Consider the following 56,488-nt stretch of genomic DNA (forward strand, 5'->3'; position numbering starts at 1 on the left):
GCCTTGAGCTCGGCGAAATCGACATCAAGCATCATGACAACGAACAGGAACAGAACCGCGACCGCGCCGACATAGACAATGATCAGCAGCATCGCGACGAATTCGGCGTTGAGCAGCACGAAAAGCCCCGCCGCGCTGAGGAAGGACAGGATCAACCACAGCACCGAATGCACGGGGTTGCGGCTGATCACAGTGAACAGCCCGCCAGCGATCACGCTGATCGCGAAGAGGTAAAATGCGAAAACGCTCATGCGTCACCTTCCTTGTCATCCAAAACACCCTGCGCGATTTCCATTGCGCGGGTCATGGCGGGGATGCCGGCGAAAACCGCCATCTGCCCGATCGTCTCTATCACTTGCTGCTTGTGGGCCCCTGCCTCTACCGCGTGGATCACGGCCTGACGCAGCGCCACGTCATTCTGGGCACCCTGCATGGTCAGCCCCGAAATCGTCAGCAACATCCGTGTTTTGGCATCCAACCCGTTGGGGTTCATCGTATTGCCAAAAAACGTTTCCATCATGTCTTTGGGCATCTTGCCCATCATCGCCTCGAACCCTTTGGGGGAAAACGCATCCATTGCAGGAAAGCCTTTGGCCATATCCTGCATCTGACGCATCATCTCTTCAAAAGGGTTCTGGCTGTCGGTCATCGGTACGGCGCGTCCAGTTCAAGGTTGCGCGCGATTTCAGCTTCCCAGCGTTCGCCGTTGTCCAGCAGCTTGGCCTTGTCATAGAACAGCTCTTCGCGGGTCTCGGTCGAGAATTCAAAATTCGGCCCCTCGACAATCGCGTCAACCGGGCAGGCTTCCTGACAGAAACCGCAGTAGATGCATTTGGTCATGTCGATGTCGTAGCGCGTGGTGCGGCGGCTGCCGTCATCGCGCGGTTCCGCGTCGATGGTGATCGCCTGCGCCGGGCACACCGCTTCGCACAGTTTGCACGCGATGCAACGCTCTTCCCCGTTGGGATAGCGGCGCAGGGCGTGTTCACCACGGAATCGAGGGCTCAGCGGGCCCTTTTCATGCGGGTAGTTGATCGTCGCCTTGGGCTTGAACATATACTTAATGCCCAGCTTCAAGCCTTGATAGAAATCCTGCAGCAGGAAGTATTTCGCGTGACGAGTATAGTCGGTGTTAGCCATATCAGCCCCCTACTGTCCAACGGGCATAGATACCCCAGAACCAATCGAATTTCGCGGCGAAGGATACGAAGACAACCCAGAACAGGCTGAATGGCAGGAACACTTTCCATCCCAGACGCATCAGCTGGTCATAGCGGTACCGCGGCGTGATCGCCTTGACCAACGAGAAGAAGAAGAACACCAGCCCCATTTTGGCGACCATCCAGAAGATGCCGTCCGGCAGGCCGGGGATCGGCGACAGCCAACCGCCAAAGAACATCAGCGAGATCAGCGCGCACATCAGCACCACGGCGACCAGTTCGCCGATCATGAACAGCAAGAAGGGCGTGGAGGAATATTCGACCTGATACCCGGCAACCAGTTCCGATTCCGCTTCGGGAAGGTCAAACGGCGGGCGGTTGGTTTCGGCCAGCGCAGAGATGAAGAACAGGATCAGCATCGGGAAGTGCGGTAGCCAATACCAGTTCAGCAGACCGTAGTCGCCGCTTTGCGACAGCACGATGTCCCCGAAGTTCAACGAGCCAGAGCTGATGACGACGCCGATGATGATCAGGCCGATCGACACTTCGTAAGAGATCATCTGCGCGGCAGAGCGCAGCGAGCCCAGAAACGGGTATTTGGAGTTTGACGCCCACCCGCCCATGATCACGCCATAGACTTCAAGCGACGAGATCGCGAAGACATAGAGGATCGCGACGTTGATGTTCGACAGAACCCAACCGTCGTTGAACGGGATCACCGCCCAGGCGACCAGCGCCATAACCAATGTGACCATCGGAGCCATGAAGAACACGGCGCGGTCCGCACCAGCGGGCACGACCACCTCTTTGACGATGTATTTCGCGAAATCCGCAAAGGATTGCAGCAGACCGTAGATGCCTACAACGTTCGGGCCGCGGCGCAGCTGTACCGACGCCCAGATTTTCCGGTCGGCGTACATCAGGAACGCAAGGGCAAGAAGCAGGGGAATCACAACAAGGAAAATCTGGCCAATAATCAGCAGGATCGTCCCCAGCGTGGTGTTGAAAAAGAAGTCAGCCATAGGTCCTCACACCGTCGGTATGCCTTTTTCCATGCAGTTCTGCACGGTCACTTCAGCATCTATTGTCTTCAAGCCCGCAGGCAGGCTCGGCGAGATGGTGTAAACAGCATCTGCGTGCCAGACACCACCCTCGATCTCAACATTTGTACGCACGTGGCGGGCAAAACCAAAGCCCCGGATCAAAGTATAGCGCGCCGCGGCACATTCCGCGTATTCCGCTACATTCTCGGATGACTGTGCTTTGGTCATCGCCACGTCGAACTGGACAAGGTCCCCGTCCAGCAGTTTGGTTTCAACACCGCGATACTCGGGAATGAAATCTTCGGCCATGGGCGCTTGCGTTTCGCAGGCACCCAGAACCAAAGGCAACATCATCCCCAAAATCCTCACTCCGCCGCCAGTGGTTTTTCGCGGCGGGCTTTGGCGTTGGCCGAAAGCTCTGCCATCAACTGGCTGGCGCGGGCGATGGGGTTGGACAGGTAGAAATCGGCAATCGCAAAGCGCAACGGGCTGCCGCCCAGATCGCCTGTGGCCACAGGCTGCCATGCGTTTTCAGCAACCTGATCGATATTCCCCAGATGCGGGACATCAGCGACCAGCGCCTTGCGCAATGCCGCAAGCGAATCGAACGGCAGCTTGGCATCCAGCTCGGCACTCAGCGCGCGTAGGATGGCCCAGTTTTCCTTGGCCTGACCGGGGGCAAAGCTGGCACGCGCGGCAAGCTGCGGACGGCCTTCGGTATTGACGAACAAACCGCCCTCTTCCGTATAGGCGGCACCGGGCAGGATGATATCGGCACGGTGCGCGCCGCGATCCCCGTGCGAGCCTTGATAGATCACGAAGGGGCCAGCAGGAATGTCGCCTTCATCGGCGCCAAGGTTATAGATCACATCGGCGGCCAGCACATCGTTGATGCCATTTTCGGCAACGGCACCGACGTCCATCGCACCCACACGGGATGCGGCAGTGTGCAAAACCATAAAGCCGGATTGCGTCGCCTCGGCCAGCGCCATGGCAGCGGCCAGAACCTCTGCCCCGTCTTCGCGCGCCAAGGCCCCCATGCCCACAACGATGACCGAGGATTTCTCGGCAATGTCGGCGTGGTCCTTTTTCAGCAGGTCATTCAGCAGCGACGGGCTGTCGCCCAGATGATCGTAATCGTAGGTCAGATCGACCGCTGGGCCCATCAGCGCCACATCCGCGCCGCGGGTCCATGCCTTGCGGATACGGGCGTTCAGCACCGGTGCTTCCACCGCGGGGTTCGCGCCGATCAGCATCACGGCTTGCGCGTGATCCAGATCTTCGACCGTGGCGGTCCCGACATAGCCCGACCGGTTGCCCGCAGGCAGCTTCGCGCCATCGGTCCGGCATTCGACAACGCCGCCCTGCCCCTCGATCAGTTGTTTCAACGCATATGTCGCCTCGACCGAGGCAAGGTCACCGATCAGACCGGCGACTTTCTTGCCCTTCATCGCAGCAGCGGCAGCGGCCAATGCTTCGGGCCAGTCAGCTTTGCGCAATTTTCCGTTTTCACGAATATAGGGCGTGTCCAGACGCTGGCGGCGCAGTCCGTCCCAGACGAAACGGGTTTTATCGGAAATCCATTCCTCGTTCACGCCATCATGGTTGCGCGGCAAGAAGCGCATGACTTCGCGGCCTTTGGTATCCACACGGATGTTCGACCCAAGCGCATCCATCACGTCGATCGATTCGGTCTTTGACAGTTCCCACGGCCGCGCGGTGAAAGCATAGGGTTTCGAGACCAGCGCCCCCACGGGGCACAAGTCGATGATGTTGCCCTGCAGGTTCGAATCGAGCGTCTGCCCCAGATAGGCTGTGATCTCGGCGTCTTCACCACGGCCAGTCTGGCCCATCTGGTGAATGCCCGCGACCTCGGTGGTGAAACGCACACAACGAGTGCAGGAAATGCAGCGCGTCATATGGGTTTCGACCAATGGACCCAGATCCAGATCTTCGGTCGCGCGCTTCGGCTCGCGGTAGCGGCTGAAGTCAACGCCGTAGGCCATCGCCTGATCCTGAAGGTCACATTCGCCGCCCTGATCGCAGATCGGGCAATCCAGCGGGTGGTTGATCAGCAGGAATTCCATGACGCCCTCGCGGGCCTTTTTAACCATGGGCGAATTGGTTTTGACGACAGGCGGCTGGCCCTCTGGGCCAGGACGCAAGTCGCGCACCTGCATGGCGCAGGACGCCGCAGGCTTGGGTGGGCCGCCCACGACCTCCACAAGACACATCCGGCAGTTACCGGCAATCGACAGACGTTCATGGTAACAGAAACGCGGAATTTCCACCCCTGCTTCCTCGCACGCCTGAATGAGCGTCATCGCCCCTTCGACTTCGACTTCCTTGCCGTCAATGATGATCTTGCGGGTATCGCTCATATGCTTATTTCGCTCTCAGTAACGAACCGATCCGGCTCGATTTTTGGATTTCTGCACGCCCTAACGCACAATAGCTTTGCGGGTCCGAAGTATCGACCCCCTTCGCCTTTAAATATGCGGCCCCACGGGCCTTCATGCGCGCCTTTTCAGCATCGCTTTTGCGGTAGGCGTCAATTTCGTCCGACGTATAGCCCAAAGATTTCGCCGTATTGTGCACATTGTTCAAATAGCTGAGTGCGCGGATCATACGGGCCGAGATATCGGGGCATTCTTTGCGAATCCGGTCGGCCAGTCCAAGATCAAGCAGCGCATCATCAACAGCCGGTACATCACGCAGCGGCGGCTTTGCGGCGACAGGGCTGGCCATCAGGGCCACGGTTGTTACGGCGATCAATACGTTACGCATCTTACTCTCCTCATGTAGCGGGGCGGACTGCCCCTTGCTACACATGGGAACTGACCCCGATGTTATTCAATAACATCTCCGGATCAGCCATTTGCCAGCGGTATGTCGCGCAAACGGTCAGGAAGGGCAAGCCCCCTGAAACGTCAAAGCGTCGTCCACAAGGCGCAAATTCTCGGGCGGGGTGTCCGGCCCCACGACCCATTTGATATCCGAACTGCCATAGTTGGTCACACAATAAACCGTCGCTTCATAGCGCGCCGCTTCGCGGGCACCGTTGATCGACTGTGACGCATTGCGCACCCGCAGGGTAAAGACATCGCGTTGCCCGTCGACTTTGCTCAGCTTGGTGCGGAAATATTTACCATCAAAGGCCAGACGGTCTTCGCGGGCGGTACAGCCGGCCAATACCGCGGCCGTTATACAAAATAGAACAATCTGCTTCATCTTCCCTCACTCTGCCGGTGTGGCCGGACCCGTCTTTTTGTGCAGCCCCCTGCCCGATCAACGGGTGAAAGCTATCGTTCTTCAGTCGTGCCTCAGAAGGCTGCGAAAATCGCCAGGACCGCCAAGGCCAGAATACAGACCAGCCCCAGCATAAAGAACAGCGACCGCATCGGCTGGTTGGTTGTCCCGATATGCACCACGGCCATCGCGACCCGCACCACCACGAACAGCGCCGCAAAGAGGTTCACCCAAAACACAGGCGCGCCAAGCAGCACCGCCGCGAGCGTCGATGCCAGAAACGGGCCCGACGCCTCTATCGCGTTCATGAACGCGCGTTCGCGGCGATAGACCACATCGTCGTAGTTCCGCTTGGGCTTGCCGCAATCGCAGCGCCCCTCTGGCGTGCGCCCCATGGTAGAGAGCGCGCCGAGGACACTGATCAGAATGGCCCAAAAAGCCAAAGCAGTCAGCGCGTGGCTATAGGCGGCAAAGCTTTCCATCAAAGCTTACTCCGCCGCGACGGCGCTGACGCGGCCGGTGCGTTTGTGCTTGATGCGATCCTCGATCTCGTCGCGGAAGTGACGGATCAGACCCTGAATGGGCCAAGCCGCTGCATCCCCAAGAGCGCAGATCGTGTGCCCTTCGACCTGCTTGGTCACGTCGAGCAGCATGTCGATTTCTTCGGGCTCCGCATCGCCGCGCACCAAACGGTCCATCACGCGCATCATCCAGCCCGTGCCTTCGCGGCATGGCGTACACTGACCACAGGATTCGTGCTTGTAGAACTTCGCCAGACGCCAGATCGCCTTGATCACATCAGTGGAGTTATCCATTACGATGACCGCAGCCGTCCCCAGGCCCGAGCGTTGTTCGCGCAAATAGTCGAAATCCATGATCGCGTCGCGCATCTGCGCACCGGGGATCATCGGCACAGACGACCCGCCGGGGATCACAGCCTTGAGGTTGTCCCAGCCGCCACGGATACCGCCGCAATGCTTTTCGATCAGCTCTTCAAAGGTGATGCTCATCGCTTCTTCGACGACACAAGGATTATTCACATGTCCCGAGATCGCAAACAGCTTGGTGCCCGCGTTGTTCGGACGGCCAAAGCTTGAAAACCATTCTGGACCGCGACGCAGGATTGTTGGAACCACCGCGATGGATTCCACGTTGTTCACCGTGGTCGGGCAACCATAAAGACCGGCCCCCGCAGGGAACGGCGGCTTCATCCGCGGCATGCCTTTCTTGCCCTCAAGGCTTTCCAGCAGCGCGGTTTCCTCGCCACAGATATAGGCACCTGCCCCGTGGTGCAGATAGATGTCGAAATCATAGCCGGATTTGCAGGCATTCTTGCCCACAAGCCCCGCGTCATAGGCCTCGTCGATCGCGGCTTGCAGCGCCTCGCGCTCGCGGATGTATTCGCCGCGAATGTAGATGTAGCAAGCGTTGGCGTTCATCGCGAAGCTTGCGATCAGGCAGCCCTCGATCAGCGTGTGCGGATCGTGGCGCATGATCTCGCGGTCCTTGCAGGTGCCGGGCTCGGATTCATCGGCGTTCACCACCAGATAGCTGGGGCGACCGTCGCTTTCCTTGGGCATGAAGGACCACTTGAGACCAGTAGGGAAGCCCGCACCGCCACGGCCCCGCAGCCCCGACGCTTTCATCTGGTCGATGATCCAGTCGCGCCCGTTCTTGAGGATGCCCGCCGTGCCATCCCAATGGCCACGCGCCTGCGCGCCTTTCAGCGTGCGGTCGTGCATACCGTAGATATTGGTAAAGATGCGGTCTTGATCCTGAAGCATGAAGCTAACCTTTATGTGTCACGGCTGGCCGCGCGGGCCCGCCTCATCTGATATATATTGACCATCGCCCAGATCAGGGCTGCCAGCGCGGCAAAATCGAACAGCAGCGCATAGCGTCCGGGCAAGCCGAACTGCGGCGCAAGCCATTGCGCCGCGATCCAAAGCAACATGGTGCCGGCAATGACAAGGCCGACCATCCGGCCCTTACGGGCCAGCGCGATTTCTTCCTTATCTGTCATCACACGGCATCCATGTCAGGCTCAGGTCTTTTTACTACGGGTGGAGAATTCGGTCTCTCCACCGGAGGCGAGGGTTTTGGCCTGCGCCATCCAGTCATCACGTTGAATACGGCCTTTGAACCGCACGCGGGCATCAACCCAAGCGATTTCAGCCGCGGTCCATTTGGCGATCTGATCAAAGTGATAGATCCCCAGCTCATTCAGCGTTTGTTCAAGTTTCGGCCCTACCCCACTGATAAGCTTGAGGTTATCGGCACCGCCAGTGCGCGGTTTGTCCAGCGTTTCGGGGCTGCTTTCGACCGTACCCGCCGGAATATCCGCGATTCCCGAACGGGTCGAGGTCGCCCCCTTGACGGTGGCCGGTGCCTGAGCTGTTTCAGCCGGCGTTGGTTCCGGGATAGAGGCGACAGGTTCCGCCGCCGCTTCTGTTGCTGGCGCAGGAGCCGGAGCCGCCTTGGCCTTTGCAGGCTCGGCTGCGGGGGCTTCGTATTTGTAGCTGCCCTTGCGCGCAGCGAGTTCCTCTTGGCCCTTCAGCTTGGCCGTGGGCTTGATCCCCGAGAAAGCGGCGGGTTCGTCTTTGGCCGCCGGCGAGGTGCCCGCTGTCGCCTCTGACGCGGCACCGCCGACATCGGCCTCGGCCTGACCGCCGGTCGTGTCTTCGGGGCGAGTCTCTACCGTTTCGGTGGCAGCGGGTTCCGCTTCCAGCGTCGGCTCAGGCTCTACCTCGGCGTCGCTGGTTGGTGCGGCGCTGGCCGCCTGGGTTGTGGCCGCCGTTGCAGGTGCCGCCGCCGCCGCAGGGGCGCTGGCCGTCTGCATAGGCTCATCCCGAAGCGACCCGCACATGAGTTTGGACAGGACCACAAAGGTCACAAGCCCCAGTATGATTCCAAGGAACAGGGAGGCGATAAAGCCCCAGCCGAAAACCAGCCAAAATAGCAACGCGAGGACAAGGCCGACCCCGGCCCCCCACCGCATGCAACCGCGTTTGCATTGCTCTTTTTGCGTCAAATCAGTCATGTCCGTCCCTTCGTTCGCCATTCAAGATGATCTATTATGTGTTATAGATACCATCTTTTGTGGCGCGCGACGAGAATTCTGTTTCTTCACCAGCAGCAAGTTTTTTCGCCTGCTCGACCCAGTTGTCGCGGGTCACGCGACCCTTGAAACCTTCGAGGTTCTGATCCACCCAGGATACCTCGTTCGGGCCCCAGTCAGCGATCTGGCTAAAGTGGTAAAAGCCCATCTTGTTAACCAGCGCTTCGAGCTTGGGACCGATGCCCTTGATCATCTTGAGGTCATCCGCCGCGCCGCCTTCGGGGGCATCCAGCGTCTTGGGCTTGGTGGCCGCAGCATCCGCATTGGCCTCTGCAGATTTCGCAACCGATGCTTTTTTGGTGCCCGCGGTCGAGGCTTTGGGCGCAGGGGCCGGATCGCCGGGTGCGACGCTGCCTGCTTCGGGTTTGCCCACAGCTTCGGTGCCGTCAGCCTCCCCCGGTGCTTCGGAGCGTTGATCCGAGGCATCGCCCACATCACGTGGTGCGTCTTCCTCTGCAGCGGTACGACCGCCTTGGGCACCGTCAGGGCCTTCGGGTGGCATATTGTCATCCCGCGCAACAGGCTGTTCCTTGTCAGAACCGGCGCTGTCTGCACCATCTTTACCCTGCCAGGGTGCTGTCAGCGGCACTTCGGTACCATCGATGCGCTTGAGCGTATCGCCGATGTCCACGGCCAGCTGCGCGCTCGCGTTATATTGTGTCTTGCCGCTGTCGTGATCGGTCAGGCTGGTCAGCCCGGACAGCGGTTCAGAGGCATAGCGCCCGTTCTGCGGGCCGGGTACAGGCACCTGCCCCGCCGCCATCTCGTCGATCATGGCCCGGAAGCCGTCGACGGTCAGATCTTCGTAATAGTCCTTGCCGATCTGCGCCATCGGCGCGTTCGAACAGGCGCCCAGACATTCGACTTCTTCCCACGAGAATTTGCCGTCTGCGCTGATCTGATGGGCCTTGGGCGCGATGCGCTCCTTGCAGACCTCGATCAGGTCTTCAGCACCGCAGATCATGCAGGATGTCGTGCCGCAAATCTGGAAATGCGCGACCTCGCCCACAGGCTGAAGCTGGAACATAAAGTAGAATGTCGCAACCTCGAGCCCGCGGATATAGGCCATGCCCAGCATTTCAGAGACATGTTCGATTGCAGGGCGGCTCAGCCAGCCTTCCTGTTCCTGCGCACGCCATAGCAAAGGGATGATCGCGCTGGCCTGACGGCCTTCGGGGTATTTCGTGATCTGCGCTTCGGCCCAGGCCTGGTTGGCAGGGGTGAAGGCAAAGCTTGTCGGTTGGTCAGGGTGCAAACGGCGCAGCATCAGATCAGGCTTTCGTTCTTGCGGAAACGGCAGGCGCCTCCGGCGGGAGTTTATTTGGCAAAATGAAGAGGACCCGGCTCAACGGTCGACCTCTCCGAAAACGATGTCCATGGTGCCGATGATCGCCGCGACATCCGCCAGCTGATGCCCCTTGGCGACATAGTCCATCGCTTGCAGGTGCAGGTAGCCGGGCGCGCGCAGTTTGGCACGGTAGGGTTTGTTCGATCCATCCGCCACAAGGTAGACGCCGAATTCGCCCTTTGGGGCCTCGACCGCGCAATAGACTTCGCCGGCGGGGACGTGGAACCCTTCGGTGTAGAGCTTGAAGTGGTGGATCAGGCTTTCCATGTCGGTTTTCATCGCGGTCCGGCTGGGGGGCGTGATCTTGCCCCGCGCCAATACATCGCCCTGCCCTTCGGGCGCGCGCAGCTTTTCGATGGCTTGCTGGATGATGTAGGTGGACTGGCGCATTTCTTCCATCCGGACGAGGTAGCGGTCATAGCAATCGCCGTTCACACCGGTCGGGATCTGGAAGTCGAATTCATCGTAGCATTCATAGGGCTGCGCACGGCGCAAATCCCATGCCAGGCCAGAGCCGCGGACCATCACGCCCGAGAAGCCCCAATCCTGGATGTCCTGTTCAGACACGATGCCGATGTCAGCGTTACGCTGTTTGAAGATCCGGTTTTCTGTCAGCAGCTGATCCACGTCGACCATGAAGCCCGACAGGAACTTGTGGGTCCATGCCTCGATATCATCAAGCAGCGCGGGCGGCAGATCCTGGTGGACCCCGCCGGGGCGGAAATAGGCCGCGTGCAGACGGGCACCGCAGGCGCGTTCGTAGAAGATCATCAGATCTTCGCGTTCTTCAAAGCCCCAGAGCGGCGGTGTCAGCGCACCCACGTCCATCGCCTGTGTGGTGACGTTCAGCAGGTGTGACAGGATGCGGCCAATTTCGGAATAGAGGACGCGGATCAGCGAGGCGCGACGGGGCACTTCGACACCGGTCAGCTTTTCGATGGCCAGACACCAGGCGTGTTCCTGGTTCATCGGGGCCACGTAATCCAGCCGGTCGAAATACGGCAGGTTCTGCAGGTAGGTGCGGCTTTCCATCAGCTTTTCGGTGCCACGGTGCAGCAGGCCGATATGCGGATCGCAGCGTTCGACAATCTCGCCGTCGAGTTCGAGAACCAGACGCAGAACCCCGTGCGCCGCAGGGTGTTGCGGGCCGAAGTTGATGTTGAAGTTGCGGATCTTCTGCTCGCCGGTCAGGGCGTCTTCGAAACCTTTGGTGCCGTCCATCATTTACGCTCCAGCTCAGTCAGTTTGACGCCCATCCACCACAAAAGGGCGACGGTGCCCAAAGGCACGATACAGGCAACAGACCAGTATTTATTGATCCCGAAAAACGGCAACAGCTTGACCATCGGGATGATTGTGAGGGCAGACAGTATGAACCACCACATGCCCCCCATTATTTTGCCTCCGGCTTTTCATCGCCCGGCAGAATATATTCGGCCCCTTCCCAAGGCGACATAAAGTCGAACTGGCGATATTCCTGAACGAGGCTCACGGGTTCATAGACCACGCGCTTTTCCGTCTCGTCATAGCGGACTTCGGTATAGCCGGTGGTTGGGAAATCCTTGCGCAGCGGGTAGCCGCGGAACCCGTAGTCGGTCAGCAGGCGACGCAGGTCGGGGTGGCCGGCAAAGATGATGCCGAACATGTCAAAGACCTCGCGTTCGAACCAGTTGGCCGACGGGTGGATATCGACGATCGAGGGGACCATATCCTCTTCGCGCGCGGCGACGCGCAAGCGGATGCGCTGGTTCTGGTACATCGACAGAAAATGATAGACGACATCAAAGCGTTTGGCGCGGCCCGGGTAATCCACCGCGGTGATATCCACCAGCGAGGAGAAACGGCAGGTCGCGTCGCTTTTGATAAATTCTACTAGACCGGGCAGATTGGCCTGGGTGACATCCATGTTCAGCTCGTCAAAGGCGATGTCCCAGCCGAGGATACAGTCGGGGCGTTTCGCTTCGATATACGCGCCAAGTTCGTTCAGTTGTTCTGACATATCAGCCCCTTAGCGAACAATTGTGCCGGTGCGGCGGATTTTGCGCTGCAACTGCATGATACCATAAAGCAACGCCTCTGCCGTGGGCGGGCAGCCGGGCACATAGACATCGACAGGCACGACACGGTCACAGCCGCGCACCACGGAATAGCTGTAGTGATAATAGCCGCCGCCATTGGCGCAAGACCCCATAGAGATCACATAGCGCGGTTCCGGCATCTGGTCATAGACCTTGCGCAGGGCCGGCGCCATCTTGTTGGTCAGCGTGCCCGCAACAATCATCAGGTCGGACTGACGCGGAGACGCGCGTGGCGCGGTGCCAAAACGTTCCAGATCGTAGCGCGGCATCGAGGTGTGCATCATCTCGACGGCGCAGCAGGCCAGACCAAAAGTCATCCAGTGCAGCGAGCCGGTACGGGCCCAGTTGATGATGTCTTCGGTCGAGGTCAGCAGGAAGCCCTTGTCCTGCAGTTCCTTGTTCAGGTTCTGGGTGGCCACATCGCGGTCCATCCCGGCCACATTGGCCCCGGCGGCTGCTACTGCCATTCCAGTGCTCCCTTTTTCCACTCATATGCAAAGCCGGCGGTCAGCACGGCAAGAAAGACCATCATCGACCAGAAACCGGCCATGCTCACGTCCTGAAAGGCCACGGCCCAGGGGAAGAGGAAAGCGATTTCGAGGTCAAAGATGATGAACAGGATCGACACGAGGTAGAACCGCACGTCAAATTTCATCCGGGCGTCGTCAAAGGCGTTGAACCCGCATTCATAGGCCGACACTTTTTCAGGGTCCGGGTTGCGCACGGCCAGCACGACGGCGGCCAGGATCAAAACAATGCCAAGGACAATCGCCACGGCAAGAAAAAGTAGGATCGGCAGGTATTCCCGCATCATGTCGTCCAAGGGGAAGCTCCTTTTGCGTATGCGACGCGCCACGCGCCCTGTCAGCCAAACGGCACTATTGGCTTTGGTCGGTTTACTCCGCTGTCCGGTCAGGGTCAACCGAGCCCGCCATATTTGCGTCATCCTGTCGTGGGGCGCGGCGCGCCCTGCCCGCGCCTGCGTGATTGGCGCTATTTTTCCAGCAGATCGCGGCTCTCGCGCCAGCTGTGCTGCGGCGCGAACCCCAGCAGGTCACGCGCCTTTTCGATGCTGTAGAATGTCTCGAACTGGTCCATATCGCGGGTCTGGCGCACGTCTTTATAGTAGCGATCAATCAAGTCAGACGTTTGTGCGGCGACAGAGGTGTCGGCGTTGGCCACATTGAACACCTCGTAGCCCAAGCCGTCCACATCAAGACAGCGCTGCACCATCTGCCCTAGATCGCGGGCATCGATATAGGCGAAGATATTGCGCCGACGTTGATCGGGGTCGTGAATGAAGCCGGGGAAAAGGCTGGCGTATTCATGCGGTTCGATCACGTTGTTGATTCTCAACCCGTAGATATCCGCCCCCGTGCGCGCCTGAAAGCTGCGCGCCGTCGCCTCGTTGCAGACCTTGGACATGGCATAGCTGTCTTCGGGCACGGTCGGGTGATCTTCATCGACGGGGATATAGTCGGGCTTGCGCTCCCCCTGGGCAAAGCAGACGCCATAGGTCGTCTCGGATGAGGCAAAGATGATCTTGGGCACCCCCGCCGTCACGGCAGCATCAATGACATGATAGTTGCCAAGCGTATTGACCCGAAACACCTCTGTATCCGACGTGATCAGGATGCGCGGCACGGCGGCGAAATGCACAACGGCGTCAAACCCCAGCACGCCGGTGCCCTCATCCAGTTCGCCCAGATTCATCAGACTATGCATCACATCATGCATCTGGCCCGCGTCGGTGATATCGGCAATGCGGTTGTCAACGCCGGGGTGATCCAGCGGCTGCTGGTCCACGTTCAACACCTGATGCCCCTGATCCATCAGATAGGGGATCACATGCCGCCCCGCCTTGCCGCTGCCGCCGGTGAATAGAATACGCATGGGGGCCCCTCTCGCCGTTGATGTCGTGGCAAAGCCTAGAGCCTTGCCGCCCCGCTTCAACCCGTAACCCAGGCCGCCTTGCGCTTGTCGAAGAAAGCACCGATTCCCTCGGCCGCCTCTTCGGTTTCCCAGCGGTCGGCCAATGCGGCGATGGTATGGTCCACGACCTGCGCGTCGATCCGCGGTCCCAGATCCCGCGCAAGCTGTTTCGCCGCAGCCACGGCCCCCGGCGCACAGGACAGATAGGGCACGACCTCGGCCTCGATCGCAGCGTCCAGCGCATCCGCCGACACCGCACGGGCCAGCAACCCCAGATCGACCGCCTCCGCCGCGTCAAACAGACGGGCCGACATGAACACCCGCCGCGCGCGCCCCTCGCCCATGCGGGCCAGCACATAGGGGCCGATGGTGGCCGGAATGATCCCCAGCCGCGTCTCGGTGAACCCCATCTTCAACGTATCAACCCCGATCGCCACGTCACAGACCGAGGCCATGCCGACACCGCCACCAAAGGCATTCCCCTGCACCCGACCGATCAAGGGCTTGGGCAGCGTGTTCAGCGCGCCCAACATCGTGGCCAGCTTGCCTGCCTCGGCCGAGCGTGTCGGCCCATCCATATCGCGCTGCGCCTGCATCCAGCCCAGATCACCGCCCGCGCAAAAGCTTTTGCCCGCTCCGGTCAGCACCACGACCCGCACAGCATCATCAGCGGCCAAGGCGGCGGCGGCCCCGGTCAGCTCCGCGATCATCTGCGCGGACATGGCGTTGTGCTTTTCCTCGCGCGCCAACGTCAAGGTCGCGACCCCGCGCGCGTCGGTCTCCAGCTTCAGTGTCTCGTACATCATCCTGCCCTCATCCGCCGCGCCATCTCGGCGGCTTCCTCGATCACCGCCTGATCCAACCCGGTGTCATAGCCAAGCGCCATCAGATGCGCGTTGACCTTTTCCGTAGCAACATTGCCCGCAGCCCCCGGCGCATAGGGGCACCCCCCCAAACCGCCGACGGCGGCATCGAACACCCGCACGCCCATGGACAGGGATGCATCGATATTGTCCATCGCCCGCCCGTTGGTGTCATGGTAATGCCCGGCCAAACGCCCCACAGGCACCACATCGCGCACCGCCAGCAACATGCGCGCAATCGTATCCGGCGTGCCCGCCCCGATGGTGTCACCAAGCGAGACCTCATAGCAGCCCATAGAGAAAAGACGATCCGCCACTTCCGCCACCTTGGATGGCGCGACCGCCCCGTCATAGGGGCATTCCACCACACATGAGACATAGCCCCGCACCGGCATATCCACATGGCGTGCCTGCTCTAAGATCGGCGCGAAACGCTCGAACGCCTCCTCGATGCTGGCGTTGATATTCTTCTGGCTGAACCCCTCGCTGGCCGAGGCGAACACCGCGATCTCTCCCGCTTTGGCCGCGACCGCATCCTCGTAGCCCCGCATATTCGGCGTCAACGCGGCATAACGCACCCCCTCGACCCGAGCAATCCCGCCCAGAACCTCACCCGATCCGGCCATCTGCGGCACCCATTTGGGGCTGACAAAACTCGCCACCTCGATCCGGGAAAACCCCGCACGGCTCAGCAGGTCGACCAGCGCGATCTTCTCCGACACCGGAATTTCGCGCGCCTCGTTTTGCAGCCCGTCCCGTGGACCGACCTCGAATATCTCGCAGACCCCTTTATCCATAACGCCCCCTCCCCTTCATTTTGCCAAATAAACTCACCTGCGTGACGGTAGCATCACTCGACCGGCCACGGGTCATAAAACGTCCGGTCAAACAACGGCACGTCTTTGGGCAGCGACAGCTGGAACGCCTCGCGGTCGGTGATGCGCGCATACCAGGCCGCCACATTAGGGTGATTGTCGAGCTTGGCGAAATGCTGCGCCATATAGACCGCCTGCCCCACGTTCACATCCGCCGCGGTGAAACCGCTCATCAACAGATAATCCTGTGACAGTATCCCGCCGCCCAAACGCGCCTCGATCGCGTCGTAACACTTTATCAAACGCGCGGCTTCCAGCTTCATCACGATGGGGCTGCGCATGGAATCATCGCGCAGCGCCACATGCTGCTGGGTCAGCGCGGCACAATGCTGCGATACCGTCTCAGCAAAATGGATCCACACCAACCACGCCATGCGATCCGGTGCCCCCGGCATCCGCCCCAAACGGTCGGGGCTGAACCGTTCGCAAAGATATTCCGCGATGGCACCCGTCTCGAACATGCGCTCCCCGTCGATCTCGAGCGAGGGCACACGCCCCGCCGGGGAAATCGCCAGATAGCCCGGATCACGCAAGGATTTATCGAAGGCGTGGATCGACACCTCGAAGGGCACCTCAAGCTCGTGCAGCAACCAAAGGGTGCGCATGGAACGGGTCTGTTCGACGTGGTGCAGGGTAATCATGGTGCGGTCTCCTATGCCTCGGGCTCTAGCCGCACCAGTGCTACACCCGCCTCGACCTGATCACCAGCCTGCGCCAGAACCTCGGCGACCACGCCATCGCGCGCGGCAAGCAGGCTGTGCTCCATCTTCATGGCTTCCAGCACCGCAAGGCGGTCGCCCTTGGTCACCGTCTGGCCGACCTTGGCATCCACGACACGCACCAATCCGGGCATCGGGGCCTCGATCAGGTTGCCGTCGCCGTGACCACCCGCGGCACGGGCCAGCGGGTCGATAACGTCAAACACCAGCCCATAACCGTCAAAGACCGTCACGCGCCCCTCGGCGACGGATACAGCCGCTGCCTGTTGCCCGCCCACGGACCAACGCCCGCCGATGCGCTGTGCCACGACCTCTGTCCCGTCCACGGTCCAGATCTGGTGATCCGCCGAGACGACCTGCACCTGCAGCAGATGATCCTCTCCGCCCCAGGTCAATCCGACCGCGCGGCGCAGCGGCTGCCACAGCGTAAATCCCGCGCCCGCGGCCGGATCCAGCAACGACAGTGCCGCCATCCCGGCAAGCGCCGCATGGCGCGGCTCCACCTCGGGCGCTTGGGTCAAAGCATCAATGTCACGGGCGATCAGCCCGGTATCCACATCCCCCGCCGCAAACCCTTCATGCGCCGCCAAAGCGCCCAGAAACGCAAGGTTTGTCACCGTCCCCGCCACCTCACAGCCGGTCAGCGCGGCGCGCAGGCGCGACAGGGCGATCTCGCGCGTGTCGCCATGCACGATCACCTTGGCGATCATCGGATCATAGAAAGGGCTGATCGTATCGCCGGCGCGCACCCCGCTATCGGCACGACAGGCGGGCGTGAACTGCAAATGCGTCAAGGTGCCCGTGGCGGGCAGGAAACCCTTGGGCACATCCTCCGCATAAAGCCGCGCCTCAAACGCATGTCCTTGGATCGACAATTCGTCCTGGCGCAGGGGCAGCCCCTCGCCTGCCGCCACACGCAGCTGCCAGGCCACCAGATCAACGCCGGTAATCGCCTCGGTCACGGGATGTTCCACCTGCAAACGGGTGTTCATCTCCATGAAAAAGAAGCCGTCCGTCTGCAACCCGCCAGAGCCGTCGACGATGAATTCAATCGTGCCCGCCCCGGCATAGCCAATCGCCTCGGCTGCTGTGACGGCCGCCTGCCCCATCGCTTCGCGCATTTCGGGCGTCATGCCGGGGGCCGGAGCCTCCTCGATCACCTTCTGGTGACGCCGCTGAAGCGAGCAATCGCGTTCAAACAGATGCACGGCCTTTTTGCCGTCGCCAAAGACCTGCACTTCGATATGGCGCGGTTTGGTGACGAATTTCTCGACCAGCACATCGGCGTTGCCAAAGGCTGTCTTGGCCTCTGAGCGCGCACTCTCCAGCGCGGCCTGAAAACCGTCCGCCGCCTCCACCAGCCGCATGCCCTTGCCGCCGCCGCCGGCGACGGCCTTGATCAACACCGGATAGCCGATCTTATCCGCCTCTGCCGCCAGCAGCGCGTCATTCTGATCGGCCCCGTGATACCCCGGCACAACCGGCACGCCCGCCTCGACCATCAAGGCCTTGGCGGCGTCTTTAAGCCCCATCGCGCGGATGGCCTTGGCCGACGGGCCGATAAAGACCAGCCCCGCCGCCTCTACCGCATCCACGAAATCGGGGTTCTCGGACAAAAAGCCATAGCCCGGATGGATCGCCTGCGCGCCCGTATCCAGTGCCGCCTGAATGATAACCTCGCCGCGCAGATAGCTATCGGCAGGGGCCGAGCCGCCGATATGCACCGCCGTATCCGCCATCGCCACATGTTTCGCCGCGCGGTCCGCGTCGGAATAGACCGCCACACAGCGCACCCCCATGGCCTGCGCTGTCTCCATCACGCGGCAAGCAATCTCGCCCCGGTTCGCAATCAGGATCGTATCAAACATCACGCAGTTCCCTCACATCCATCTTATCTTCATTTTGCCCCTTAAACTCCGGGGGTCCCGGGGGCTGGCCCCCGGCCTTATAAAAGTCTTGGGCTGGCCCCCGGCTTTATTAAAACCTTGGGCTGGCCCCCGGCCGCATAAAGACCCGCCGCAGCCTACATCCGGAACACACCAAACTTCGTATCCTCGATCGGTGCGTTCAAACTGGCGCGTAGCGACAGCGACAGCACCTCGCGGCTGTGGCGCGGGTCGATCACGCCGTCATCCCAAAGCCGTGCGGTCGCATAAAGCGGATGCGACTGTTCCTCGAACATATCAATCGTGGGCTGCTTGAACGCGGTCTCTTCTTCCTCGGTCCAGCTGTCGCCCGCGCGTTCAATGGCATCCCGTTTGACGGTCGCCAGAACGCCCGCCGCCTGTGCGCCGCCCATGACCGAAATGCGCGAGTTCGGCCATGTCCACATGAAGCGCGGGGAATAGGCGCGTCCCGCCATACCATAGTTACCAGCCCCGAACGACCCGCCCACCAGCATGGTGATCTTGGGCACATTGGTCGAGGCGACAGCCGTCACCATCTTGGCCCCGTGCCGCGCGATGCCTTCGTTCTCGTATTTGCGGCCGACCATGAAACCGGTGATGTTTTGCAAGAAGACCAGCGGGATCTTGCGCTGCGAACACAGCTCGACGAAATGCGCGCCTTTCTGGGCGGATTCCGAGAACAATACGCCGTTGTTGGCGATGATACCGACGGGGCAGCCTTTCACATGGGCGAAACCGCAGACCAGCGTCTCGCCAAAGCGCGCCTTGAATTCGTCGAAGCGGCTGCCATCGACCAGCCGCATGATGACTTCGCGGATGTCATAGGGCGTGCGCAGATCGGCGGGGACAACGCCCAGCATCTCGGCCGGATCATAGGCAGGGTCTTCGGCCGGTTGCCACTGCACATTCATCGGGACCGCGCGGTTCAATCCCGCCACGGCACGCCGGGCGAGCGCCAGCGCGTGGGCGTCATCCTCGGCCAGATAATCCGCCACACCTGACAGACGGGTATGCACATCGCCGCCGCCCAAATCCTCGGCGCTAACAACCTCGCCCGTGGCGGCCTTGACCAGCGGCGGACCAGCCAGAAAGATTGTGCCCTGCTCTTTCACGATGATCGACACATCCGACATCGCGGGCACATAGGCCCCGCCCGCGGTGCACGATCCCATGACCACCGCGATCTGGGGGATGCCCTTGCCGCTCATCCGCGCCTGATTATAGAAAATCCGGCCAAAGTGGTCACGGTCGGGAAAGACCTCGTCCTGATTGGGTAGGTTCGCGCCGCCGCTATCAACCAGATAGATGCAGGGCAGATGGTTTTCCTCGGCGATCTCTTGGGCGCGCAGGTGTTTCTTGACGCTCATCGGGAAATAGGTGCCGCCCTTCACCGTGGCGTCGTTGCACACGATCATGCAGTCGATGCCCTGCACCTTGCCGACCCCCGCGATCACGCCCGCCGCTGGGGCCGCCCCACCATAAAGCCCATGTGCCGCCAGCGCACCGACCTCAAGGAAGGGCGAACCGGGGTCGAGCAGATTGGCCACCCGTTCGCGGGGCAGCATCTTGCCGCGGCTCACGTGTCGGGCGCGAGATTTCTCGCCGCCGCCCAGTTCCGCCGCATCCGCCGCCTCGCGGATGGTTTGCAGGGCGGCCAGATGCGCGGCCTCGTTCGCCTTGAAGCTTTCGGACGAGGGCAAGGCTTGCGAAATCAGCTTCATGTCGGTCTCCTTGATCGGATGGAATTGGGGGACGTCACAGGGGGGTATTGCATCACGCAGCCCCTTCGGCAGCGGCGCGGGCTTTCAGCTCGCGGCGGATCACCTTGCCTGTGACGGTCATCGGCAAGGCATCCAGAAAGGCCACCTCGCGCGGGTAGGAATAGCTGGCAAGGCGGGTTTTCACCCAGTCTTGCAGGGTCTGTTCATCGACAGTCGCACCGGATTTGCGCACGATATAGGCTTTGACGATCTCTGTCCGCAGCGGGTCGGGCTTGCCCACCACACCGCAGGTTGCCACATCGGGATGGGTCAGCAGGCAATCCTCGATCTCTGCCGGACCGATGCGATAGCCGCTTGAGGTGATCACATCATCCTCGCGCCCGATAAAGCGCAGGTATTCACCGTCGAACACGCCGCGATCACCGGTCAGCATCCAGTCACCCCGGAATTTTTGTGCTGTCTCGTCGGGGCGCTGCCAGTAGCCCAGCATCATTGCGGCTGATCCCTTGCGGATGGCGACATCGCCTTCGCCTGCCGTCGGCGCACCGTCATCATCCAAAACTTCGACGTTATGGCCCGGCACAGGTTTACCGATGCAACCGGGGCGTGGTGGGAACTGGCTGCCCGCGCTGGTGGCGACCATATTACATTCGGTCTGCCCGTAAAATTCGTTGATACTCAGGCCAAAGGCTTGCTGCCCCCATGCCAGCATCTCGGCCCCCAAAGGCTCCCCCCCAGATGCGACAGAGCGTAGCCCCGCGATCGTGGCTCCCTCGGCCTTGAGCATCCGCAGCGCGGTCGGGGGGAAGAACACGTTGCGCACATCGCCCTCGCGGATGATGCGCGCACAGGCGTCGGACGAGAATTTCGCCAAGCGCGCCGCGACAACAGGCACGCCAAGCGCCAGCGCGGGCATTGCCACATCGAACAGCCCGCCGATCCACGCCCAATCCGCAGGCGTCCAGAGACAATCGCCGTCCTGCCCCAGCACATCATGGCTGAGCGAGACGCCGGGCAGATGGCCCGTCAGCACCCGATGGCCGTGCAGCGCACCCTTAGGCGACCCCGTCGTGCCCGAGGTATAGATCAGCACCGCCGGATCGTCAGGGCCGGTGTCGGCAAAGGCGACAGGATCGCCCGCCACGCCGACGCTATCTGCCATCAAGGGCGTCGCCAGCCCCCCCAGCAGATCGCGCCCTTCGGGATCGGTCAGCACCAGCGTCACGCCCGCATCACGCACCCGCGACGCGAGGGCATCATACTTGAAGAGTTTGAACAAAGGCACTGAAATCGCGCCGATTTTCCAGATCGCCAGATGGGCCGCAGCACACCACGGGCTTTGCCCCAGCAGCACGCCCACACGGTCGCCTGCCTGGACCCGCTGCGCCAAGGCGCGGGCGAGTCCGTCCACCATATCGGACAGGGTGCCAAAGCTGACATCGCGTCGCGCGTCACCTGTCAGATCAATGATCGCAAGCCGCGCGGGGTCATGGGACAGACATTGCGCCGCCATGTTCAGCCGCGCCGGAATCTCCCACGCGCCCGTTGCGTCCAGACCTGGCAGGACGTCAGCCATCAGCCTTCCCACACGTCCAGCGACAAAGCCTGACGCGCGGTCTGTTGCATCAGACAGTTAATCGCCGCAGGTCCGCGCCCCGTGCCCCCCTGCCAAAGCGAGGCTTCGTAGGTGCACGCCTTGTCGCGGAACACGATCCACGCCCGCTGCATCTCGCGCAGGGCATCCGCCACGCCGGGGCTTCCCTCGGGCCCCGGGATCGCATCGGCATCCATCCGTTTGGCCTGCACCATCACCGCGGCGTAATTATCGTTCAACCGCTGGTCCCAGAATTGCAGCTCACGGTCCAGACACCCGCCCATACCATAGGTGCTGCTCCCGCCCGGAGAATCCTCCATGCACTGGTTCGCAGAGACACCGACGCAGGCCATCTCGGCGGCAAAACCATCGGCGTCGGCGAGGCAAATCTCTGTGCCGCGATCGGTATATTGCAGATCCTGCGCGGCAAGCGGTGAGGCGCAGAGCATCAGGGCGATGCCGAGAGGTTTCACGCCATCGCTCCCATCATCTCGCGGCCCACCAGCATCCGGCGGATTTCAGAGGTGCCTGCCCCGATCTCCATCAGCTTGGCATCGCGGAAGATGCGGCCCACGGGGTTGTCCGACAGGTAGCCCGCCCCACCCATGGCCTGCACCGCCTGATGCGCCTGTTTCATCGCTTCTTCGCTGGCATAAAGACAGCAGGCGGCGGCATCCGCACGGGTGACATCACCGCGATCACAGGCCTTGGCGACCTCGTAGACATAGGCGCGGGCCGAATTCATCGCGGTGTACATATCCGCCATCTTGCCCTGCATCAGCTGGAAGTTCCCGATGGGCTGCCCGAATTGTTTACGCTCGACCATATAGGGCATGATCTCGTCCAGACAGGCGGCCATGATCCCCAGACCGATCCCCGCCAGCACCACGCGTTCGTAGTCCAGACCCGACATCAGCACCGCCACGCCGCGCCCCTCTTCCCCAAGAACGTTTTCAAACGGGACTTCGACATCGTCAAAGATCAGCTCTGCCGTGTTGGACCCGCGCATGCCAAGCTTGTCGAAATGCGGGCTGGTGGTGAAGCCTTTCATGGATTTCTCGATCAGGAAGGCGGTGATGCCCTTCGATCCGGCATCGGGGTCGGTCTTGGCATAGACCACCAGCGTGTCGGCGTCAGGGCCGTTGGTGATCCAGTATTTGTTGCCCGACAGGCGGTAGTGATCGTTGCGCTTTTCGGCGCGCAGTTTCATCGACACCACGTCGCTGCCCGCAGAGGGTTCGGACATCGCCAGCGCGCCCACATGTTGGCCCGAGCACAGGCCTGGCAGGAATTTCGCCTTCTGTTCGGGGCTGCCGTTGAGACGGATCTGATTGACGCAGAGGTTCGAATGCGCCCCGTAGGACAGCGAGACCGAGGCCGAAGCGCGCGCGATTTCTTCAACCGCGACGGTGTGTGCGACATAGCCCATGCCCGAGCCGCCGAATTCTTCCTCGACCGTCATGCCCAGCAGACCAAGGCTGCCCATCTCTTCCCAGAGCGCGGGCGGGAATTCGTTCTTGGTGTCGATCTCGGCGGCCATCGGTTTGACCCGTTCCTGCGCCCAACGGTGCACCATATCGCGCATCTCGTTCACGTCATCGCCCAGATCGAATTTCATGGTGGTGTTGAACATAGACCCCTCCCCCGAGTTTATTGAACAGTTGTTCATTACACTACACTTCTCGCGGATTCGGTCAAGCAAATGTCGCAGGCTGCGCGGAACTGCACCCGCGCCGCCGATGTTACCCCCGTGACACAGGATAGAAAGGACGCCCCGATATGAGCACGTCATTGAAGAAAGAATTCTGGGACCGCGTAGACGACACCCGCATCGGCATGCTGGCCACCGATACCGCCCGCGCCATCCCCATGAGCCACTATGCCGACCACGACGCCAACTGCCTTTGGTTCATCACCGCACGGGACACCGATCTGGCGAAATCCGCCCAGACCGGTGCTGCGGCAGAATATCTGGTGACCAGCAAGGACGAACACCTATACGCCCGGATCGACGGTACCGTTCAGGCTGTGACCGACCCTGCCAAACTGGACGAGCTGTGGAACGCCTTTGCCGCCGCCTGGTTCAAGGACGGACGCAAGGATGACGACGTGCAACTTGTGCGCATGGACCTCAAACAGGCGGAGGTCTGGCTGACCGGCGGCAGCCTGTCCTTCCTCTACGAAATCGCCAAAGCCAATGTGACCAAACAGGTTCCGGATGCGGGCGAACATGGGACCATTCGCTTCTGAACGGCGGACACGCCATCAATCGCAGCAAGGGCGGGCCGTTGTGCCTGCCCTTTTCGCGATGCCATGCTAGGGTGCTGCCGAACACCCGCGGGCTTTGCATCAGACCCGGCCCGATACAGCCATGAACGGATGAATTGATATGAAAATCTATGTGACCAGCATCTTCGTTGACGACCAAGACAAAGCCCAGAAGTTCTACTGCGACAAGCTGGGATTTGAGGTGAAGAACGATATCCCCCTCGGGACGCACCGCTGGCTCACTGTGATATCGCCCGAACAGCCCGACGGGACAGAGCTTTTGCTAGAGCCCAGCGATCACCGCGCCGTTGGCCCCTACAAACAGGCGCTGGTGGAAGACGGGATCGCAGCCCATTCCTTTCAGGTTGAGGATCTGGATGCCGAAGTCAAACGGCTGACCGACAGCGGTGTCGTCTTCACCCAAGACCCTATTGATGCCGGCCCCGTCCGCATGGCGGTGCTGGATGACACCTGCGGGAACCTCATCCAGTTGATCCAGATGGCGCCCCCCGGCGCGGCCTAGCCCTGCTGGAACACCGCCGAGACTTCCGCGCGAATGATCCGTGCGATCAGCGCGCAGTCGTCCAACGAGAATGTCAGCGGGACGCGCATGTCGATGATACTGGCGAGCACCGCATCGCTGGCGGGTAGCGCAGAGGGTTCGGCATAACGCCATGAATCGTAGCGGCTGGTAAAGCCCACAGGCTCCGCCCCGCCGAACCACTTCAGTTCCACCCCGCGGGCGGCGCAACGGGTCAGCACTGTTGTGATGGCCTCGGGGGCCCAGCCAGACAGCAAGAACTGGAACGACGATCCGACAAAACGTTCCACCGCGGGGCGATTGATGAGGGTCAGGCCGGGCGTGTCGCGCAAGCCGTCCTGAACCACGTGATACCGCGCATTCCACCCGTCGATCTGTGTCTCAAGCCGCTTGAGCTGCGGGCGCAGGATCGCCGCGCGCAGGTTATCCATCCGGCCAGAGATATTCGGTGTGTCGTATTTCACCGTCTCGAAGGCTTCGGGCGGCGGCCCCGCCAGATGCCGGTCGTAAAGCATATAGGACCCTGAGAGCATGATCGCCCGCGCCGCGAGTGCTGCATCGTCGGTGACCAGCAGCCCGCCCTCGCCCGCGTTGACGTGTTTGTAGGTCTGGCAGGAATAGCACCCCACCGCCCCATGCCGCCCCGAGGGCACGCCGTTCCAGCTTGCCCCCATGGTATGGGCGCAATCCTCTACCACGGTGACACCGGCGGCGTCACAAAGCGCCATCAACCGGTCCATATCGCAGATATGCCCGCGCATATGGCTTAGCAGTAGCACCCGCGCCTGATCCAGTTTGGCGGCCAGATCGTCCAGATCGATCACCAGCCCTTGGGTGACATCGACAAAGACCGGCGTGGCGCCGACCGCGGCAATCGCGCCGGGCACAGGGGCCAGCGTGAAAGCATTGGACAGCACCCGATCCCCCGGCTTGACGCCAACGGCCCGCAAGGCGGTGGCGATGGCATAGCCGCCCGAGGCCACAGCAAGGCAGTATTGCGCACCCACCATCGCGGCGAACTCCTGCTCGAGCAGCGCGGCCTCGGAGGTTTCGCCGGGCGCCGTGTTATAGCGGTGCAGCCGCCCGTGGCGCATCACGGCGACGGCGGCGTCGATGGCTTCCTCGGGGATTGGTTCTTGCTGGGTGAAGCTGCCGGCGAACACCTCTGCCGTGTCAGATACCATGTCAGACAGCACCGATCAGACGGGTGACGATGTCGGGCAGATCGTCATAGTGGTCCAGCAGGGCTTCGGGGCCAAGTGCCGCCATATCATCGCCCGAGGGACCGAAGGAGACCAACACGCAAGGCACCCCCGCCGCGCGCGCCGTCTCGCGGTCGGTATTGGTATCGCCCACAATCAAGCACAGCGCAGGGTCGCCCCCGGCACGCCGCGCCGTTTCGAACAGATGCTCCGGATCGGGTTTGCGGATCGCCAGCGTATCGGCCCCCACCATCGCGCCAAAGGCATCGCGCACGCCAAGCTTGGTCAGTAGCGTATGGGCCAGCCCCTCGGGTTTGTTGGTGCAGATCGCCACGCGGTAGCCCGCGGCTTTCAACGCCTCCACCGCCTCCATCGCGCCGGGGTAAAGCACGGTATGGGTATCGATCTCGCGGCCATAGGCTTCGAGCAGCATGGGATAGTAGCGGTCAATGGTCTCGGCGTCGTCGGCGCGCCCCAAACGTTCCATGCCCAACCGCAGCATCGCCCGGCCGCCTTTCAGCGCCGTGCCTGCATCGGTCTTGGCATCCAGCACATCGCCCTCGCCCATGTCGCGGAAACAGGCATTGGCCGCGGCGATCAGGTCTCCGCTCGTGTCCGCGAGCGTCCCGTCGAGGTCGAATACGACTGTTTTCATCGGCATTCCTTTGCTGAATGTGTTGCAGGCGGAAATCTTCTTTGATGACCCCTAGCCTTGCGCAAAATCGCCAACAAGGTAAAGAGAGCAGACATTAAATTGATTAAAGAGATTATACATGGAAGTTGCACTGATCCTTTTGGCCGCAGGCAAAGGTACCCGTATGCAATCGGATCTGCCCAAGGTTCTGCATGCGGTCGCCCACGCACCATTGTTAGAGCACGCCATGGCATCAGGTGCCGCACTGTCGCCTGCCCGCACGGTCGTTGTAGCAGGCCACGGGGCAGATCAGGTCCGCGCCGCAGTGCAGGCTTTTGATGACGAAGCACAGGTCGTCGTGCAAGAGGAACAACTGGGCACCGCCCACGCCGTCGGTCAGGCGCGCGAGGCGCTGGCAGACTTTGACGGCACGGCTATCGTGCTTTATGGCGATACGCCTTTCGTGCAGACCGAAACGCTTGAAAACATGTGCGCGGCACTTGAGACGAATGATGTCGTCGTGCTGGGCTTTGACGCCGCTGATCCTGCCCGTTACGGCCGGTTGGTGATGCAGGGCGACAGCCTTGACCGCATCGTTGAATACAAAGATGCCACGGATGAAGAGCGCTCGATAACCCTTTGTAATAGCGGTGTTGTCGCGTGCAAATCCGATCTGCTGTTTGATCTGATTGATGCGGTCGGCAACGACAACGCATCGGAAGAATACTACCTCACCGATATCATCGGCATTGCACGGGAACGCGGGCTGAAAGCCACTGCCGTCACCTGTGACGAGGCCGAGACGATGGGCGTGAACTCCCGCGCGGATCTGGCCGCTGCCGACGCCGCGTTCCAGTCGCGCGCCCGTGCAGCCATGCTCGAGGACGGTATCACGCTGATGGCCCCCGAGACGGTCTATTTCGCCCGTGACACCTATATCGGCCGCGACACGGTGATCGAACCCAATGTGGTCTTTGGCCCCGGCGTGACGATTGAATCCGGTGCTACCATCCGCGCGTTCAGCCACCTTGAAGGCTGCCACGTCGCACGCGGCGGGGTCATCGGCCCCTACGCCCGCCTGCGCCCCGGTGCAGAGCTGTCCGAGGATGTGCGCATCGGCAACTTTGTCGAGATCAAGAACGCGCAGATCGCCGAAGGGGCCAAGGTGAACCACCTGAGCTATATCGGCGACGCAACCATCGGCACCAAAGCCAATATCGGCGCGGGCACGATCACCTGCAACTATGACGGCGTGATGAAGCACCACACCCATATCGGGGCCAACGCCTTTATCGGGTCGAACACCATGCTGGTGGCCCCCGTGCATATCGGCGACGGAGCCATGACGGGATCGGGGTCGGTCATCACCTCGGATGTGGAGGCGGACGCGCTGGCGCTGGCGCGTGCACATCAGGTCGAGAAACCGGGCATGGCGCGGAAATTGTTGGAAATGTTAAAGGCCAAGAAGGCCAAACAGCAGAGAGGCAGCTAATCATGTGTGGTATTGTCGGTATCCTTGGCCAACACGAAGTTGCGCCTACCCTTGTCGAAGCCCTGAAACGTCTGGAATATCGCGGCTACGACAGCGCCGGTATCGCGACGATTGACGCGGGCAAGCTGGACCGCCGCCGCGCGGTCGGCAAACTGGTGAACCTGTCGGATCTGCTGGTGCATGAACCGCTCGCCGGGAAGTCGGGCATCGGGCATACCCGTTGGGCGACCCATGGTGCGCCATCGGTCACCAATGCGCACCCGCATCAGGCGGGGCCGGTGGCTGTCGTGCATAATGGCATCATCGAAAACTTCCGCGAGCTGCGCGCCGAACTGGCCAAGGACGGCGTTGAATTCGTGACCGAGACGGATACGGAAACGGTCGTGCTGCTCACCCAGAAATACATGGCCGAAGGGCTGGGCCCTGTAGACGCCGCGACCAAGACCATTGCGCGGCTGCATGGGGCTTTCGCACTGGCGTTCCTGTTTGACGGTGAAGACGATCTGATGATCGGCGCGCGCAAGGGGGCTCCGCTAGCCGTCGGCTATGGCGACAACGAGATGTATCTGGGCAGCGACGCGATTGCGCTTTCGCCCATGACGGACCGTGTTACCTATCTCGAGGAAGGCGACCGCGCCGTGCTGACCCGCACGTCGGTCAAGATTTACGATGCCAATGATGCCCCTGTTGACCGTGTGGTCAAGAAGATCAGTCTGGATACCACCCGCATCGACAAGGCCGGCCACAAGCACTTTATGGCGAAAGAGATCGCAGAGCAGCCCGCCGTCATTGGCGAGGCCCTGTCGCGCTATCTCACCGCGGACGGAGAGATCATGCTGCCCGATCCGGGGCTCGATTTCACCAAGATCGACCGTATCACCATGGTCGCCTGCGGCACGGCTTTCTACGCCTGCCTCACCGCGAAATACTGGTTCGAACAGATCGCCCGCATGCCGGTCGAGGTCGATGTCGCGTCGGAATTCCGCTATCGTGAACCGCCCATCTCGGACCGGACCATGGCGCTGTTTGTCAGCCAGTCGGGCGAAACCGCCGACACTCTGGCCGCGCTGCGCTATTGCGCGGGCAAGGCCGATCTCATCACTTCGGTGGTCAATGTGACTGAATCCTCCATCGCACGGGAAAGCAATCTGGCGTTGCCGATCCACGCGGGGGTCGAAGTGGGCGTCGCCTCGACCAAAGCCTTCACCTGCCAGTTGACCGTCTTGTTCCTGATGGTGCTGAAAGCCGCCGTCGACCGCGGCGCGATCACCAAGGAAGAGCTGGCCGATTATGTCTCTGGTCTGCGGTCCATGCCGTCGCAGATCAACACCGCGCTCGAACAGAACGCCGCCCTGCGCGACGAAGCCTACAAGCTTTCCTCGGCCCGTGACGTGTTGTTCCTGGGGCGTGGCGCGATGTTCCCGCTTGCTCTTGAAGGCGCGCTAAAACTGAAAGAAATCAGCTATATACACGCCGAAGCTTATGCGTCAGGAGAACTTAAACACGGACCGATCGCGCTGATCGACGAAAACGTGCCTGTGGTGGTCATGGCCCCCAATGACACGCTTTTCGACAAGACCGTCAGCAACATGCAAGAGGTCATGGCGCGCAAGGGCAAGGTGATCCTGATCTCGGATCGTGCGGGGCTGGATGAAGCCGCCGAAGGCACGTGGGGGCAGATAGAGATGCCACCCGTTGCCGATGCGCTCGCCCCCATCCTCTATGCGATCCCGGCGCAGTTGCTGGCCTATCACACCGCGATTGCCAAAGGCACCGATGTCGACCAACCGCGCAACCTGGCAAAATCGGTGACTGTGGAATGAACCTTGCCCCCTATATGGCGCAGCTGAACGAACTGGCTGATCCCGCCGCTGTCGAGAAGATGCAGGCCTATCACAAGGTGGATCGCCCCTATCTGGGCGTTGCCAACCCGCAGATCAACGATCTGACCAAAGCGTGGCGGACCGAGCTGTCTCTGACCGACCGGATCGCGCTGGCCGATGCCCTGTGGCAAACGGATATCTTCGAGGCGCGGGTGGCGGCGGCCAAACTGTTGACCCAGGCCCGCCTGCGCCCGGATGACGAACCCGCGTGGCAGTTGATCCAAAGCTGGGTACCGGACTTCGACAGCTGGGCCATCGCGGATCATGCCTGCATGGCGGCGCAAAAACGGTTGCTGGCAGACCCTCAACGTCTGGATGTGGTCGAGACCTGGACCCAATCGGGCGAACTCTGGTCGAAGCGGGCGGCGCTTGTCGCGACCCTGCCCTGGACCAAGCAGAACAACCCCAAGCCCGAAGAGCTGGACGCGCGCGAGCGCATCCTTGGGTGGGCAGCGGGGTATCTGCCGGTCAAGAACGGCATCCTGCAAAAGGCCATCGCGTGGTGGGTGCGCGACCTCAGCCGTCATGACCCCGTGCGCGCCGCCGCCTTTATCGAGGACAACCGCGCCACCCTCAAACCCTATGCGATCAAGGAAGCCGCGCGCCATATGCCGGATTTCCCGCTGGAAGCCGCAGTGACGGCGGACGTGACGGCGGAAGACGAAGCCCCCGCATCAGACAGCTGATCCCTACAGAAAACGGGCGTCCAAGGTTCCCCCCTCGGACGCCCGTTTTGTATCTTACACCGTCACCGCGCGGCTTAACCGTTGGTGGACACTTCAACCTTGGTCAGATCCGTCAGCGACGCGCCAATCAGACGCAGCGCCGACAACGACATGCGGCTCCCGCCCGAGGCAGGCCCATCCAGCGGGATCAGTTCAACCGTAGAGGATTTGCCCGTCGCGGGGTTCGTCACGCGGCCCTGCATTTCCGATTTCACCAGCGGTGTTTTCATCCAAAGCCCCGGCTCTGTCGCGCTGCCAAGCGAGGCGACGGTGGTGCCCAGCGATTTAGCCCCTGCCGCAGCAGGTTTTGACGCCTCGGCGCGTTGTTCGGCCGTGGTGGTGTCAAGCGCATCGGCTGTGCGTGCCCCAGCAGGCGGACGGGCAGCCGCGGTGGCGGAGGACAGGGACGCCTCTGCACGCGCCTCGGCCTCGGCCGTGGGTGGGGCTGCGTCCGCCCCGCGTTTGCCCAAACCCAAACGATCCGTTACGCCCGCACATCCGGCCAGAGCAACAACAGCGACACCTAGAATAATATAATGTTTCATGGGTTAAATCTAACGCTCCGCCCCTGCCGCTTCAATCTCCTAAATGCTACTTGCCCCGGGATGGGCCGATGTTTACCTATGGGATATGAATGCACCTTTGATTGACCCGTTCGCCCGCGCTATCACCTATCTGCGCGTCTCTGTCACAGACCGCTGTGACTTTCGCTGTGTTTATTGCATGTCCGAGAATATGAATTTCCTCCCCAAGAAGGAACTTCTGACCTTGGAAGAGCTGGATCGGCTGTGCACCAACTTTGTCGATCTGGGTGTGCAAAAGCTGCGCATCACCGGCGGTGAGCCTTTGGTCCGCAAAGGCATCATGACCTTCTTCGACAGCATGACCCGCCATCTGGACGCCGGCACGCTGAAAGAGCTGACGCTGACCACCAATGGCAGCCAGTTGGAACGCTATGCCGCCGATCTTTATGCTGCGGGCGTGCGCCGTGTGAATGTCTCGCTTGATACGCTGGACGATCAGAAATTCGCCGACATCACCCGTTGGGGGCGTCTGCCGCAGGTGCTGCGCGGGATCGACGCGGCGCAGAATGCCGGGCTGCGGGTCAAGATCAACGCCGTTGCGCTGAAAGGCTTCAACGAGGCAGAACTGCCGTCGATGACCGCATGGTGTGCGGATCGCGGGATTGATCTGACCTGGATCGAGGTGATGCCCATGGGCGACTTGGGCAACGAAGACCGCTTGGGCCAGTATTGGTCGCTCAAGGATGTGCGCCGCACCTACGAGGAACATTACACCGTCACCGATCTGGCTGAGAATACGGGCGGCCCTGCCCGGTATGTCCGGCTGGAAGAGACCGGCCAGAAAATCGGCTTTATCACGCCGCTGTCCCATAATTTCTGCGAAAGCTGCAACCGCGTACGGATCACCTGCACCGGTGAAATCTACATGTGTCTGGGGCAGGAAGATGTGGCCGACCTGCGCGCGCCCTTGCGCAACCACCCCGATGACGACGCGCCCTTGAAAGACGCAATTCGCGCGGCGATCAACCTTAAGCCCAAGGGCCACGACTTTGATTATTCACGGCAAAAGCTGGATGGGCAGATGCCCCGCCACATGAGCCACACAGGCGGCTGACGCGACCGTGTCCGCGCCTTTCCTGTACCGCGCCTGGGTTCTTGCCAGCCGCTGCCTGATCCCCTTTGCCGCCAGCGCAGAGGCGCGCAAGCTGAACGCGCAAGACGTGCCCGCCGCCCGCGCGGGAGAGAAACGCGGCATCGCCACACAGCCGCGCCCAAGCGGCCCGCTGGTTTGGGTGCATGCGGCCTCCGTGGGCGAAAGCCTGTCGGTGCTGGCGCTGATCACCCGCATGGGGCACATTTTGCCCGACGCGCATTTCCTGATCACCTCGGGCACCGCGACCTCGGCCAGGCTGGTGGATCAACGTCTGCCGCCGCGCAGCTTACACCAGTTTGCCCCGCTGGACGCCCCCGGCCCGTTAAAGCGGTTCCTGGCCCATTGGCAGCCCGACGCCGCGATATTTGTCGAAAGCGAGATCTGGCCGCAGATGCTGCGACGGACCCACGCCACCGGCGCGCCGATGGCGCTGGTCAACGCGCGCATGTCTGACAAAACGGTCGAGTTCTGGGAGAAATGGCCCCGCACTGCCCGCTACCTGTTCGATGTCTTCACGCTGATCGTGACGCAGAATGACGCGATGGCGCGCAATATGATCCGCATGCATGTCCCCGCCGATCGTGTGTCGCCGGGCGTGAACCTGAAATCCATGGCCGGCCCGCTTCCCGTCGATGCACAGGCGTTGGCGTCTGCGCGCACAGCGCTTGGCGGGCGGGCGGTCTGGGTCGCCTCCTCCACCCACGAAGGCGAAGAGCGCAGCGTTCTGGACGCGCATAAGAAGCTGCTGCGCGAGATCCCCGATCTGTGTCTCATCCTCGCCCCCCGCCACCCCGAACGCGGCGACGCGGTAGAGGCGCTGGTTCAGGACGCGGGGCTGACTGCGCAGCGCCGCAGCCGTGGGGACGCCCCCGGGGGGCAGGTCTATCTGGCCGACACGTTGGGGGAATTGGGCCTTTGGTACAGCCTGTCCGATGTCGTGTTTCTGGGCGGATCGCTGCTGCCCATTGGCGGGCATAACCCGTTCGAGGTGGCGCAATCGGGTGCCGCCGTGCTGTCGGGCAACCATGTTGCGGCCTTTGCGGAAACCTATGCCCAGCTCGAGGCTGAAGGCGCTGCGCGGATCGTGGCGGATGGCGATGATCTGGCCACCCGCGTTGCCGCGCTCTTGACCAAACCGGACGAGCTGGCGACGATGACCGCAGCCGCTGCCCGCTTCATCGCGGCACAAGATGACCAGCTTGATGCCATCGCCAGCCGTCTGATCACCACATTGAACTTGGATACCCCATGACGCACCCTCTTGCCCGCACCGATGTGATCGCGCCGAATTTCAAACGCAGGCTCAGCGGCGTCACGGCCACTGTGATGCGGCTGGTGCCGGTGCAATCGCGCGATATCTCTATCGCGGCAACGGGCCCCGTCGTGCCTGATGACGTGCCGCAGGTGCCGCTGGCCTCACTTGTGACCATGTCGCGCCGCGGGCCGTCGCCGTCGGGCTGGCGGGTCTGGCACGCGCGGCGCAACGTCGAGATGCTGGGCGGGCTGGCGCTGCGCTATCTGCTGGGCAAGCGGCTCAAGCTGATGTTCACCTCGGCCAGCCAGCGCGAACAGACCGGCCTGACGCGCTGGCTGATCCGGCGGATGGATGCCGTGGTGGCGACCTCGGACCGGACCAACGCCTATCTGGAAAACCCCGGCCATGTGATCATGCACGGGATCGACACCGAAGGCTTTGCCCCCTCGCCCGACCGCGCCGCCCTGCGCGCCGAGCTCAAGCTGCCAGTGAACGCGACGCTGGTGGGCTGCTATGGCCGTATCCGCGCCCAAAAGGGCACCGATGCCTTTGTCGAGGCGATGCTGCCGATCCTGCGGGACAACCCCGATGTCGTCGCCCTTGTGATGGGACGCGCGACCGAGAAATACGAGAGCTTCGAGAAGGGCCTGAAAGACCGCGCCCGCGCCGAAGGGCTGTCGGACCGGATGCTGTTCCTGCCAGAGGTGCCTGTGGGCGATATGGCGGATTTCTACCGCGTGCTCGACCTTTACGTCGCCCCCCAACGGTGGGAGGGCTTCGGCCTCACCCCGATCGAGGCGATGGCCTGCGGTGTACCCGTGGTCGCGACCCGTGTGGGTGCCTTTGAAAAGCTGGTGGTGCAAGGTACGACGGGCCTGCTGGTGGACCCCGATGACATTCCCGCGCTCGAGGCCGCGACGCGCGATGCGCTGTCCGACCGGACCCGTCTGGCCGCATGGGCAGAGGCCGGGCGCAGCTATGTGATGTCGGATTTCTCTATCGCGCGCGAAGCGGCGGCGCTGGTCAAAATCTATCGCAAGCTGCTGGCGGCATAGGGCGCGGGTTTCCCCCCGCCCCATGCCTGTGTGATCAGCCGATGGGCATGCGTTGTTCGGCGATACCCGCCCACCAGCTGCAGCCTGCGGGAATGATATCGTCGTTAAAGTTATACATCGGGTGGTGCACCATCGCGGTGTCGCCATTGCCGACCAGAATATAAGCACCGGGCCGCTCTTCGAGCATAAAAGCGAAATCCTCGCCCCCCATGACCAAAGGTGCTTCGTCGCATTGACCCGAGATGCCGCGCGCGACATCCGCCGCGAATTCAGTCTGTTCGTCGTGGTTCACCATCACCGGATAGTTGCGCACGTATTTGACCTTTGCTGTCGCGCCGAAGGTTGCCGCGATGCCTTCACAAATCTCTGTCACGCGCTTTTCAGCCAGATCGCGCAGGTCATTGGACAGGGTGCGCACGGTACCCAACAGATTCACCCGCTGCGGGATCACGTTGAACGCCTTGGACGAGGATTCGATCGAGGTGATCGAGACAACGATATTGCCCACGGGGTCCGCGTTCCGGCTGACGATGGTTTGCAGCGCGGTGATGATATGTGCGGTGACCACACCGGTATCGATGGTCTCGTGTGGTTTGGCCGCGTGGCCGCCCAGACCCTCGACTTCGATTTCCAGCAGGTCGGTGGCTGCAAAGAACGGGCCGGGGCGGATGCCGAATTGTCCCGCGGGAATGCCGGGCCAGTTGTGCATGCCATAGACTTCCTGAATGCCCCAGCGTTCCATCATGCCGTCCTTGCACATCTCGCGCCCGCCACCGCCGCCTTCTTCGGCAGGCTGAAAGATCACCACAACAGTCCCGTCAAAATTCCGTGTCTCGGCAAGATACTGCGCCGCGCCCAACAGCATCGCCGTGTGGCCGTCGTGGCCGCAGGCATGCATCGCATTGGGCGTTTTGGAGGCATAGTCCAGCCCCGTCTGTTCGTGGATCGGCAGCGCGTCCATATCGGCACGCAGCCCGATGACCTTGCCCGAGGTGGTGGCATTGCCCTTGATCACGCCGACAACACCGGTACGCCCGATGCCTTCGACAACTTCGTCACAGCCGAAAGCGCGCAGTTTCTCGGCCACGGTGGCAGAGGTGCGATGCGTCTCGAACAGGATCTCGGGGTGTTCATGCAAATCACGTCGCCATGCGGTGATGTCGTTGTGCAATTCGGCAAATCGGTTCTTAACGGGCATTTTTCGAAGTCCTTGAAGTCTGTGAAAAAAGGGAACGCGCAGCGCCCCTTTCGGGCAAAGCCGGCGGCTAGGCTGGCAATCTTGTTTCAATCATTTCCGCGAACCAGCTACAACCTGCGGGGATCGCGTCATCGTTGAAATTATACATGGGGTGGTGGACGGTCGGACCGTCGCCATTGCCCAGCATGATATAGGCACCGGGGCGCTGGTTCAGCATATACGAGAAATCCTCTCCGGCCATGATCGGCGGCGTGTCGCGGTCCACACCGGGGGCGATATTCTCGGCCACATCGGCGGCATAAGCGGTGTTCGCGTCAGCGTTCACGGTGATGGGATAGCCGCGCGCGTAAACGATGTCGACAGTGCATTGGTGGGCGGCGCAGGTGTGGGTCACGACAGCCTCCAGCCGGTCCTGCACCAGATCGCGAACGCCCGCATCCAGCGTGCGGACCGTGCCGCGCAGCCGCACGGTTTGCGGCAGGACGTTGTGGCTGTCGGTATCGGACCGCAGGGTACAGACCGACACGACAGCATTCTTGATCGGATCCACGTTGCGTGCGGCGATGGATTGCAGCGCGACAACGACATGCGCCGCGGCAAGGTTGGTATCGATCGCCTCGTGCGGGGCTGCGGCATGGCCGCCCTGCCCGGTGATGATGATGTCGAACTCATCCGCCGCCGCCAGTAAAGGGCCACTGCGGATCGCGAATGCGCCGACGGGATGGCCGGGCATATTGTGCAGCCCGTAGACCTCGTCGATGGACCAACGCTCCATCAGGCCTTCCTCGACCATGACGTTGCCACCGCCGCCGCCCTCTTCGGCGGGTTGGAAGATAAGCACTGCCCGCCCGTCGAAATTGCGCGTTTCTGCCAGATATTGCGCGGCCCCGAGCAGGATCGCGGTGTGCCCGTCATGGCCGCAGGCATGCATCTTGCCCGGCGTTTTGGACGCATACTCAAGCCCCGTCGCCTCGGTGATGGGTAAAGCGTCCATATCCGCGCGCAAGCCAATGCTGCGCCCCGAGGCATTGGTCTTGCCCTCGATCACCGCGACGATGCCGCTTTGCGCCACGCCGGTGGTGATATCGGTGATGCCAAAGCTGCGTAGCTTCTCTTCGACGAAAGCCGCGGTCTGCGGCAGATCGAATTGCAGTTCGGGGATCGTATGCAGGTGACGCCGCCACGCGGTGATGTCGGCATGGGTTTCGGCAAAGCGGTTCTTGATCGGCATCGCGGTGCGTTCCTTTATGTGTCTAGACGTTCGGGCCCAGGATCATCGGGCTTCCATCGGTGAAACGTGCAAGGCGAAAGCGGGTCAGATCGTGCCCGGCGCTTTGCCCCGTGGCCAGACGCGCCAGAACCCGGCCCATGCCCGGCCCGATACCAAAGCCGTGCCCCGACATGCCCGTGCCGATGGTCAGCCCCGGCAGTGCTGCCACAGTATCCACGACAGGTACAATGTCAGGCATGGTGTCGATCATCCCCGCCCAGGCAGATTTCAGCTTTATCGGCCCCAGCTCGGGAAACATTGCTGAAAAATCACGCAGCAGGCGGCGGATCTTGGCCATATTGGGCGTGGGGTTAAGGATGCGCATCGCCTCGAATGGGGATGGGGTATCGGCCTGCCAGCGCCGCTTGGTCGTCCAGGCATCGGGAAAGCCCTTGGGCGCAAAAGGGTGAAGCCGTTGACCAAAGGGATCGGCGCGCAACTGGGTCAGGTAGTGGGGCAAGGCGCGAAAGGCGTCAGGGCCCACAAAAAGCTCGGGCGCGCCGGGAGGGGCCAGCGTATAGCCGCCATCCTCGCGCCGCCGGAACGCGACCCGCCCGTCCGACACCGCCCCTGCGTAAATCTCAGGCAAGCTTTCGGTCGCCGCCACATTTTCGCGCACCGACAGCTGCGGCATAGAGATACCGTGATTGCGCAGGAACAGCGCCGACCACGCCCCGCCTGCCAGCACCACCTGCGACGACGCGATACGCCCCTGTTCCGTGATCACCCCGGCAACCCGCCCCGCCGCGATATCCAGGCAGCGCACGGCGCAATTCTCGATGATCTGAACGCCCTCTCGCGCGGCGATACCGGCGAGAGCGGGCACCGCGACCCAAGGCTCCGCCCGCATGTCCGACGGGGTGATCAGCGCGCCGATCTGAGGTGTGGCAAGGCCGGGGAACATGGCGGAGACCTCGGCCGCCGTCATCATCCGGCTGTCCGCGCCATTGGCCCGCGCATGGGGCAGCCAGTCTTCGTAGCCCGCAAGCTGTGTCGGCCTTTGCGCCAGATAGGCGATGCCGCCCTGCCGCAGGCCGATATCCACGTTCGTTTGACCTGCAAGTTCGCGCCAGAGCGCCTGCGCCTCGGCCATGATCGGCATCTCGTCAGGGTCGCGCCCCTGTTGCCGGATCCACCCCCAGTTGCGGCTGGATTGTTCAGCGGCGATGCGACCCTTTTCCAGCAAGGTGACCGAGTGACCCTCCCGGGCGAGGAACAGCGCCGTGCAGACCCCGATGATCCCGCCGCCGATAACGACGATATCCGACGTCGCTGGCTGGGGGCCGGGATAGGTGACGGGGGTGGTCGTGTGGATCGGGAAAGGCTGCATGGGTCAGGCTTTATATTGCGTGGGCGTCGCGGGCAAAGCAGGCCTGGATCGGGGGCCAGCCCCCGGTGCCGCGCTGCGGCCCCTCCCCCGGGATGTGATGCCATTTGGCAGAAGGGGGCCGCTGCGCTGTGTCATTTCAAACGGTCAAGCAGGTCGCGCATGAAGCTATGGCCGGCCTCGAATTGCGCGACTTCGATATATTCGTTGGGCTGGTGCGCCTGTGCGATATCGCCGGGGCCGCAGATCACCGCGCTATACCCGGCTTCCTGGAATTGTCCGGCCTCGGTCCCGTAGGAGACCTTGTGGCTGGCATTGTCGCCGGTGATCTGGCGCACGAATGTTTCAGCCAGCCCGTCTTTTTCGGGTTGTAGTGCGGGGACGTCGAAACGGGGGGTGACCTCGATATAGGTTTCGGGGACGACCTCTTGCATCTGCTTTTCGACCTCGCGCACCTTCTCCAGATAGGCGGTGCCCCAGGCGTCTTTGTCTTCGCCCGGCACGACGCGGAAATCCATGGCGAAGTGGCAATCCTTGGCGGTGATATTATGCGCTGTCCCGCCCGAGATCACGCCCACATGGGCGGTGGTAAAGGGCGGGTTGAACATCGCGGCTAGCTCGCTGGGTTTGCGGGCCATGTTCTCGGTGTTCACCTCATTGGCCCATTCGATCAGCTTGGCCCCCGCCATGATCGCGTTGACGCCTGTGTGCAGGAGCGAGGAATGCACCTCGAAGCCGACCACATGGGTGTTGAAGCCCGCGCCGCCCTTGTGGCCTGTAACGGCCTGCATGGTGGAGGGTTCCCCCACGATCACCAGCGCCCCCTTGGGCAGCACCGGTTGCATCGCCTCGATCATCGGAGGGGCACCGGTGCAGCCGATTTCCTCGTCAAAGCTGAGCGCGATCTGGAGCGGGCGTTGCACGTCGGCGTAATGCGCTTCTACCAGTGCCCAGATGGCCAGCGCATCAAAGCCCTTCATGTCGCAGCAGCCGCGCCCGTAATAGCGCCCGTCCCGTTCGACCACGGTGAAAGGGTCGCTGTCCCAGGGCTGGCCGTCCACCGGCACCACATCGGTATGCCCCGACAGAACCACCGCGCCCTCTTCCCACGGGCCCACATGGGCGAAAAGCGCATGTTTGGGTTGATCGGGGTGGATATAGCGATGGGACGCGATGCCGTGGCTTTCAAGGTAATCGGCCACCCAGTCGATCAGCGGGATATTCGTATCCCGCGACACAGTGGGAAAGCTGACGAGTTTTTCCATCAGCTCGAACGGGGTCATGCGCGCAGTCATTTATGTGGTCCTTTAGTATCCGCTATCGGTGATCAAGACCTGATGGCCGGGGGATACGGTTTTGTAAACAGAGGGTTCCGCGACATAGCTTGTCGGATGGATCGGGGACGGGATCGGCTTGAAGTTCAGCTCGCTTTCCTTTTTGCGACGCCGTGGATCGGCGATGGGGACGGCTTTCATCAGGGCCTGTGTATAGGGGTGCTGCGGGTTTTCAAACACCTGCGACCGCGTGCCCATTTCCACGATCCGGCCCAGATACATCACGCCGACGTGGTGGCTGACCCGTTCGACCACAGCCATATCGTGGCTGATGAACAGGAAGGACAGCCCCATTTCCGCTTGCAGCTCCAGCATCAGATTGACCACCTGCGCTTGTACCGACACATCTAGCGCCGACACGGCTTCATCCGCGACGATCAGCTTGGGGTTCAGCGCTAAGGCCCGCGCGATGGCGACGCGCTGGCGCTGACCACCTGACAGCTCGTGCGGGAAGCGGCGCATGAAGCTGCGCGGCAGTTCCACACGGTCAAACAGCATCTCGATGCGTTTGGTCAGTTCGGCCCCTTTGAGCGTGCCATAATTGTGGATCGGTTCAGCCACCTGATCCGATAGCTGCATCTGCGGATTGAGCGAGGCAAACGGGTCCTGAAAGATCATCTGCATGTCCAGCCGCGCCTTGTGCAGGCCACGTGAATCCAGTGCCATGATGTCTTTGCCATCGAGGTTGACCTCGCCCGACTGGGGGTCGACCAGCCGCAGCAAGGACCGCCCCGCCGTAGATTTCCCGCAGCCGGATTCCCCCACAAGGCTTAGCGTCTGGCCCTTGTTGATGGTAAAAGACAGGTCCTCGACCGCATGGACATTGGCGACGGTGCGGCGCAGGAAGCCGCCCAGCACCGGAAAGCGCGTGGTCAGGTTCTTGACCGTCAGCAGCGTTTCCTCTGTGCCCTTGATGGGTTTGATCTCTTTATCCGCAGTCCCGAGCAGTTTCATCGGTTCGGGATAGGGTTTGCCGCGCATCTCGCCCAGCTTGGGGACGGCGGCCAGCAACGCCTTGGTATAGGGGTGTTGAGGGTTTTCGAAGATTTCCTCGACCGTGCCTTCTTCGACCTTGTTACCGCGGAACATGACGACGACGCGATCGGCCATCTGGGCGACAACGGCCATGTCATGGGTGATGAACATGACGGCGGTGCCGGTCTCGCGTTTCAAGCGGTCGATCAGCGCGAGGATTTCGGCCTGAATGGTCACATCCAGCGCGGTGGTGGGTTCATCCGCGATCAGCAGCCGCGGCGAACAGGCCAGCGCCATGGCGATCACCACACGCTGGCGCATCCCGCCCGACAGCTCGTGCGGGTATTGTGCAAGACGGCGGGCCGGTTCGGGGATACGAACCTGGGTCAGAAGCTCCAGCGCGCGGGCCTCTGCCTGCGCCTTGGACATGTTCTTGTGCAGGCGCAGCCCTTCGGTCAGCTGGCGACCGACGGTAAAGACCGGGTTCAGCGCTGTCATCGGTTCCTGAAAGATCATCCCGATCTCATTGCCGCGAATATCGCGCATCACATCCTGATCTGTGCGCGCCAAATCGACAGCGGGATCGTTCTGGCGCTCAAATAATAGGCACCCACCCGCAATTTTTCCGCCGCCGAACTCGACCAGACGCATCAGCGACAGCGAGGACACCGATTTACCCGAGCCGGATTCGCCCACAACGCAGACAGTTTCACCCGCATTGATGTCAAAGCTGACGCTCTCCACACCTAGAACGGGTCCGTCCTGGGTTTGAAATTCGACCCTAAGCTCTTGAATTTGCGCGATTGGTGTCGGCGTTGCCTCGTCTAGCATGGTATTTTCCAGCGCTTCTCGTTTAATCAATTTGACGACGCTAAGGCACTTCGTCATCTGGTGTCAAATCGGTCCAAGGGACCGCTAACATCCGCTGCTTTGGAGGCTTGCATTTTTTTTCAAACCTGTTTCGATGCTTCGACGTTATTGGCGTGGCTGGAAAAACGGGCGTTTTGGCGGGCATCCCTGTCTGTCGCAGCACCCTGCCCCCGGCCGTGATCAAGATTGACGTTTTTGGCATTGCCAGAAAAGACAGACCATAAAAAAAGGCACCTCAAAAAACCAACGGTGTCCAACAAGGAGTAAGCTATGAACATGAAAACCCTGTTACTGGGAGCCGCGGCTTCGGTAGCGATTGCCCCCGCCGCATTCGGCGCCGCCCACGAGGGCGAGCGTGGACGCGACGGCGAGGTGAAAGTTATCTACTGGCAAGCGCCCTCGATCATGACCCCCTATCTGTCGGGCGGCACAAAAGACCTCGAGGCGGCGAGCCTCGTGCTGGAGCCTATGGGCCGCTATGACGAAACCGGCGCGTTGGTCCCCTATCTGGCGACCGAGATTCCCACCGTTGAAAACGGCGGCGTGGCCGAAGACCTGAAATCCATCACCTGGAAGCTGAAAGAGGGCCTGGTTTGGTCCGACGGCACGCCGGTGACCTCGGCGGATCTGAAATTCACCGCTGAATACTGTATGCACCCCGAAGGCGGCTGCGCGCAGGCGTCGAAGTTCGATGGCGTTGAAAGCATCGATATTGTGGATGATCTGACGGTTACCGTTCATTTCACCGACGCCAAGCCAAACCCTTACGGCCCGTTCATGGGCGCGCAATCACCGATCATTCAGGCCGCGCAGTTCAAGGACTGCCTGGGCGCGAAAGCCCCCGAATGTACCGAAGCCAACTTTAACCCCATCGGCACCGGCCCGTTCCGCGTGACAGATTTCCGTCCCAATGACGTGATCCAGATGGAAGCCAACCCCAACTACCGTGACCCCAGCAAACCCGCGTTTGCGACACTGACCCTCAAGGGCGGTGGGGATGCGAATGCCGCGGGTCGTGCGGTGATGGAAACCGGCGAATACGACTATGCCTGGAACATGCAGCTGGCCCCCGATGTGCTGGCGAAAATGGCCGAAGGCGGCAAGGGTCAGGCGATCTCTGCATTCGGGACATTGGTCGAACGGATCGAGATGAACCTGACAGACCCATCGCCGGACCTGCCAGAGGGCGAACGCTCCACCGTGGCGCATCCGCACCCGATCCTGTCGGACTTTAAGGTCCGCAAGGCGCTGTCCATGGCGATCGACCGTCCTTTGCTGGTCGAAGTCGGCTATGGCCAGGCGGGTCGCGCGACCTGTAACCTTGTGCCCGCGCCCGAGCTGTATGCCTCCGACAACACCGAATGTCTGACGCAGGATTTGGAAGGCGCGAAAGCCCTGCTGGAAGAAGCCGGCTGGACCGACACCAATGGCGACGGCATCCGCGACAAAGACGGTGAAAAACTGTCCCTGCTGTACCAGACCTCGACCAACGCTGTCCGTCAGGATTTCCAGGCGCTGATCAAAGACTGGTGGAATCAGATCGGTGTCGAAGTCGAACTGCGCAACCTTGATGCGTCGGTCTTCTTTGGTGGCGACCCCGGTTCGCCCGATACCTTCCAGAAGTTCTATGCCGACGTTGAAATGTACGCGAACAACTTTGACGGCACCGATCCGCAGGCTTACCTGTCTGCCTATCGCTGTGGCAACGAGCCCAAGCCTTCCAGCCAGTGGCAGGGTGAAAACATCAACCGTTTCTGCAACGAAGAATACGACGCGTTGCTGGACGAACTGTCGCGCACGGGCGAGTTGGACAAGCGTGGCGAGATCGCCAAGCAGCTGAACAACATCATCACACGTGACACGATGACCATCGTTCCGCTGGTCGACCGTGGTCGGGTTTCCGCTGCGTCCAACACTCTGGGCGGCGTGATCCTGAACACATGGGATTCCGAACTGTGGAATGCCGCCGACTGGTACCGCGTGAAAGAATAATCACGCCCAAGCTCAGAGGAGCACGCAGCGCGCGTGCTCCTCATGACTTGATGCCTGTGAGAATGTGTGCGAAATCGCGCCTCCCTTCGATTTTGACATGCTTCCCCTCCCCTAGACCGACTTGCAAAGGCGCTGTGCATGCTGACCTTCACCATTCGTCGACTACTTTTGTCGATACCAACGCTTTTGTTTATCAGCCTGGTAATCTTCCTGCTGTTGCAACTGGCCCCCGGCGATCCGATGGCCCAGGTGCCGCTGACAGTCCCACCAGAGGTAAAACAGAAAATGCGCGAGGCGCTTGGCCTCGGGCAGCCGATCTATGTGCAATACTATAAATGGCTGATCCAGTTCTTCTGGGTTGAACCGCAGGTTTTCATTGACTGGGCCACCCGCGACAGCTTCCTGCTGGGCTGGCTGCCCGACACCAGCCTGTCGACCTTCATTGACCCCGACACAGGTGCTGTGCGTCCCGTTCAGCGTGCGATCAGCTGGCAGACCCGCAGCCCGATCATGGACATCGTGATCCAGCGGATGCCGCAGACGCTTTGGGTGGTTGGGCTGAGCTATATCGTGGGCATCCTGATCGCGATCCCGATTGGCATCTATTCGGCCTACCGCCACTATTCACTATTCGATCAAGCCGGCACCTTTGTCACCATGATCGGCTTTTCGATCCCGCCCTTCTTCACCGGGCCGCTGCTGATCGTGATTTTCTCGGTCTCGCTGGGGTGGTTGCCGTCGATCTATGACACAACCCATGTGGTGACCGACTGGGAGAGTTTCAAATTCCAGTTCATGCAGATGATTATGCCCGTGATGGTGTTGGCGCTGCAAACCACCGCGCAGATCAGCCGCTATATGCGCGGCGCGATGCTGGACAACCTGAACCAGGACTATGTGCGCACCGCCCGCGCCAAAGGGCTGCGCGAGAAATCGGTCGTTCTGGTCCATGTGCTGCGCAACTCGATGATCCCAGTGGTCACGGTGATTGCCCTTGGCATGCCCGCGATCTTTGGCGGCGCGATCATTACCGAGAATGTGTTCAAGGTGAATGGTATCGGGCAGCTGCTGCTGACGGCGCTTTTTGCCAACGACCTGCCGATGGTGATGACGCTGACCTTTATCTTCGCCATCCTCATCGTTCTATTCAACCTGATTGCCGATGTTCTATACGGCCTGCTTGACCCAAGGATCCGCTATGACTGAGCAAGCCACCCCCGCAAGCCCGATCGAGGCCGACATCGAATTCTATGGCGCGCTGGTCGATAAAGAGCCGCAAAAGCCGCCGCGCAGCCAGTGGATCGACGTCTGGCAGCAGTTCCGCAAGCACAAGGGCGCTGTCTTTGGCGGAGGCTTCTTGCTGTTCATCACCCTCGCGGTGTTGTTCGGCCCCTACCTTTGGGATGTCGACCCCAAGGCGTTGGATATCCGCAACAAGAACTGGCGCCCCGTGTATCAACTGCTGTTCGACAGCGAGGCCAAGGCCGGTTGGGCACATCCCTTTGGCACCGACCAGCTGGGCCGTGATATCATGGCACAGATGATCGCCGGCGGGCGTGTGTCTATGGCGGTGGGCTGGCTGGCCATGGGGCTGGCGCTGGTCATCGGATCGGCCATCGGCGTCATCTCGGGCTATTTCAAACGGCTCGATTTCTGGCTGATGCGCTTTACCGATCTGGTTCTGTCGCTGCCGATCCTGCCGCTGACGCTGCTGGCGGTGACCCTGTTCCGCCAACCGCTCAACGCACGGTTTGGCCCCGAAGGCGGGATGTTCATCCTGATCGTCGGCATCATCGGGCTGACTTCGTGGATGCAGACCGCGCGGATCGTGCGCGGCGACATTCTGGCGCTGAAAGAGCGCGAGTTCATCCTCGCCGCGCGGTCCATCGGGACGCGGTCGGGCAAGATCATCCGCAAGCACCTGCTGCCCAACGTCATCTCTCCGATCATGGTTTCGGCCACGCTGGGTCTGGCGACCGCGATCATCACCGAAAGCGCGCTGAGCTTTCTGGGCGTCGGCTTCCCGTCGGACTATCCGACATGGGGCAAGCTCTTGTCCGATGCCGTGTCACGGATGCAGGAATTCCCCGAGCGGGTGATCCTGCCCGGCGTCGCGATCTCGCTGACCGTGCTGAGCGTGAACTATCTTGGCGACGGGCTACGTGACGCGCTGGATCCGCGGTTGCGCGGACGGTGATCCGGATCGGACCGTCACCTTTTGGGGCTGCTGTCGGGTTTGAGTATTTGAAAAAGGGTGAAGGGGGGCTGCGGCCTCCCTTTGTCGTGGGGGCGCAAAAGGCTTGAATTCGGGCGGTTTCCGCGTCAGGGAACTGTCGTGTTGTCGTCAAGGGGATCACGGGGATGTTTGAACAATTCGGTTTTGAGACCACCACACCGCAACAAGCGGCTGTCTGGTTCGCGCTGGCGGTTGGGGTGATCTTTGGCATACTCGGGCAGATCACCAAATTCTGTTTTCGCCGCTCGCTGATTGGCGAGGACCGGCGCGCCGCAAAAGGGGTCTGGCTGACGGCGCTGGCTTTTGCCGTGCTAGGGACGCAGGTCGCGGTCGCCATGGGCTGGATCAGCTTTGCCGAACACCGCTTTATGGTGCCGGATGTGCCCTATCTGGCGATTGCCATCGGCGGGCTGTTCTTTGGCGCGGGGATGGTGTTGACGCGGGGCTGTATCTCTCGGCTGACCATTCTGGCGGGCTCCGGCAATTTGCGCGCGGCGTTGGTCGTGGTTGTCTTTGCCGTTGTGGCCCATGCCACGTTGAAAGGCGTGCTGGCCCCAGTGCGCGTAGCGCTTGGCAGTGTGACGCTTGGGCTTGGCGATTACGTCAGCCTTGCCGCCCTGCCCGGGGGGGTGATGCTATGGGGCGGTCTGATCGTGGTGGCGGCCCTTGCCGTGGCGCTGCGATCGGGCAATCGCTGGACCCATCTGGTGATGGCGGCGATGATTGGTCTGCTGGTCCCGCTGGCCTGGGTCGGGACGGGGTTTATACTGTTTGACGAATTCGACCCTATCGCGATGGAAAGCCTGTCGTTCACCTCTCCTTCGGCCGATGCGCTGTTCTGGGTGGTGGCCAGCAGTTCGATCCCCGCGGGCTTTGGCGTCGGGCTTTTGGGGGGCGTGGCCCTGGGGGCCTGCGCGTCGAGCCTGATCTTTGGCGGCTTTGGCTGGCAGAGTTTCGAGACACCCGCCCAGACGGGCCGCTATCTGACCGGAGCAGCGCTGATGGGTGTGGGCGGTGTACTGGCGGGCGGCTGCACGCTGGGGGCCGGATTGTCCGGCGTGCCCACGCTGTCCCTTGCCGCGATCCTTGCGATTGTGATGATCGGTGTCGGCGTGCTGGCGATGCATGCCTTCCTGCGCGCAACACCGGCGGGCAACTGACCCTATTTGATCTTGTGGCGCAGGCGGCGCAGCAGTCCCCAGACCAACAGCACTACCACCGGGACGGCCACTGCCGTGAGCGTGCCCTTGCTGACCCCGATACGGTCGGCCAGCGGGTAAAGCATATAGCCCACCAGCGACACCGCGTAATAGCTGATCGCCACCACGGACAGCCCTTCGACCGTGTGTTGCAAGCGCAGTTGCAGGTCAGAGCGTTTGTCCATGCTGGCCAGTATCGCCTGATTTTGCGCGGATCGTTCCACATCAACCCGTGTCCGCAACAATTCGGCCGCGCGGCTGGCGCGGGCGGACATTTTATTGAGCCGTGTTTCCGAGGATGTGACCGTTCGCATCGCAGGCTCGTAGCGGCGCATCATGAATTCATCAAACCCTTGCCGCGCCATGAACCGTGTTTCGCGCAGGGCCCCTATCCGCTGTGCGACGATGGCTTGATACGCCTCTGTCGCGCCCAGACGGTAAGACGCATCGGCCGAAAGCGCCTCCAGCCCGACAGAGATATCCAGCAGCCGGTGCAGCGTGTCTTCGGCCATGGCAGAGGTGCCTGCCATACCCGCCATCAGATCGTTCAGCTCTGCATCGATACGGTCCAACTGGCCCGCGAATTCGCGCACCTTGGCAAAGCCGAGCATCGACATGGATTTATAGGTCTCTATCTCGCACAGACGTTGCACGATACGGCCCAAGCGGCGGCTGCCCGTGCCTTCGCTCGCAAAGACCGCCATGCGCATGTGACCCGCGGGATCGATGCGAAAGTCGCTGGCGATGACGGCAGCATCTTCAAGCACCGATGCCACGGCGAGGCTTTCGGGGACGAACCAGTCTTGCAACGCCTCGGCGATCTGCGCGTCCTGTGGCAGGCGGGGCACCAGCCGCAGCAGAATAGAGGTGATCCGCTGCGCGTTCAGGCCCGCGCGCCAATCCTGCGGGAAGACATCAAACTCTGCCGGATCAAAGGGGCGCTGGCCGAGCTGATCCAGAAACACCGTATAGGTCACGAACTCGGTATGCTGCTCCCACTTCAGCGTGTATTTTCCCATCGGGCCGAAATAATGGGTCGCGTCCGCGGCGGGTAGCGGCGCACCATAATGGGCCAAGAGATCACGGAGCTGTTGCAGATCGACAGAGCGGTCCCGCCGCGCGGCCTCCCCCAATGGGCGCACGGCCAGATAGGCCGCAACATGGGGCGCGGTGAGCGAGGGGAACGGGCGGGCGTGCAGCTCGCTATTGAGCGTATAGCGCAGGGGGTGATCGTCGAGGGCGGGCACGATGCGGGCTTTCTACAAGGGGACAATCAAAGCAGTCTATCGTGACCACCGCCATTCGCCTAGATATATTTCACATATCTTTCATAGGGTTAACCGTATACCGCGGAATACCGGAACCGTTTCAGAACCGGTTGACCGGTATCTTGAGGTAAGCGTGACCGTCGTCTTCGGCCTCCGGCAAGCGCCCTGCCCGAAGGTTCATCTGTAAGACATGCAGCATCCGGTCGGGCAGCGCGAGGGTTTTGTCCCGCGCCTCGCGCTGGTCGACGAAGCTTTGCTGCGACACGCCACCGCCGATATGGGCGTTGTGCCGGCGTTGTTCGGCCACGGTGGATTCCCACATGGGTTGGCTGCGATACTCGGTGCCATAGTCATGGCCGATGAACAGGCGCGTTGCATCCGGCAGGGCAAGGATATCTTGCAGGGACTGGTAGAGTTCAGCCGCGGTGCCCCCCGGAAAATCGGCACGCGCAGTGCCCACGTCAGGCTGCATAAAGCTGTCATGCACAAAAGCCGCGTCAGAGCCTACAACATAGGTGATCGACCCCAACGTGTGCCCCGGCGACAGCATCACCCGCACGGGCAGCTCGCCGATGGTGAATGTATCGCCATCCTCGAAAAGGTGGTCGAAATCGGCGGCGGGGTCAAAGGCGTCGGGCATGTTGTAATAGGCACGCCAGAGCTCTGCGATCTCTCTCACCTTGGCCCCGATGGCATTGGGCTTGTTCAACCGCTGTTTTAGCACGTGCGAGGCCATGAGATGGTCCGCATGGGGGTGCGTGTCGAGGATCCATTCGATCTCGTAGCCCGCGGCTTCCGCGTGGCGCAGGATGGTATCGACATGCTGCGTGTCAGTCGCCGCACTTTGTGGGCTGAAGCCCAGAACCACGTCGATCACCGCCGCTTTTGAGGTCGCCGGATCCGCCACCAGATATTGGATGCTGCCGGTATCGTCATCGTAAAAGCCGGTCACTTCAGGGGAACCGGGGCCGGTCGAGGGGCTGGTGCGCGAAAACTTCATATTCAAATCCTCCTATATGACAATTCAACACGTGCCACCGGCTTGAGTTCCACTGCCTTCGCCCCAAAAGCAAAAGGGGCGGCGCATTGCTGCACCGCCCCTTGGTTTGTCGCCTGTCGCGTGATCAGTCGATCAGCGGCAGCAGCTTGTCGAGGCTCGCCTTGGCGTCGCCGTAAAGCATCCGCGTGTTGTCTTTGAAGAACAGCGGGTTCTCGATGCCGGAATAGCCTGTCCCCTGCCCGCGTTTGGACACGATGACGTTCTTGGCCTTCCAGCATTCCAGAACCGGCATACCGGCGATGGGGCTGTTGGGGTCGTCCTGTGCGGCAGGGTTCACGATGTCATTGGACCCGATCACGATCGCCACGTCGGTCGACGGGAAATCATCGTTGATCTCGTCCATCTCCATCACGATGTCATAGGGCACTTTGGCCTCGGCCAGCAGCACGTTCATGTGACCCGGCAGACGCCCCGCAACGGGGTGAATGGCGAAACGCACGTTCTTGCCTTTGGCCCGCAGCTTCTTGACCAGCTCGCTGACCGCTTGCTGCGCCTGAGCCACCGCCATGCCGTAACCGGGGATGATGATTACGCTGTCGGCCTCGTTCAGCAGGGTGGCAACACCGTCAGTGTCGATCGCGACCTGCTCGCCCTCGACCTCCATCTGCGGACCGGATGTCCCGCCGAAGCCGCCGAGGATCACGCTGACGAACGACCGGTTCATCGCTTTACACATGATGTAGGACAGGATCGCACCGGACGAGCCGACCAGCGCCCCCACGACGATCAGAAGATCGTTGCCAAGGCTGAAACCGATCGCCGCCGCAGCCCAGCCAGAGTAGCTGTTCAGCATCGACACAACCACGGGCATATCCGCGCCGCCGATACCCATGATCAGGTGGTAGCCGATAAACAGCGCCGCCAGGGTCATGATGAACAGCGGCAGGAAGCCACCGGTGTTGAAGTACCAGACCAGACACAGCAGCGACAGGCCAGCAGCCGCCGCGTTCAGGATGTGACCGCCGGGCAGTTTTGTCGCCGACGTATCCACGCGCCCCGCCAGCTTGCCATAGGCGATGACCGACCCAGTAAAGGTGATGGCACCGATGAACACACCAAGGAACAGTTCGACCCGCAGGATCGCGATCTCGACGCTGTCTTTCTTGGCCAGCAGCGCTGCGAACCCTTCGGTCGCCTTGCGGGCGGTGTCATCCATCGCCAGCACGTTGCCCAGTTCGATATGCGCGTTATAGCCGACAAAGACCGCCGCCAGACCCACAAGGCTGTGCATCGCGGCAACCAGTTCGGGCATCTGCGTCATCTGCACTTTTGTCGCCAGTTGATAGCCGATGGCACCGCCACCCGCGATCAGGATCAGCGACAGCAGCCAGAAGCCGGCCCCCGGCCCGATCAATGTCGCAGCCACGGCCAAAGCCATGCCCACGATCCCGTACCATACCGCGCGCTTGGCGCTTTCCTGACCCGACAGCCCGCCAAGGCTGAGGATGAAGAGGATGGCGGCGACTACGTAAGCCGCTGTTGTAAAACCAAAATCCATTTACCTGAACCCTTTACGATTTTTGGAACATGGCAAGCATGCGCCGTGTCACGAGGAAGCCACCAAAGATGTTGATCCCGCACATAAAGACCGACAGCGCGGCCAGAATAATCACCAGGAACGACCCGGACCCGATCTGCATGACCGCCCCCAGAATGATGATCGACGAAATCGCATTGGTCACAGCCATCAGCGGTGTGTGCAGACTGTGTGCCACACCCCAGATCACCTGGAAGCCGATAAACACGGAGAGCACGAATACGATAAAGTGCTGCATAAAGCTCGCCGGCGCGACCAGACCTACCGCCAACAGCAGCACGCCACCGATGGCCAGCAGGCCGACCTGATTGCGGGTTTGTGCCTTGAACGCGGCCACTTCGTTGGCGCGTTTCTCTTCCGCTGTCAGCTCTTTCGGCTTGTCTTTCTTCGGAGCCGCCGCAATCGCGGCCACTTTGGGTGGAGGTGGTGGGAAGGTGACTTCCTTGTCATGGGTGATGGTCGCCCCACGGATCACGTCGTCTTCCATGTTGTGGTTGACCACACCGTCTTTTTCCGGCGTCAGATCGGTCATCAGGTGACGGATATTGGTCGCATAAAGCGTCGAGGCCTGCGTTGCCATTCGGCTGGGGAAATCGGTGTAGCCGATGATGGTCACGCCATTCTCGGTCACGATTTTCTCGTCCATCTTGGTCAGCTTGCAGTTGCCACCCTTTTCCGCCGCCAGATCGACGATCACCGACCCGGGCTTCATCGCTGCGACCATATCTTCGGTCCACAGCTCAGGCGCTTCGCGGTTGGGGATCAGGGCGGTGGTGATGACGATGTCGACCTCGGGGGCCAGCTCGCGGAATTTGGCCAGCTGTGCCTCGCGGAATTCAGGCGAGGAAACAGAGGCATAGCCACCGGAGGCAGAGCCGTCCTGCTGCTCTTCCTCGAAATCGAGGTAGACAAACTCGGCCCCCATCGATTCAACCTGTTCGGCCACTTCTGGACGCACGTCAAAGGCCAGCGTGATCGCGCCAAGGGATGTGGATGTCCCGATCGCGGCCAGACCGGCAACACCGGCACCGACAACCAGAACCTTCGCCGGAGGCACCTTGCCCGCCGCCGTGATCTGACCGGTAAAGAAGCGGCCAAAGTTGTTGCCTGCCTCGATCACCGCACGGTAGCCCGCGATGTTCGCCATGGACGACAGCGCATCCATTTTCTGCGCGCGGCTGATCCGGGGGATCATCTCCATCGCGACGACAGTGGTGCCTTTCTCTGCCGCCTCTTTCATCTTGGCCTCATCGGCCACAGGGCTGAAGAAAGAGATCAGCGTCTGGTCGGACCGCAGCATCGCCATTTCTTCGGTGTTGGGGACGCGGACCTTGGCCACGACATCCGCCGTCTCCCAAAGCTCGGCCGCCGTGTCGATCACCTCTACCCCGGCTTCGACATATTTATCGTTGGAAAAACCAGCCGCCTCGCCTGCGCCAGCTTCGATCATACAGCTATGACCAAGCTTTTGCAGCTGCAGTGCTGATTCCGGAGTCATCGCAACGCGATTTTCCCCTTCAAATGTTTCTTTTGGCGTCCCGATCTTCAATCCAGAGTCCCCCGTTTGTGCTTCTACGCCCAGTGTGGCGCAATAATATTACCCAGAGCGATAGCGCTTGGGTTCCTATAGTACAAGAGACGGACATAATTAGAACAGCGTTTTGCAGCGTCAATAGCGCTAACAGCCCGATTTTTAGGTTTACGACGTTGCGTGAAAACCCGCGCGCCCTTGCACCTGCCCCCTGCTGCCGACAGCATGCCCCCCATGATGATCCATTTCATAAGGGAGAGCAGAATGGACCTACAGGGAAAACACGCGCTGATCACGGGCGGCGGCACCGGCATCGGGCTGGACATCGCGCGGGATCTGGCCGCACGGGGCGCACATGTGACCATCACAGGCCGACGCCAAGAGGTGCTGGACGAGGTCGCAGGCGATAACATGACCGGCATGGCAATGGACGTGCGCAGCGAGGAAGACGTGGTCGCCAAGATCGCCGCCGCCGTCAAAGCCCACGGTCCGATCCAGATCTGCATCCCCAACGCCGGCATCGCCGAGGGCAAGGCCGTGCATAAGACCGATATGGAATTCTGGCGCAATATGATGTCGACCAATCTCGACGGTGCTTTTCTGACCATCCGCGAATCGTTGAAAACCATGCGCGATACCGACTGGGGCCGCGTCATCGCGATCTCTTCGATGGCGGGCCTGAAGGGGCTGCCCGGGGCTGCGGCCTATTCGGCGTCGAAACACGGGATGATCGGTTTGGTCAAATCGCTGGCGGCGGATTATCTGGGGCAACCCTATACGTTCAACGCGATCTGCCCCGGCTATGTCGACACGCCCATCGTGTCGCGCAATACGGCGTCGATCTCGGAACGTGCTGGTATCTCGGAAGAAAAAGCGCGCGCGATCATGGTCAACTCCAACCCGCACAAGCGTCTGATCGAGGTGTCCGAGGTCACAGCCGCGGCCGCATGGCTCACCGGTCCGGGGTCGCAAAGCATCAATGGCCAATGCATCCAAGTCACCGGCGGCGAGATGTAATCGCTCACCGGTCATGATTTGTTAACTTTGGGGCGGCTAAGGTCGCCCCATGCACAAGATCACATACCCGATAGCCCCGCCCCCAAGCGCCGTCGCTTTTCAAAGCTGCCGCAAACGGCACCTCCAGCACGCGGGCAAACCACGCGCGCCGCAGCCAAGATCTGCCGCGCCGCCGGATTTCCTCTGGCAGAAGATCGACACGCTGACCGCCCGCTATCTAGCAAGGTCAGGCCCCTTGCATGTGCCGCGCATCACGCTGTCGGGGTAACCTGTCAGGCGGATTTCAACATTCGCTGATGCTTGCTGTCCGCCCAGGCCTGCGCCGCCGCACCAAAGCGTTCGAACAGGGGACGCGACACCGGATCATTGCCCGCGTCCCATTCGGGGTGCCACTGCACGGCAAGGGTGAACCCCGGCGCGTCCTTGATATATATCGCCTCTGGCGTGCCGTCTTCGGCAAAACCATCGATCACCACACGCGGACCCGCCGCCTTGATCCCCTGCCCATGCAAGGTATTTGTCCGCACTTTCGGGGCCCCCAAGACCTCGTGGAAGACGCCACCTTGGGTAAAGGTCACGTCGTGGCGCAGCTCGAACTTCTGCTCCATCGTGCCATCGGGGGGCATACGGTGGTTCATACGGCCGGGCAGTTCACGGATTTCGGGGTAAAGCGTGCCACCCATGGCGACATTCACCTCTTGGAACCCCCGGCAGACGCCAAAGAACGGCTGCCCGCGTTCAACGCAGGCGCGCACCAGCCCCAGGGCGATAGCGTCGCGCGCACGGTCAAAGGTACCATGCGCCTCGGTCGCGGGTTCGCCGTATTCCTCGGGGTGCACATTGGGCCGCCCGCCGGTCAGCAAAAAGCCGTCGCAGGTCTCCAACAGCTCTTCCACCGACACAAGCGACGGGTCGCTCGGGATGATTAGGGGCAAACAGCCAGACACCTGCGCTACGGCGATGGTGTTCATCGTGCCGGCGGCATGGATCGGATATTGATCGTTCAACAGGCTGGTGTTTCCGACAATACCAACAACAGGACGCGCCATATTCAGCCTCAGAGTTTGATTTCGCTCAAAGCCTACCGCGTCCTCAATCCGACCTCAACACCCCAAAGCGGGCGTTATTCCTCGCCTTTCAGCCCTGCCGCTTCAATCCCTGCCAGCGCTGCTTTAACATCATTGTCCGAGGTATCCCCCGTCACGCCCAGCGCGCCAATCACGACGCCGGCGTCATCGCGCAGCAGCAAGCCGCCGGGCACAGGCACCACCGCCCCGCGGTACACACCGTTCACTGCCGCCATGAAATAGGCCTGCTGTTCGGCCCGTGCCATCTGCGCGCGCCCTGCCATTCCCAGCATCACCGCGCCATAGGCTTTGCCGTGGGCGATCCCGAAACGCCCCGGTGCGGCACCGTCTTCCCGCTCGAAGGCTTGCACGTGGCCGCCCGCATCAAGCACCACTGCCGACAAGGGCTTCAGCCCCAGCTCATGCCCCTTCTTGAACGTCTCGGCGATCATCGTCCGCGCCTGCTCTAATGTGACTGCCATGCTATCCTCATTGTTACTTCATTTTGCCAACTAAACTCCGGGGAGCGCGAGGGGCTGGCCCCTCGCCCTTTCCGAAACTTCAAACTCAGCCCTGCGCGGCTTTCAGCTCCAACCGGCGGGCATGCAGGACAGGTTCGGTATAGCCCGAAGGCTGCACGCGTCCTTTCAACACCAGATCGCTGGCCGCTTGAAAGGCGATGCCGTCAAAACCCGGTGCCATAGACTGATACAGCGGATCGCCCGCATTCTGCCGGTCCACAACAGCGGCCATCTTCTTGAGAGCCGCCGTGACCTGCTCTTCCGAGATCACCCCGTGGTGCAGCCAGTTCGCCAGCGCCTGAGCCGAGATGCGGCAGGTCGCGCGGTCTTCCATCAGGCCGACGTCATGGATGTCTGGCACCTTCGAGCACCCCACACCCTGATCGACCCATCGCACAACATAGCCAAGGATACCTTGGGCGTTGTTCTCAACCTCCTGCGCGATATCCGCGTCCGACAGGTTACGCCCGTCCAGGACCGGAATGGTCAGCAAATCGGCCAGCGTGCCACGGGCCCCGCCCTGTTTGATCTCGTCCTGACGCGCCAGCACGTCGATTTTATGGTAGTGCATCGCGTGCAGTGTGGCGGCCGTGGGCGATGGCACCCAAGCGCAGTTCGCACCCGCCTTGGGGTGACCGATCTTGGCCTCCAGCATTGCCTCCATCATATCGGGCATGGCCCACATGCCCTTGCCGATCTGGGCACGTCCCTGCAGGCCGCAGGCCAGACCGATATCAACGTTGCGATCCTCATAGGCGCTGATCCAGGGGGCGTTTTTCATCTCGCCCTTGGGCACCATCGGCCCTGCCTCCATAGAGGTGTGGATCTCGTCGCCGGTACGATCAAGGAAGCCGGTGTTAATAAAGGCCACGCGCGATTTGGCCGCGCGGATACACTCCGCCAGGTTGACCGAGGTGCGGCGCTCCTCATCCATGATGCCCAGCTTGACCGTATTGGCGGGCAGACCCAGCACGGTTTCCACGCGGGTAAATATCTCATCAGCAAAGGCCACTTCCTCGGGCCCGTGCATCTTGGGCTTTACCACATAGACCGATCCCGCGACCGAGTTGCGCATGCCCCCGGTCTTTTGCAGATCGTGCATCGCGATCAGCGTGGTGACCATGGCATCCATCAGCCCTTCGCCAATCTCGCGCCCGTCGCGGTCCAGAATGGCGGGGTTGGTCATCAGGTGGCCGACATTGCGCACCAGCATCAGCGACCGTCCCTTGATCGTCAGCGCGCTGCCGTCTGGCGCGGTATAGTCGCGATCCCCGTGCATCTCGCGCGTGACCTGCTGGCCGCCCTTTTCAAAGGTTTCCGACAGATCGCCTTTCATCAGCCCCAACCAGTTACCATAGGCCACGACCTTGTCCTCTGCGTCCACGGCGGCAACGCTGTCTTCACAATCCATGATCGTGGACATCGCGGATTCCAGCAGCACATCCGCCACGCCTGCCGGATCGGTCTTGCCGATGTTATGCGCGGCGTCGATCCGGATTTCGATGTGCAGCCCGTTGTTGCGCAGCAAGATCGCCTCGGGCGCGGCTGCATCGCCACGGTAGCCGACAAACTGCGCCGGATCTTTCAACGCAGGTGTCAGCGCGCCGTCAACCACGGCATACCCCGTTACATCCGCGTGACTGCCTGACGCCAGCGGCACCGCGTCATCCAGAAACGCCTTGGCCTGCGCCACGACCCGTGTACCACGGTCCGCATCGTATCCCTTGCCCTGCGGCAGATCACCCAA

The 56,488-nt window shown here is 61.5% G+C and carries 56 protein-coding genes (2 of these 56 only partly in view); 14 read left to right on the forward strand and 42 right to left on the reverse strand.

Annotated features, from left to right (window positions below; genetic code table 11):
* From AADW22_RS11280 to AADW22_RS11410, 27 genes are all read right to left on the reverse strand, one after another.
* Positions 1–251, reverse strand: partial view of an NADH-quinone oxidoreductase subunit J gene (locus AADW22_RS11280; protein WP_005853967.1) — the start only. Its footprint begins 352 nt before the window's first position; the window shows 251 of its 603 coding nt (coding positions 1–251); its start codon is at positions 249–251; the stop codon falls past the left edge of the window.
* Positions 248–649 carry a carboxymuconolactone decarboxylase family protein gene (locus AADW22_RS11285; protein ID WP_407473736.1) on the reverse strand — a complete coding sequence of 134 codons (402 nt, stop codon included), beginning with the start codon at positions 647–649 and terminating at the stop codon, positions 248–250. The genes AADW22_RS11280 and AADW22_RS11285 overlap by 4 nt, the downstream gene beginning before the upstream one ends.
* A complete protein-coding gene (gene nuoI / locus AADW22_RS11290) occupies positions 646–1,140 on the reverse strand; it encodes an NADH-quinone oxidoreductase subunit NuoI (protein ID WP_005853971.1) in 495 nt (164 codons plus the stop codon). Before nuoI ends, AADW22_RS11285 begins: the two co-directional genes overlap by 4 nt.
* 1 nt (position 1,141) lies before the next feature.
* Positions 1,142–2,182 (reverse strand): NADH-quinone oxidoreductase subunit NuoH, encoded by a 1,041-nt coding sequence (gene nuoH, locus AADW22_RS11295; protein WP_005853973.1) that lies wholly within the window; start codon positions 2,180–2,182, stop codon positions 1,142–1,144.
* Between the two features lie 6 nt (positions 2,183–2,188).
* Positions 2,189–2,557 carry a hypothetical protein gene (locus AADW22_RS11300; protein WP_005853975.1) on the reverse strand — a complete coding sequence of 123 codons (369 nt, stop codon included), beginning with the start codon at positions 2,555–2,557 and terminating at the stop codon, positions 2,189–2,191.
* An 11-nt stretch (positions 2,558–2,568) separates the two neighbouring features.
* On the reverse strand, positions 2,569–4,584 hold the full coding sequence (nuoG, locus tag AADW22_RS11305; RefSeq protein WP_407473737.1) for an NADH-quinone oxidoreductase subunit NuoG: 2,016 nt from the start codon (positions 4,582–4,584) through the stop codon (positions 2,569–2,571).
* A 4-nt stretch (positions 4,585–4,588) separates the two neighbouring features.
* Complete coding sequence (locus tag AADW22_RS11310; RefSeq protein ID WP_005853978.1) at positions 4,589–4,990, reverse strand: DUF5333 domain-containing protein; 402 nt, start codon at positions 4,988–4,990, stop codon at positions 4,589–4,591.
* 117 nt (positions 4,991–5,107) lie between these two features.
* Positions 5,108–5,434 (reverse strand): hypothetical protein, encoded by a 327-nt coding sequence (locus AADW22_RS11315; RefSeq protein WP_005853981.1) that lies wholly within the window; start codon positions 5,432–5,434, stop codon positions 5,108–5,110.
* A 92-nt stretch (positions 5,435–5,526) separates the two neighbouring features.
* Positions 5,527–5,934 carry an MAPEG family protein gene (locus AADW22_RS11320; protein WP_037944459.1) on the reverse strand — a complete coding sequence of 136 codons (408 nt, stop codon included), beginning with the start codon at positions 5,932–5,934 and terminating at the stop codon, positions 5,527–5,529.
* Positions 5,935–5,940: 6 nt separating this feature from the next.
* Positions 5,941–7,236 (reverse strand): NADH-quinone oxidoreductase subunit NuoF, encoded by a 1,296-nt coding sequence (gene nuoF, locus AADW22_RS11325; RefSeq protein WP_009824861.1) that lies wholly within the window; start codon positions 7,234–7,236, stop codon positions 5,941–5,943.
* A gap of 11 nt (positions 7,237–7,247) precedes the next feature.
* Positions 7,248–7,475 (reverse strand): DUF5337 domain-containing protein, encoded by a 228-nt coding sequence (locus tag AADW22_RS11330; RefSeq protein ID WP_005853987.1) that lies wholly within the window; start codon positions 7,473–7,475, stop codon positions 7,248–7,250.
* A gap of 21 nt (positions 7,476–7,496) precedes the next feature.
* Positions 7,497–8,513: an endonuclease gene (locus AADW22_RS11335; RefSeq protein ID WP_407473738.1), complete on the reverse strand. Its 1,017-nt coding sequence runs from the start codon at positions 8,511–8,513 to the stop codon at positions 7,497–7,499.
* Between the two features lie 13 nt (positions 8,514–8,526).
* Complete coding sequence (locus AADW22_RS11340; RefSeq protein ID WP_005853991.1) at positions 8,527–9,837, reverse strand: NADH-quinone oxidoreductase subunit E; 1,311 nt, start codon at positions 9,835–9,837, stop codon at positions 8,527–8,529.
* Positions 9,838–9,915: 78 nt separating this feature from the next.
* Positions 9,916–11,139 carry an NADH-quinone oxidoreductase subunit D gene (locus AADW22_RS11345; RefSeq protein WP_005853993.1) on the reverse strand — a complete coding sequence of 408 codons (1,224 nt, stop codon included), beginning with the start codon at positions 11,137–11,139 and terminating at the stop codon, positions 9,916–9,918.
* Entirely contained in the window at positions 11,139–11,303 is a 165-nt protein-coding gene (locus AADW22_RS11350) for a hypothetical protein (protein ID WP_005853995.1), read from the reverse strand. Before AADW22_RS11350 ends, AADW22_RS11345 begins: the two co-directional genes overlap by 1 nt.
* Before the next feature lie 8 nt (positions 11,304–11,311).
* Positions 11,312–11,917 carry an NADH-quinone oxidoreductase subunit C gene (locus AADW22_RS11355; protein WP_037944466.1) on the reverse strand — a complete coding sequence of 202 codons (606 nt, stop codon included), beginning with the start codon at positions 11,915–11,917 and terminating at the stop codon, positions 11,312–11,314.
* Positions 11,918–11,926: 9 nt separating this feature from the next.
* Positions 11,927–12,463, reverse strand: coding sequence for an NADH-quinone oxidoreductase subunit B family protein (locus AADW22_RS11360; protein ID WP_005853998.1), 537 nt, complete (start codon positions 12,461–12,463; stop codon positions 11,927–11,929).
* The gene (locus tag AADW22_RS11365) at positions 12,454–12,819 is read right to left on the reverse strand and encodes an NADH-quinone oxidoreductase subunit A (protein WP_005854000.1); all 366 of its coding nucleotides are present in this window, start codon (positions 12,817–12,819) and stop codon (positions 12,454–12,456) included. Before AADW22_RS11365 ends, AADW22_RS11360 begins: the two co-directional genes overlap by 10 nt.
* Before the next feature lie 170 nt (positions 12,820–12,989).
* Entirely contained in the window at positions 12,990–13,889 is a 900-nt protein-coding gene (locus tag AADW22_RS11370; protein WP_407473739.1) for an NAD-dependent epimerase/dehydratase family protein, read from the reverse strand.
* A 56-nt stretch (positions 13,890–13,945) separates the two neighbouring features.
* Positions 13,946–14,731: a crotonase/enoyl-CoA hydratase family protein gene (locus AADW22_RS11375; RefSeq protein ID WP_289080953.1), complete on the reverse strand. Its 786-nt coding sequence runs from the start codon at positions 14,729–14,731 to the stop codon at positions 13,946–13,948.
* The gene (locus AADW22_RS11380) at positions 14,731–15,588 is read right to left on the reverse strand and encodes a hydroxymethylglutaryl-CoA lyase (protein WP_037944468.1); all 858 of its coding nucleotides are present in this window, start codon (positions 15,586–15,588) and stop codon (positions 14,731–14,733) included. Before AADW22_RS11380 ends, AADW22_RS11375 begins: the two co-directional genes overlap by 1 nt.
* 53 nt (positions 15,589–15,641) lie before the next feature.
* On the reverse strand, positions 15,642–16,307 hold the full coding sequence (locus AADW22_RS11385; protein WP_243250384.1) for a glutathione S-transferase family protein: 666 nt from the start codon (positions 16,305–16,307) through the stop codon (positions 15,642–15,644).
* Between the two features lie 11 nt (positions 16,308–16,318).
* The gene (locus tag AADW22_RS11390) at positions 16,319–18,253 is read right to left on the reverse strand and encodes an acetyl/propionyl/methylcrotonyl-CoA carboxylase subunit alpha (protein WP_407473740.1); all 1,935 of its coding nucleotides are present in this window, start codon (positions 18,251–18,253) and stop codon (positions 16,319–16,321) included.
* Positions 18,254–18,408: 155 nt separating this feature from the next.
* Positions 18,409–20,013, reverse strand: coding sequence for a carboxyl transferase domain-containing protein (locus AADW22_RS11395; RefSeq protein ID WP_180827843.1), 1,605 nt, complete (start codon positions 20,011–20,013; stop codon positions 18,409–18,411).
* Positions 20,014–20,065: 52 nt separating this feature from the next.
* Positions 20,066–21,589, reverse strand: coding sequence for an AMP-binding protein (locus tag AADW22_RS11400; protein ID WP_407473741.1), 1,524 nt, complete (start codon positions 21,587–21,589; stop codon positions 20,066–20,068).
* Entirely contained in the window at positions 21,589–22,080 is a 492-nt protein-coding gene (locus AADW22_RS11405; protein WP_168592748.1) for a lysozyme inhibitor LprI family protein, read from the reverse strand. The genes AADW22_RS11400 and AADW22_RS11405 overlap by 1 nt, the downstream gene beginning before the upstream one ends.
* Positions 22,077–23,240 (reverse strand): isovaleryl-CoA dehydrogenase, encoded by a 1,164-nt coding sequence (locus AADW22_RS11410; protein ID WP_005854015.1) that lies wholly within the window; start codon positions 23,238–23,240, stop codon positions 22,077–22,079. The genes AADW22_RS11405 and AADW22_RS11410 overlap by 4 nt, the downstream gene beginning before the upstream one ends.
* A gap of 146 nt (positions 23,241–23,386) precedes the next feature.
* Between AADW22_RS11410 and AADW22_RS11415 the strand changes: the two genes are divergently transcribed.
* On the forward strand, positions 23,387–23,857 hold the full coding sequence (locus AADW22_RS11415) for a pyridoxamine 5'-phosphate oxidase family protein (RefSeq protein ID WP_005854017.1): 471 nt from the start codon (positions 23,387–23,389) through the stop codon (positions 23,855–23,857).
* A 139-nt stretch (positions 23,858–23,996) separates the two neighbouring features.
* Positions 23,997–24,398 carry a VOC family protein gene (locus tag AADW22_RS11420; RefSeq protein WP_289081559.1) on the forward strand — a complete coding sequence of 134 codons (402 nt, stop codon included), beginning with the start codon at positions 23,997–23,999 and terminating at the stop codon, positions 24,396–24,398.
* On the opposite strand, the gene AADW22_RS11425 is transcribed toward AADW22_RS11420, so the two are convergent.
* Positions 24,395–25,600, reverse strand: coding sequence for a DegT/DnrJ/EryC1/StrS family aminotransferase (locus AADW22_RS11425; RefSeq protein ID WP_407473742.1), 1,206 nt, complete (start codon positions 25,598–25,600; stop codon positions 24,395–24,397). The two genes, AADW22_RS11420 and AADW22_RS11425, sit on opposite strands and share 4 nt — an antisense overlap.
* A 1-nt stretch (position 25,601) precedes the next feature.
* Positions 25,602–26,273 carry an HAD-IA family hydrolase gene (locus AADW22_RS11430; RefSeq protein WP_407473743.1) on the reverse strand — a complete coding sequence of 224 codons (672 nt, stop codon included), beginning with the start codon at positions 26,271–26,273 and terminating at the stop codon, positions 25,602–25,604.
* A gap of 118 nt (positions 26,274–26,391) precedes the next feature.
* Between AADW22_RS11430 and glmU the strand changes: the two genes are divergently transcribed.
* Genes glmU through AADW22_RS11445 form a run of 3 tightly spaced genes read left to right on the forward strand, consistent with a single transcriptional unit; the run spans position 26,392 to position 30,313 of the window.
* A complete protein-coding gene (gene glmU / locus AADW22_RS11435) occupies positions 26,392–27,744 on the forward strand; it encodes a bifunctional UDP-N-acetylglucosamine diphosphorylase/glucosamine-1-phosphate N-acetyltransferase GlmU (RefSeq protein WP_407473744.1) in 1,353 nt (450 codons plus the stop codon).
* A gap of 2 nt (positions 27,745–27,746) precedes the next feature.
* Positions 27,747–29,567, forward strand: coding sequence for a glutamine--fructose-6-phosphate transaminase (isomerizing) (gene glmS, locus AADW22_RS11440; protein WP_407473745.1), 1,821 nt, complete (start codon positions 27,747–27,749; stop codon positions 29,565–29,567).
* Positions 29,564–30,313 carry a DNA alkylation repair protein gene (locus AADW22_RS11445; RefSeq protein ID WP_407473746.1) on the forward strand — a complete coding sequence of 250 codons (750 nt, stop codon included), beginning with the start codon at positions 29,564–29,566 and terminating at the stop codon, positions 30,311–30,313. Before glmS ends, AADW22_RS11445 begins: the two co-directional genes overlap by 4 nt.
* Before the next feature lie 74 nt (positions 30,314–30,387).
* Here AADW22_RS11445 and AADW22_RS11450 read toward each other — a convergent pair whose 3' ends face one another.
* Complete coding sequence (locus tag AADW22_RS11450; RefSeq protein WP_037944481.1) at positions 30,388–30,897, reverse strand: hypothetical protein; 510 nt, start codon at positions 30,895–30,897, stop codon at positions 30,388–30,390.
* A gap of 85 nt (positions 30,898–30,982) precedes the next feature.
* Between AADW22_RS11450 and moaA the strand changes: the two genes are divergently transcribed.
* The 3 genes from moaA to AADW22_RS11465 are packed head-to-tail and all read left to right on the forward strand — an operon-like array spanning position 30,983 to position 34,339.
* Entirely contained in the window at positions 30,983–31,990 is a 1,008-nt protein-coding gene (gene moaA / locus AADW22_RS11455; protein ID WP_005854034.1) for a GTP 3',8-cyclase MoaA, read from the forward strand.
* A 7-nt stretch (positions 31,991–31,997) separates the two neighbouring features.
* Positions 31,998–33,281, forward strand: a complete 1,284-nt coding sequence (locus tag AADW22_RS11460) for a 3-deoxy-D-manno-octulosonic acid transferase (protein ID WP_407473747.1) — start codon at positions 31,998–32,000, stop codon at positions 33,279–33,281.
* Positions 33,278–34,339: a glycosyltransferase family 4 protein gene (locus AADW22_RS11465; RefSeq protein WP_005854038.1), complete on the forward strand. Its 1,062-nt coding sequence runs from the start codon at positions 33,278–33,280 to the stop codon at positions 34,337–34,339. Before AADW22_RS11460 ends, AADW22_RS11465 begins: the two co-directional genes overlap by 4 nt.
* A gap of 34 nt (positions 34,340–34,373) precedes the next feature.
* Here the strand turns inward: AADW22_RS11465 and AADW22_RS11470 are convergent, their stop codons facing one another.
* From AADW22_RS11470 to AADW22_RS11490, 5 genes are all read right to left on the reverse strand, one after another.
* Positions 34,374–35,537, reverse strand: a complete 1,164-nt coding sequence (locus AADW22_RS11470) for a M20 aminoacylase family protein (RefSeq protein WP_005854046.1) — start codon at positions 35,535–35,537, stop codon at positions 34,374–34,376.
* Positions 35,538–35,604: 67 nt separating this feature from the next.
* The gene (locus tag AADW22_RS11475) at positions 35,605–36,768 is read right to left on the reverse strand and encodes a M20 aminoacylase family protein (RefSeq protein ID WP_407473748.1); all 1,164 of its coding nucleotides are present in this window, start codon (positions 36,766–36,768) and stop codon (positions 35,605–35,607) included.
* Between the two features lie 22 nt (positions 36,769–36,790).
* A complete protein-coding gene (locus AADW22_RS11480) occupies positions 36,791–38,137 on the reverse strand; it encodes an FAD-binding oxidoreductase (protein ID WP_132997288.1) in 1,347 nt (448 codons plus the stop codon).
* A gap of 131 nt (positions 38,138–38,268) precedes the next feature.
* Positions 38,269–39,429 carry an acetylornithine deacetylase gene (gene argE / locus AADW22_RS11485; RefSeq protein WP_407473749.1) on the reverse strand — a complete coding sequence of 387 codons (1,161 nt, stop codon included), beginning with the start codon at positions 39,427–39,429 and terminating at the stop codon, positions 38,269–38,271.
* Positions 39,430–39,441: 12 nt separating this feature from the next.
* Positions 39,442–41,274 (reverse strand): ABC transporter ATP-binding protein, encoded by a 1,833-nt coding sequence (locus AADW22_RS11490; RefSeq protein ID WP_407473750.1) that lies wholly within the window; start codon positions 41,272–41,274, stop codon positions 39,442–39,444.
* 309 nt (positions 41,275–41,583) lie between these two features.
* On the opposite strand from AADW22_RS11490, the gene AADW22_RS11495 reads away from it, so the two are divergent.
* The 4 genes from AADW22_RS11495 to AADW22_RS11510 all read left to right on the forward strand — a co-directional run bounded on the left by AADW22_RS11495 (position 41,584) and on the right by AADW22_RS11510 (position 46,701).
* Positions 41,584–43,305, forward strand: a complete 1,722-nt coding sequence (locus AADW22_RS11495; protein WP_005854055.1) for a peptide ABC transporter substrate-binding protein — start codon at positions 41,584–41,586, stop codon at positions 43,303–43,305.
* Between the two features lie 138 nt (positions 43,306–43,443).
* Entirely contained in the window at positions 43,444–44,511 is a 1,068-nt protein-coding gene (locus AADW22_RS11500; protein ID WP_009824889.1) for an ABC transporter permease, read from the forward strand.
* Positions 44,504–45,502 carry an ABC transporter permease gene (locus tag AADW22_RS11505; RefSeq protein ID WP_407473751.1) on the forward strand — a complete coding sequence of 333 codons (999 nt, stop codon included), beginning with the start codon at positions 44,504–44,506 and terminating at the stop codon, positions 45,500–45,502. Before AADW22_RS11500 ends, AADW22_RS11505 begins: the two co-directional genes overlap by 8 nt.
* 164 nt (positions 45,503–45,666) lie before the next feature.
* Positions 45,667–46,701, forward strand: a complete 1,035-nt coding sequence (locus AADW22_RS11510) for a YeeE/YedE family protein (protein ID WP_407473752.1) — start codon at positions 45,667–45,669, stop codon at positions 46,699–46,701.
* A 2-nt stretch (positions 46,702–46,703) separates the two neighbouring features.
* Here AADW22_RS11510 and AADW22_RS11515 read toward each other — a convergent pair whose 3' ends face one another.
* The 4 genes from AADW22_RS11515 to AADW22_RS11530 form a co-directional block, all read right to left on the reverse strand.
* Entirely contained in the window at positions 46,704–47,987 is a 1,284-nt protein-coding gene (locus tag AADW22_RS11515) for a DUF3422 family protein (protein WP_407473753.1), read from the reverse strand.
* Positions 47,988–48,108: 121 nt separating this feature from the next.
* Positions 48,109–49,008 (reverse strand): MBL fold metallo-hydrolase, encoded by a 900-nt coding sequence (locus tag AADW22_RS11520; RefSeq protein WP_407473754.1) that lies wholly within the window; start codon positions 49,006–49,008, stop codon positions 48,109–48,111.
* 124 nt (positions 49,009–49,132) lie between these two features.
* The gene (locus AADW22_RS11525; RefSeq protein WP_064215572.1) at positions 49,133–50,566 is read right to left on the reverse strand and encodes an NAD(P)(+) transhydrogenase (Re/Si-specific) subunit beta; all 1,434 of its coding nucleotides are present in this window, start codon (positions 50,564–50,566) and stop codon (positions 49,133–49,135) included.
* A 13-nt stretch (positions 50,567–50,579) separates the two neighbouring features.
* Complete coding sequence (locus tag AADW22_RS11530) at positions 50,580–52,154, reverse strand: Re/Si-specific NAD(P)(+) transhydrogenase subunit alpha (protein WP_037944493.1); 1,575 nt, start codon at positions 52,152–52,154, stop codon at positions 50,580–50,582.
* A gap of 246 nt (positions 52,155–52,400) precedes the next feature.
* Between AADW22_RS11530 and AADW22_RS11535 the strand changes: the two genes are divergently transcribed.
* Both AADW22_RS11535 and AADW22_RS11540 read left to right on the forward strand, forming a co-directional pair.
* Positions 52,401–53,153, forward strand: a complete 753-nt coding sequence (locus tag AADW22_RS11535; protein WP_005854063.1) for an SDR family NAD(P)-dependent oxidoreductase — start codon at positions 52,401–52,403, stop codon at positions 53,151–53,153.
* Positions 53,154–53,202: 49 nt separating this feature from the next.
* A complete protein-coding gene (locus AADW22_RS11540) occupies positions 53,203–53,421 on the forward strand; it encodes a hypothetical protein (protein ID WP_407473755.1) in 219 nt (72 codons plus the stop codon).
* Positions 53,422–53,425: 4 nt separating this feature from the next.
* Here AADW22_RS11540 and AADW22_RS11545 read toward each other — a convergent pair whose 3' ends face one another.
* From AADW22_RS11545 to AADW22_RS11555, 3 genes are all read right to left on the reverse strand, one after another.
* Positions 53,426–54,202, reverse strand: coding sequence for a gamma-glutamyl-gamma-aminobutyrate hydrolase family protein (locus AADW22_RS11545; protein WP_005854066.1), 777 nt, complete (start codon positions 54,200–54,202; stop codon positions 53,426–53,428).
* Positions 54,203–54,276: 74 nt separating this feature from the next.
* Positions 54,277–54,702, reverse strand: a complete 426-nt coding sequence (locus AADW22_RS11550; RefSeq protein WP_407473756.1) for a GlcG/HbpS family heme-binding protein — start codon at positions 54,700–54,702, stop codon at positions 54,277–54,279.
* Positions 54,703–54,787: 85 nt separating this feature from the next.
* Positions 54,788–56,488 carry the 3' portion of a malate synthase G gene (locus tag AADW22_RS11555; RefSeq protein ID WP_407473757.1) on the reverse strand. 441 nt of this gene lie beyond the right edge of the window, so only the last 1,701 of its 2,142 coding nucleotides appear in the window; the start codon falls outside the window, past its right edge; the stop codon is at positions 54,788–54,790.

This window comes from Sulfitobacter sp. PM12, from assembly GCF_045586035.1.
GTDB lineage: Bacteria > Pseudomonadota > Alphaproteobacteria > Rhodobacterales > Rhodobacteraceae > Sulfitobacter > Sulfitobacter pontiacus.

Excerpts from the sequence above, each read along its gene's own strand:
- AADW22_RS11510 (WP_407473752.1), top strand. The coding sequence starts at position 45,667 with ATGTTTGAACAATTCGGTTTTGAGACCACCACACCGCAACAAGCGGCT.
- AADW22_RS11355 (WP_037944466.1), bottom strand. The coding sequence starts at position 11,917 with ATGTCAGAACAACTGAACGAACTTGGCGCGTATATCGAAGCGAAACGC.
- AADW22_RS11415 (WP_005854017.1), top strand. The coding sequence starts at position 23,387 with ATGAGCACGTCATTGAAGAAAGAATTCTGGGACCGCGTAGACGACACC.
- nuoF (WP_009824861.1), bottom strand. The coding sequence starts at position 7,236 with ATGCTTCAGGATCAAGACCGCATCTTTACCAATATCTACGGTATGCAC.
- AADW22_RS11335 (WP_407473738.1), bottom strand. The coding sequence starts at position 8,513 with ATGGCGAACGAAGGGACGGACATGACTGATTTGACGCAAAAAGAGCAA.
- AADW22_RS11535 (WP_005854063.1), top strand. The coding sequence starts at position 52,401 with ATGGACCTACAGGGAAAACACGCGCTGATCACGGGCGGCGGCACCGGC.
- AADW22_RS11480 (WP_132997288.1), bottom strand. The coding sequence starts at position 38,137 with ATGCAGCCTTTCCCGATCCACACGACCACCCCCGTCACCTATCCCGGC.
- AADW22_RS11300 (WP_005853975.1), bottom strand. The coding sequence starts at position 2,557 with ATGATGTTGCCTTTGGTTCTGGGTGCCTGCGAAACGCAAGCGCCCATG.
- AADW22_RS11545 (WP_005854066.1), bottom strand. The coding sequence starts at position 54,202 with ATGGCGCGTCCTGTTGTTGGTATTGTCGGAAACACCAGCCTGTTGAAC.
- AADW22_RS11420 (WP_289081559.1), top strand. The coding sequence starts at position 23,997 with ATGAAAATCTATGTGACCAGCATCTTCGTTGACGACCAAGACAAAGCC.
- AADW22_RS11285 (WP_407473736.1), bottom strand. The coding sequence starts at position 649 with ATGACCGACAGCCAGAACCCTTTTGAAGAGATGATGCGTCAGATGCAG.
- AADW22_RS11410 (WP_005854015.1), bottom strand. The coding sequence starts at position 23,240 with ATGTTCAACACCACCATGAAATTCGATCTGGGCGATGACGTGAACGAG.
- AADW22_RS11380 (WP_037944468.1), bottom strand. The coding sequence starts at position 15,588 with ATGGATAAAGGGGTCTGCGAGATATTCGAGGTCGGTCCACGGGACGGG.
- AADW22_RS11315 (WP_005853981.1), bottom strand. The coding sequence starts at position 5,434 with ATGAAGCAGATTGTTCTATTTTGTATAACGGCCGCGGTATTGGCCGGC.
- AADW22_RS11500 (WP_009824889.1), top strand. The coding sequence starts at position 43,444 with ATGCTGACCTTCACCATTCGTCGACTACTTTTGTCGATACCAACGCTT.
- AADW22_RS11495 (WP_005854055.1), top strand. The coding sequence starts at position 41,584 with ATGAACATGAAAACCCTGTTACTGGGAGCCGCGGCTTCGGTAGCGATT.
- AADW22_RS11395 (WP_180827843.1), bottom strand. The coding sequence starts at position 20,013 with ATGAAGCTGATTTCGCAAGCCTTGCCCTCGTCCGAAAGCTTCAAGGCG.
- nuoG (WP_407473737.1), bottom strand. The coding sequence starts at position 4,584 with ATGAGCGATACCCGCAAGATCATCATTGACGGCAAGGAAGTCGAAGTC.
- AADW22_RS11330 (WP_005853987.1), bottom strand. The coding sequence starts at position 7,475 with ATGACAGATAAGGAAGAAATCGCGCTGGCCCGTAAGGGCCGGATGGTC.
- AADW22_RS11320 (WP_037944459.1), bottom strand. The coding sequence starts at position 5,934 with ATGGAAAGCTTTGCCGCCTATAGCCACGCGCTGACTGCTTTGGCTTTT.
- AADW22_RS11340 (WP_005853991.1), bottom strand. The coding sequence starts at position 9,837 with ATGCTGCGCCGTTTGCACCCTGACCAACCGACAAGCTTTGCCTTCACC.
- AADW22_RS11360 (WP_005853998.1), bottom strand. The coding sequence starts at position 12,463 with ATGGCAGTAGCAGCCGCCGGGGCCAATGTGGCCGGGATGGACCGCGAT.
- AADW22_RS11350 (WP_005853995.1), bottom strand. The coding sequence starts at position 11,303 with ATGTGGTGGTTCATACTGTCTGCCCTCACAATCATCCCGATGGTCAAG.
- glmS (WP_407473745.1), top strand. The coding sequence starts at position 27,747 with ATGTGTGGTATTGTCGGTATCCTTGGCCAACACGAAGTTGCGCCTACC.
- AADW22_RS11520 (WP_407473754.1), bottom strand. The coding sequence starts at position 49,008 with ATGAAGTTTTCGCGCACCAGCCCCTCGACCGGCCCCGGTTCCCCTGAA.
- AADW22_RS11550 (WP_407473756.1), bottom strand. The coding sequence starts at position 54,702 with ATGGCAGTCACATTAGAGCAGGCGCGGACGATGATCGCCGAGACGTTC.
- moaA (WP_005854034.1), top strand. The coding sequence starts at position 30,983 with ATGAATGCACCTTTGATTGACCCGTTCGCCCGCGCTATCACCTATCTG.
- nuoI (WP_005853971.1), bottom strand. The coding sequence starts at position 1,140 with ATGGCTAACACCGACTATACTCGTCACGCGAAATACTTCCTGCTGCAG.
- AADW22_RS11425 (WP_407473742.1), bottom strand. The coding sequence starts at position 25,600 with ATGGTATCTGACACGGCAGAGGTGTTCGCCGGCAGCTTCACCCAGCAA.
- AADW22_RS11490 (WP_407473750.1), bottom strand. The coding sequence starts at position 41,274 with ATGCTAGACGAGGCAACGCCGACACCAATCGCGCAAATTCAAGAGCTT.
- AADW22_RS11475 (WP_407473748.1), bottom strand. The coding sequence starts at position 36,768 with ATGCCGATCAAGAACCGCTTTGCCGAAACCCATGCCGACATCACCGCG.
- AADW22_RS11450 (WP_037944481.1), bottom strand. The coding sequence starts at position 30,897 with ATGAAACATTATATTATTCTAGGTGTCGCTGTTGTTGCTCTGGCCGGA.
- argE (WP_407473749.1), bottom strand. The coding sequence starts at position 39,429 with ATGACTGCGCGCATGACCCCGTTCGAGCTGATGGAAAAACTCGTCAGC.
- AADW22_RS11465 (WP_005854038.1), top strand. The coding sequence starts at position 33,278 with ATGACGCACCCTCTTGCCCGCACCGATGTGATCGCGCCGAATTTCAAA.
- AADW22_RS11525 (WP_064215572.1), bottom strand. The coding sequence starts at position 50,566 with ATGGATTTTGGTTTTACAACAGCGGCTTACGTAGTCGCCGCCATCCTC.
- AADW22_RS11390 (WP_407473740.1), bottom strand. The coding sequence starts at position 18,253 with ATGTTTGATACGATCCTGATTGCGAACCGGGGCGAGATTGCTTGCCGC.
- glmU (WP_407473744.1), top strand. The coding sequence starts at position 26,392 with ATGGAAGTTGCACTGATCCTTTTGGCCGCAGGCAAAGGTACCCGTATG.
- AADW22_RS11540 (WP_407473755.1), top strand. The coding sequence starts at position 53,203 with ATGCACAAGATCACATACCCGATAGCCCCGCCCCCAAGCGCCGTCGCT.
- AADW22_RS11375 (WP_289080953.1), bottom strand. The coding sequence starts at position 14,731 with ATGTACGAGACACTGAAGCTGGAGACCGACGCGCGCGGGGTCGCGACC.
- AADW22_RS11430 (WP_407473743.1), bottom strand. The coding sequence starts at position 26,273 with ATGAAAACAGTCGTATTCGACCTCGACGGGACGCTCGCGGACACGAGC.
- AADW22_RS11445 (WP_407473746.1), top strand. The coding sequence starts at position 29,564 with ATGAACCTTGCCCCCTATATGGCGCAGCTGAACGAACTGGCTGATCCC.
- AADW22_RS11310 (WP_005853978.1), bottom strand. The coding sequence starts at position 4,990 with ATGCGTAACGTATTGATCGCCGTAACAACCGTGGCCCTGATGGCCAGC.
- AADW22_RS11470 (WP_005854046.1), bottom strand. The coding sequence starts at position 35,537 with ATGCCCGTTAAGAACCGATTTGCCGAATTGCACAACGACATCACCGCA.
- AADW22_RS11370 (WP_407473739.1), bottom strand. The coding sequence starts at position 13,889 with ATGCGTATTCTATTCACCGGCGGCAGCGGCAAGGCGGGGCGGCATGTG.
- AADW22_RS11505 (WP_407473751.1), top strand. The coding sequence starts at position 44,504 with ATGACTGAGCAAGCCACCCCCGCAAGCCCGATCGAGGCCGACATCGAA.
- AADW22_RS11400 (WP_407473741.1), bottom strand. The coding sequence starts at position 21,589 with ATGGCTGACGTCCTGCCAGGTCTGGACGCAACGGGCGCGTGGGAGATT.
- AADW22_RS11345 (WP_005853993.1), bottom strand. The coding sequence starts at position 11,139 with ATGGACGGCACCAAAGGTTTCGAAGACGCCCTGACCGGCGAGCAGAAG.
- nuoH (WP_005853973.1), bottom strand. The coding sequence starts at position 2,182 with ATGGCTGACTTCTTTTTCAACACCACGCTGGGGACGATCCTGCTGATT.
- AADW22_RS11385 (WP_243250384.1), bottom strand. The coding sequence starts at position 16,307 with ATGATTACCCTGCACCACGTCGAACAGACCCGTTCCATGCGCACCCTT.